Below are 57671 nucleotides of genomic sequence, written 5' to 3' on the forward strand. Positions count from 1 at the left end.
TGCCTCCAGGTATTCGATCCGCCACGGCGCTACGGTGTCGGCTGGCACTGTGGCTTCGACCACTGGCGGCGCTGCGTTCAACGGCATCAACTCGACTTCAACGCGCTGGATCAGCGTGGCCGGGCGGGTTTGGTACAACATCCCGGCCAACAGCCCGCAGACCAGGCTCAGGATGACCAACCCGGTGTGCAGCAGGGGCGTGTCGAGCCACGGCAGGGCGGCGCAGCTGAGCAGGGCCAGGCCCAACAGCGCACTGGCCAGGGGGTTGTGCAAGCGCTTGCGCACAAGCGCCGGAGAATCAGGCTTCATGGTGTCTTCCAAATACAGCGACGCCTGGCCAGATCAAGAGCCTGGCCAGGCGTGCATGGGCTGAGGTTAGAGCAGGGTCCAGGTGTAGCTGAGGATCAGACGGTTCTCGTCGATGTCGGTGCGGTAGTTGGAGCGCGCCATCACGTTGCGCACGCGGATGCCCAGACCACTGAAGGTGCCGGACTGGACCACGTAGCCGATATCCAGGTCGCGCTCGCGATCCTTGCCCTCGTAGCCCTTGCCGGTATCGACGTTGTCGCCGCTGATGTAGCGCAGCGTAGTGGTCAGGCCAGGCACGCCCAGGGCGGCGAAGTCATAGTCGTAACGGGCCTGCCAGGAGCGCTCGTCGGTGTAGGCGAACTCATAGGTCGGCACTTCGTTGCCCAGCGGCGTGATATTGGCGAACACCCGTGGAAACGCGCTGTCGCCATACATGCCCTGGTAGCCGACATAGAAGGTATGCCCGCCACGCTTGGCCGATAGCAGGGAGAAGAAGGCCTGGTTATCGACTCGGCCCAGCAGCTTGCGCCCATCTTCGCGCGCATCGAAGTAGCCCAGGTTGGCGCCCAGCACCCAGTTGCCCACTGGCTGTGTGTGTTTGAGGCCGTAGAAGCGCTGCTGGTAGATGTCTTCGAGCTGCGCATACCAGACACTGGCGGTGGTGCGCTTGCTGTTGAAGGCGTAGTCGGCCCCGGCGTAGTTGAAGGCGTCGCTGCTGACCGCACGCTTGGGCACGTGACCGAGCATGGCTTGCAGTTTGTCGTCGCCGGATTCATTGCGCAGACTGGTGGAGCGCAGCCGGCCGCCTTGCAGGGTCAGGCCGTCGATGTCGTTGGATACCAGGCTGGCCCCCTGATACGACGGCGGCAGCAGGCGGATATCGCTGAAGGTCAGCACCGGAAGGTTGGGTTGCAACTCGCCGACCCGCAACTCGGTCTTCGCCGCACGCAACTTCAAGGCCACGCCCAGGCGGCTGTAATCGTCGGCGGCGTCACCGTCTTCCTGCACCGGCAACAGGCCGGTATTGACCCGCCCCTTGCCGCTGTCGAGCTTGAGCCCAAGGGTGCCAATGGCGTCCACGCCGACGCCGATGGTTCCAGGGGTGTAGCCCGACTTGAGGTTGAGGATAAAGCCCTGGGCCCACTCCTGGGCGCGCGAGGGTTCGGTGCCGCGGATATCGGAATAGTCTCGGCTGAAGTAGTAGTTGCGCGCTTGTAGGGTGGCGGTCGCGTCCTTGAAAAAGCCGCTTTCTTCAGCGAGAAGCGGTGTGCAGACACCCAGGCACAGCACGCCGGGCAACAGGAGAACGGTCGAGGAAGTCGAGTTCATGGTTGGGCTCTTATTGTTATTTTTGGACGTTTGTCGGCGGCGAGACTAGGGGCTGGATACGCGCGGCAATATCCGCTCAGTGCAGAGTGCTATCCGCTTTGTGCAGGGAGGAGGGGGCTGGGGTTGATGCAGGTCAAGCCCGCGACAGATACCCGCCGCGGGTTTTGTTCAGGGCCGGCGTGCGCCGATCAGCTACGGTGGGAGTCGAGCAGTTCGCCGACGACCTTGAGGCAGTGGGCCAACCCCGGCGAGCTGTCGCCGGTACGCCGGCTAAGGATGATCGGCGAGGTGGCATTGGGTTCCAGCAACGGCGTATAGCCAATATCGACCCGGTTCAAAACCTGCACCGAGGCCGGTACCAGGGTGATGCCGATGCCCGCGGCGACCAGGCCAATGGCGGTCTGCAGTTCGTTGGTCCACTGCGCCACCTTGATGTTCAGGCCATGGGCATCGAACAGTGCCATCACGTGGTCGGCGTAGCTGGGGCGCGGGTTGCCCGGGTACAGCACAAAGGGTTCATTGGCGATATCGGCCAGGCTGATGGGGCCGGCCAGTAGCGGGTGTCCGGCGGGGAGGGCCGCGACCAGGCGGTCCTCGGTCAGCACCTGCTGGGTGATCACCGGGTCGTCGATGCGAATCCGGCCGAAACCGACATCGATCCGCCCGGCTTTCAGCGCCAGAACCTGCTGCAGCGTGGTCATTTCCGAAAGGCCCAGCTCCAACTCCAGCTGGTCGTCGTTGCGCAACCGGCGAATCAGATCGGGCAGCACGCCATACAGGGTAGATGGGGCAAAGCCGATGCCCAGCCAGGTCTTTTCGCCATGGCCGATCCGGCGGGTGTTGTCGCAGACCTTGGTCAGTTGTTCGAGCAGGGCGCTGGAGTGCTCATAAAAAAACCGCCCGGCCTCGGTCAGGCGCAGCGGGCGGGAACGTTCCAGCAGATTGACCCCCAGTTCATCTTCCAGTTGCTGAATCTGTCGGCTCAAGGGCGGCTGGGCGATATGCAGGCGTTCGGCGGCACGGGTGAAGTTGAGGGTCTCCCCCACAACCTGGAAATAACGCAGATGACGAAGCTCCATGGGACTCCCGGCAACAAGGCACGTGGTGGAGGGCAGGGCGGACAATACCTTGGAGGTATGGTGCCAGACCAAATCAATATTGGCACCCTGAAAAAAGCCGTTGGAGAATCGGCCCAGAATTTTAAGAACCTAGTGGGTATCGACATGCTTTCTTCTGTCATCCAATCCGTCGAGACGATCATTGTCGATCTGCCGACCATTCGTCCGCACAAGCTGGCGATGCACACCATGCAGAACCAGACGCTGGTGATCATCCGCATCCGCTGTGCCGATGGCATTGAAGGGATCGGCGAATCCACCACCATCGGTGGCCTGAGCTACGGCAATGAAAGCCCGGACAGCATCAAGACCAATATCGACAAGCACTTTGCGCCGCTGTTGATTGGCCAGGATGGCGCCAACATCAACGCGGCCATGCTGCGCCTCGAGCGCACGATCCGCGGTAATACCTTCGCCAAGTCGGGGATCGAAACGGCACTGCTCGACGCCCAGGGCAAGCGCCTGGGTCTGGCGGTCAGCGAACTGCTCGGCGGTCGTGTCCGTGATGCGCTGCCGGTGGCCTGGACCCTGGCCAGCGGTGACACCGCCAAGGACATCGCCGAAGCGGAAAAAATGCTCGAACTGCGTCGCCACCGCATCTTCAAACTGAAGATCGGCGCCGGTGAAGTCGACCGCGACCTGGCCCACGTTATCGCGATCAAGAAAGCCCTGGGTGACCGTGCCAGCGTGCGCGTCGACGTCAACCAGGCCTGGGACGAGGCCGTGGCCATCCGCGCCTGCCGCATCCTGGGTGATAACGCTATCGACCTGATCGAACAGCCGATCTCGCGCAACAACCGCTCGGGCATGGTCCGCCTCAATGCCAGCAGCCCGGCGCCGATCATGGCCGACGAATCGATTGAATGCGTGGAAGATGCGTTCAACCTGGCTCGCGAGGGTGCAGCGTCGATCTTCGCCCTGAAAATTGCCAAGAATGGTGGCCCGCGTGCCGTGCTGCGCACCGCCGCGATTGCCGAGGCCGCAGGTATTGGCCTCTATGGCGGCACCATGCTCGAAGGCGGCATCGGCACCCTGGCGTCGGCCCATGCCTTCCTGACCCTGAACAAGCTGGCCTGGGATACCGAACTGTTCGGCCCACTGCTGCTGACCGAGGACATCCTGGTCGAAGCGCCGCTGTACCAGGATTTCCACCTCCATGTGTCCCGCGAGCCGGGCCTGGGCGTAAGCCTGGACGAGGAGCGCCTGGCGTTCTTCCGCCGTGACCGGACATCGACTGCCGTTTATCAAGCCTGAGGAGAGCCCCCATGCTGTTCCACGTAAAAATGACCGTGAACCTGCCGGTGGATATGGATCCCGCGCGCGCCGCCAGCCTCAAGGCCGACGAAAAAGCCCTTGCCCAACGTCTGCAAGAACAGGGTAAATGGCGCCACCTGTGGCGCATCGCCGGGCTCTACGCGAACTACAGCGTATTCGATGTCGACAGCGTGCAAGAGCTTCACGACCTGCTGATGCAACTGCCGCTCTACCCCTATATGGCCATTGAAGTGAATGCCATGTGCCGTCATCCCTCCTCGATCCGCGAGGACGACAGCTGATCGATTTGCCTAGCCGTGCCCAACGCCTAATAAATACAATTAGATGAGGAAGTCATCATGAATGTCAGAATCTCCCAAACTGCTGAAGTCCAGAAATTTCTCGAAGAAGCCAGCGGCCTACTCAACGACAACGGTAATCCGCGTGCCAAGGCGCTGATCTATCGCATCCTGCGTGACTCGGTGAACATCATCGAAGACCTGAATGTGACGCCGGTCGAGTTCTGGAAAGCCGTCAACTACCTGAACGTGCTGGGTTCGCGCCAGGAAGCCGGTCTGGTCGTCGCAGGCCTGGGCCTGGAGCACTACCTCGACCTGCTGATGGATGCCCAGGACGAAGAAGCCGGCAAGACCGGCGGCACCCCACGCACCATCGAAGGCCCGCTGTACGTGGCGGGCGCCCCGATGTCCAACTTCGAAGCGCGCCTGGACGACGGCACCGACCCAGGTGTGCCCTTGTTCATGAAAGGCCAGGTCACCAACACCGCTGGCGAACCGATCCCGGGCGCTGTAGTCGATGTCTGGCAGGCCAACACCGGTGGCACCTACTCGTACTTTGACGGCACCCAGTCGGAGTTCAACCTGCGTCGCCGTATCGTCGCCGATGGCGAAGGTCGCTATCGCTTCCGCAGCATCGTGCCGTCGGGCTATGGCTGCCCACCGGATGGTCCGACCCAGCAGTTGCTCGATCAACTGGGCCGTCACGGCCAGCGTCCGGCGCATATCCACTTCTTTATCTCGGCCCCGGATCATCGCCACCTGACTACCCAGATCAACCTGTCCGGCGAGAAGTACCTGCATGACGACTTCGCCTACGCCACTCGCGATGAGCTGATCGCCCAGATCAACTTCAGCGAAGACCAGGAACGTGCCAAGCAATACGGCGTAACCGGCCGCTTTGCTGAAATCGAGTTCGATTTCACCCTGCAATCTTCGCCTGAGCCGACCGAGCAGCAGCGCCACGAACGCGTGCGCGCCCTCGAAGCGTAAATCGAGCGCCAGCGACCGGCAGGCGGCAAGACAACCCAGGTTGATCTTGCCGCCTGCTTCTTTGCATCTACTGACATAGAATGACCAAGCGTGTATTGCCTGAGGACGTCGACCTGCGTGTACGACGACCCATTCACAATAAGAAAGAGAGTGCCTGGTTATGGAAGCGCATCTGCTGAGCGAGCGCAGCATGGTGTTTGCACAGGCCGACCCCCATGCGGTGTCGGGCTATGTCAATCAGCATGTGGGATCCCACTGCATACGGTTGCCCAAGGTCGGCAGCCCCGAGGCAAGCCTCAACCATCGCAAGTTTTCCAGCCTGGACCTGTGCCGCATCAGCTATGGCGGCGAAGTACGGGTGACCTCACCGGCGCTGGAAACCATCTATCACCTGCAGGTGCTGTTGCGCGGCCATTGCCTATGGCGCGGGCACAAGCAGGAACACTATTTCGCCCCCGGCGAATTGCTGCTGATCAACCCGGATGATCCGGTCGATCTGACCTATTCCGACGACTGCGAAAAATTCATTCTCAAGGTGCCCACCAGCCTGGTCGAATCCGTGTGCCAGGAACAACGCTGGCAGCATCCGGAGCAGGGCGTGCGCTTTCTGGAAAACCGCTACCGGCTCGATCAACTGGACGGCTTCGTCAACCTGCTGGGCATGGTCTGCCAGGAGGCCGAAACCCTGGACTCCATGCCGCGCGTGCAGGACCACTACGCCCAGATCGTGGCCAACAAGATGCTCGGCCTGATGAAAACCAACGTCAGCCGCGCCAGCCTGGGCTCGCAAACCGCCACTTTCGAACGAATTGCCGACTACATCGAGCGCCACCTCAAGCAGGACATATGCAGCGAGGATCTCGCCCGCCAGGCCCAGATGAGCCTGCGCTCGCTGTACGGATTGTTTGAGCGCAACGCCCATACCACGCCGAAAAACTACATTCGCCAGAAGAAGCTCGAGCGGGTCAATGCCTGCCTGCGCGATCCCGGCAGCCAGGTGCGCAATGTCACCGAGCTGGCCATGGATTATGGCTTCCTGCACCTGGGGCGTTTCTCCGAGAACTACCGCAACCAGTTCGGCGAGCTGCCTTCCGACACGCTCAAGCGTCGCCACTGATTATCCGCCCGAAGCGCACGCGCTTCGGGCCTTTGCACAAAACGGATAGATCTCTGCAGCCAGTGGATATTGCGCAATTGCCCTGCGACCTAGCATGGGCCTTGCCTGATAAAAACAATGGAGGCGGCGGCCATGTCCCTGCGACCCGAATACCTTCACTCCCTGCTTGAAGAAGACAAAGACCAAGGTGTCTATCGTTGCAAGCGGGAGATGTTCACCGACCCTCGGCTGTTCGACCTGGAAATGAAGCACATTTTCGAGGGCAACTGGCTGTACCTGGCCCACGAGAGCCAGATCCCCAACAAAAACGACTTCTACACCACGACCATGGGGCGCCAGTCGATCTTTATCGCGCGCAACAAGGACGGTGTTCTGAATGCGTTCATCAATGCCTGCTCCCACCGTGGGGCGATGCTCTGCCGCCACAAGACCGGCAACAAGGCCTCGTATACCTGCCCGTTCCACGGCTGGACCTTCAACAACTCCGGCAAGCTGCTCAAGGTCAAGGACCCGGCCGAAGCGGGTTATCCGTCGAGCTTCAACTGCGAAGGCTCCCACGACCTGACCAAGGTCGCGCGCTTCGAGTCCTATCGCGGTTTCCTGTTCGGCAGCCTGAATGCCGACGTCGTGCCGTTGGTGGAACACCTGGGCGAGTCGGCAAAGATTATCGACATGATCGTCGACCAGTCCGCCGATGGCCTGGAAGTGCTGCGCGGTTCCTCCAGCTACATCTATGAGGGCAACTGGAAGCTGACCGCCGAGAACGGTGCCGATGGCTACCATGTCAGTTCCGTGCACTGGAACTACGCCGCCACCCAGAACCAGCGCAAGCAACGCGCTGCGGGCGACACCAACCCGACCATGAGCGCCGGCAGTTGGGCCAAGCAGGGCGGCGGGTTCTACTCGTTCGACAAGGGCCACATGCTGCTGTGGACGCGCTGGGCCAACCCCGAGGACCGTCCGCTCTACGAGCGTCGCGACGAACTGGCCCAGGACTTCGGCCAGGCACGCGCCGACTGGATGATCGAGAACTCGCGCAACCTGTGCCTGTACCCCAACGTCTACCTGATGGACCAGTTCAGCTCGCAGATCCGCATTGCCCGGCCGATCTCGGTCAACCGTACGGAAATCACCATCTACTGCATCGCCCCCCGTGGTGAGAGCGATGAAGCCCGTTCGCGACGCATCCGCCAGTACGAAGACTTCTTCAACGTCAGTGGCATGGCCACGCCGGATGACCTGGAAGAGTTCCGCTCCTGCCAGATGGGCTACGAAGGCAGCACCAGCGCCTGGAACGACATGTCGCGTGGCGCCGCCCACTGGGTCGAGGGCGCCGATGCGGCGGCCCAGGAAATCGATCTGCATCCGCTGCTCAGTGGCGTGCGCACCGAAGACGAAGGCCTGTTCGTGCTGCAACACAAGTACTGGCAGGAAACCATGCTCCAGGCCCTGGCCGCCGAGCAGTCGCGCCAGATTGACGTGGAGGCCGTGCAATGAGCCGCACCTATGAAGTGGTCCGCGATTTTCTCTACCGCGAAGCCCGCTACCTCGATGACAAGCAGTGGGACCAATGGCTGGAGCTGTATGCCGCCGACGCCAGCTTCTGGATGCCGTCCTGGGATGACAACGACGAGCTGACCGAAGACCCGCAGAAAGAAATTTCGCTGATCTGGTACGGCAACCGCACAGGCCTGGAAGACCGTGTCTTCCGGATCAAGACCGAGCGCTCCAGCGCCAGCGTGCCGGACACCCGCACCTCCCACAACATCAGCAACATCGAAGTGCTGGAAGAGGCCGACGGCCTGTGCAAGGTGCGCTTTAACTGGCACACCCTGAGCTTTCGCTACAAAACCGTCGACAGCTATTTCGGCAGCAGCTTCTACACCCTTGATATGCGCGGCGAGAACCCGCTGATCAAGGCCAAGAAAGTGGTCCTGAAGAACGATTATGTTCGTCAGGTCATCGATGTCTACCACCTCTGAGGCGGCGCTCATGACCCATCAGATTGCACTTAATTTCGAAGACGGCGTGACCCGATTCGTCAGCGCCAATGTCGGCGAAACCGTGGCCGATGCCGCCTATCGCCAGGGCATCAATATCCCCCTGGACTGCCGTGACGGCGCGTGCGGCACCTGCAAATGCTTTGCCGAGGCCGGCCGCTACGAACTGGGCGAGGAATACATCGAGGACGCGCTGACCAGCGAAGAGGCCGAAGCGGGTTTTGTCCTGACCTGCCAGATGCGCGCCTTGAGTGATTGCGTGGTCCGTGTACCGGCGTCCTCGGATGTCTGCCGCACCCGCCAGGCCAGCTACAGCGCCGCCATCAGCGCTGTACGGCAGTTGTCCGACAGCACCATTGCGTTGTCGATCAAGGGCGAGGCCCTGAGCAGCCTGGCGTTTTTGCCGGGCCAGTATGTCAACCTGAGCGTGCCGGGCAGCGAGCAGACCCGGGCCTATTCGTTCAGCTCCCTGCAACACGATGGCGAGGTCAGTTTCCTGATCCGTAATGTGCCGGGCGGCTTGATGAGCAGCTTCCTCACCGGTCTGGCCAAGGCGGGCGACAGCATGAGCCTGGCCGGTCCGCTGGGCAGTTTCTACCTGCGCGAAATCCGCCGTCCCTTGCTGTTACTGGCCGGTGGCACGGGCTTGGCGCCGTTTACCGCCATGCTCGAGAAAATCGCCGAGCAGGGCAGCGAGCATCCACTGCACCTGATCTACGGTGTGACCCAGGATCTGGACCTGGTCGAGATGGACCGCCTGGAAGCCTTTGCCGCGCGGATTCCCAACTTCACCTTCAGCGCCTGTGTCGCCAGCCCGGACAGCCAGTACCCGCGCAAGGGGTACGTGACCCAGCATATCGAGCCGGCCCACCTGAACGAGGGCGATGTCGACGTCTACCTCTGCGGCCCGCCGCCGATGGTTGAAGCGGTCAGCACCTACATCCGTGAACAGGGGATTACTCCGGCGAACTTCTACTTCGAGAAATTCGCTGCCAGCGCCGCCTGATTGCCCAACCGGCCCTGAACAACGCTCGCGCTCCCTTGATCGGGGTCGCGAGCACGCTCGCTCCTACGGGAAAGGGCGGGGCAGGTGGATACGCAAACTACCGATTACAGCACGAGGATGCCTATGAACAGATTCGAGCAAAAAGTCGCCCTGGTGACCGGTGCGGCCCAGGGGATTGGTCGCCGCGTGGCCGAGCGCCTGGCTGAAGAGGGCGCGCGGGTGGTGCTGGTGGATCGCTCCGAACTGGTGTTCGAACTGGCCGCCGAGCTGTCGCCCACTCACGAAGTACTGGCTTTGACGGCCGACCTGGAACAGTACGAAGAGTGTAACCGGGTCATGGCTGCGGCCGTTGAGCGTTTCGGTCGCCTGGACATTCTGGTCAACAACGTCGGTGGGACGATCTGGGCCAAGCCGTTCGAACACTACGAGCCGGCACAGATCGAGGCTGAAGTCCGCCGTTCGTTGTTTCCCACGCTGTGGTGCTGCCACGCGGCACTGCCCTACATGCTGGAACAGGCCAGCGGCGCCATCGTCAACGTATCGTCGATTGCCACGCGCAGTGTCAATCGCGTGCCCTATGGCGCGGCCAAGGGCGGCGTGAATGCCCTGACGGCCTGCCTGGCGTTTGAAACCGCCGGGCGCGGGGTGCGTGTCAATGCCACCGCGCCGGGCGGCACCGAAGCGCCGCCACGGCGGATCCCGCGCAACAGCGCCGAGCAGTCGGCCGACGAGAAGGTCTGGTACCAGCAGATCGTCGACCAGACCCTGGACAGCAGCCTGATGAAACGCTACGGCAGCATCGATGAACAGGCCGGGGCGATCTTGTTCCTGGCCAGCGATGAAGCTTCCTATATCACCGGCATGGTCATGCCGGTCGGCGGTGGCGATCAGGGCTAGGCCCGTTCCTGTTTCAAAGCCGGCCCGGCGGGGCCGGTGCTCTACCTAATCTATAAAAACAACAACATAGAGTCAGATGCCATGCGAAAAATAGATATCAATCAGTTGATCGATGATGCGCGTTTCAACGTGTTTCATTGGCGAGTGCTGTTCTGGTGCGCGCTTATCATTATCTTCGACGGTTACGACCTGGTGATCTACGGCGTGGTCCTGCCGGTACTGATGAAGGAGTGGGGCCTGACCCCTCTGCAGGCGGGGGCATTGGGCAGTTATGCCCTGTTTGGCATGATGTTCGGTGCGCTGATCTTCGGCTCACTCTCCGACCGGCTCGGACGCAAGCCGGTGATCGCCCTCTGCGTGGTGCTGTTCAGCGGCTTTACCGTGCTCAACGGCTTTGCCCGTGATCCGCTGGAATTCGGCATTTGCCGGTTTATCGCGGGCCTGGGGATCGGCGGGGTAATGCCCAACGTCGTGGCGCTGATGAGCGAATACGCCCCGAAGAAGATCCGCAGCACCCTGGTTGCGATCATGTTCAGCGGCTACTCGGTGGGCGGCATGTTGTCGGCCGGCCTGGGGATCGTGCTGTTGCCAGCGTTCGGCTGGCAGTCGGTGTTCTACGTGGCCATTGTGCCCTTGCTGCTGTTGCCGTTGATTCTGCGTTTCCTGCCCGAGTCGGTGGGTTTCATGGTGCGCAAAGGCCGTGAAGACGAGGCACGCAACGTGCTGCAACGCATCGAGCCGACCTATGTCCCGCAAAGTGGCGACAGCTTTGTCGCCGGCGCGCTCAAGGCCGCCGGTGCACCGGTGGTGCAATTGTTCCGCGATGGCCGTGCGCTGAGTACCCTGATGCTCTGGGTCGCGTTCTTCTGCTGCCTGCTGATGGTCTACGCGCTCAACTCCTGGCTACCCAAGCTCATGGTCAGCGCCGGTTATGGCCTGGGTTCGAGCCTGACCTTCCTGCTGGTCCTGAACTTCGGGGCGATCTTTGGCGCCGTCGGCGGTGGCTGGATCGGTGACCGCTTCAAATTGCAAAAGGTGTTGGTGGCGTTCTTTATCATTGCCGCCATTTCCATCAGCCTGCTGGGCTTCAACAGCCCGACCGTGGTGCTGTATGGCTTGATCGCGATTGCCGGGGCGACCACGATCGGCACCCAGATCCTGGCCTATGCCTGCGTGGCGCAGTTCTACCCGATGGCGATTCGTTCCACGGGCCTGGGCTGGGCATCGGGAGTCGGTCGCACGGGCGCGATTGTCGGGCCGCTACTGGGTGGCGCGCTGGTCGGCATTCAATTGCCGCTGCACCTTAACTTCATGGCCTTTGCCGTACCGGGCGTGGTTGCCGCCCTGGCCATGTGCTTTGTGTACCAACGCCAGTCGAAGGCGGCCAGCGCGGCCGCGACGGTGGCAGTCTCGCAGGTCTGAGGGGGTTGGCGCGCACCCGGGTTGCCCCGGGTGTGCGCAACACACTGAGCGGAAAAAGTGATGAAAGCGTTCTTCAAAGATTTCTCCCTGTCAGCCGTGGTCGCGGGCTTTATCGCGACGGTGATTTCCTATGCCGGGCCACTGGTGATTATCTTCCAGGCGGCCAAGGCTGGCGGGCTACCGGCCGACGTCGTGTCGTCCTGGATCTGGGCCATCTCCATTGGCAGCGCCGTACTGGGTATTGTGCTCAGCCTGCGCTTCAAGGTTCCTATCGTGATTGCCTGGTCGGCACCGGGCTCGGCCCTGCTGGTCGCCATGCTGCCGGACATCAGCCTCAATGAAGCGGTGGGCGCCTATATCCTGGCCAATCTGCTGATTCTCCTGGTCGGGGTGTGCGGAGTCTTCGACCGGATTATCGGCAAGCTGCCCGCGGCGATTTCGGCGGCGATGCTTGCCGGGATCCTGTTCAACTTTGGCACCCAGCTGTTTGTCTCGGTCAAGGACCAACCCACGTTGGTCCTGGCGATGTTCGTCACCTACCTGGTGTTCAAACGCTGCCTGGCGCGCTATGCGGTGATGGCGGTGCTGTTTGTGGGCGTCGGGATCTCCCTGGCCAACGGCGAGTTGAATACCGGCGCGCTGGTGATTGGCATGGCCACGCCGGTGTGGATCAGCCCGGAGTTCAGCTGGCATGGCGCCCTGAACATTGCCTTGCCGCTGGTGATGGTCGCGTTGACCGGGCAATTTGTGCCGGGCATCGCCGTATTGCGCAACGCCGGCTACAACACGCCAGCCAGTCCGATTATTTCCGCCAGTGCCCTGGGCAGCGTGTTGCTGGCGCCCTTTGCCTGTCATGGCTTGAACCTGGCCGCGATCACGGCGGCGATCTGTACCGGGCGCGAAGCCCATGAGGACGGGCGCAAGCGCTATGTGGCGGGGGTCATGGGCGGGGTGTTTTATCTGGTATTCGGGATCTTCGGGGCGACGCTGGTTTCGTTGTTCAGCGCATTCCCCCAGGAACTGATCGCCGCACTGGCCGGTTTGGCGCTGTTCTCGGCCATTGCCGGGGCGCTGGCCGGTTCCATGGCGGTGCCCGATGATCGCGAAGCAGCCTTGATCACCTTTCTGGTGACCGTCTCGGGGATGTCGCTGCTGGGGCTGTCGGCCGCGTTCTGGGGCTTGATCTTCGGTCTGGGGGCCCATTGCCTGCTGACCTGGAGGCGCACTGCCAAGCAGGTCGGTGCAACGCAACAGCGCGCCTGAAACCCCGGCTTCAAGCGCGGCGTTCTACCGCGATCGGGCAGATATCCGGCAGATCGCCCAGCAGCCAATCCTTCAAGTGTCTGATAGCGCCCAGCTGGGCGCTGTCCCTGGGCCAAGCGAGGTAATAGCTGTCCCCGGTGCCAATGGCGATGGGGACGGGCAGGCCGAGCAGGCCCCGGGCCAGATCGGCGGCAATCAGATGCAGATCGCCCATGGACACACCATGCCCAGCCATCGCGGCGGCAATGCCCTGGTCGAGGGTGTCGAAGACCTTGCCACGCGCGAGTGGCACTTGCCCTTCGGGATAGACCCGTTGCAACCAGCGCCGCCAATCCCGACGATCCGCCGAGGGGTGGATCAGTTCGGCGGTGTCCAAGCGCTCCAGCGGCCACGGTGAGGGCGCCTGGTCAGCGGCACAGATCGGCAGCAGCCATTCATCGAACAGCTTGCAGGTGTCGATACCGGCGCCGAACTGGCCATTGCCAAGCAGGATGGCGCAGTCATAGGGCTCGGCCTGGAAATCCACGGTGTCGATATCCATCCAGACGCTGGAGAGTTGCACGGCCGCGCTTGCGTCAGCGCTGTTGAAGCGTTCAAGGGCCTGTAACAGCCAGCGCATGGTCAAAGTCGACGGCGCCTTGAGGCGCAATTGATTGCCCTGGGTACGCAGCGGGTGGCAGGCGGCTTCAATAATCCGAAAACCGCGGCCCAACTCATCCGCCAGACGCTGGCCGGCCTCGGTCAGCAACAGTTTCGGTCCATGGCGCTCGAACAGCCGACACCCCAGTACCGTTTCCAGATTGCGGATATGCCGGCTGATTGCGCTTTGGGTCAGGGACAACTCTTCGGCCGCCCGGGTAAAGGATGACGAACGCGCGGCCACTTCAAAGGCACGCAAGGCATAGAGGGGAGGCAGGCGGTCGCTCATGGCGGGGCTCGATCATGATTAATAGTCATAGTAGGTCACAGCTTTATCGGTTTTTCAAACCGCCGGGGCGCTTGCAAGCTGGCGGCTTGTTTTCGAGCTGCGAGTCTTTTTGCAATGCAACTGTCCTTACTGCTGCTATATGCCCTCAGTGTGCTTCTATTGATCGCGACTCCAGGGCCGGTCATGGCCCTGGTGGTCGAGGCGCGCCTGCGCGGCGGAACCCGTCAGGCACTGCTCACGGCACTGGGCAGCAATGGTGCGTCCCTGGTGCTGATTGGCGTGGCGGTGCTGGTCCTGGGCGCGAGCCTGTCGCTGGATCCACGCTTGCTGGAGTGGATCAGCCTAGGGGGCTGCTTGTTTATCGGCTATTTGGGGCTGACGGGGCTGCGCCGCGGTGCCTATAACGAAGGGCAGGAAAGCCCCAGTGGGCATGGCTGGGGCAGGGGGTTCCTGGTCGGGATCGCCAACCCCAAGGACATCGTGTTCTTTATCGCGTTCTTTCCACAATTCATCCCGATCACCACGTCCTTTAGCCAAAGCGTGACGTGGCTGGGCCTGATCTGGCTGGTGATCGACCTGGTGATTCTCGGGGGGTATATCTATCTGGCCGGGCGGCCGTTTAGCCTGCGCCATGCGGGCAGGATTGCCACGGCGGCCAGCGTGGCCCTGCTGCTGATTGGGGGGCTGGGTGCGCTTTATGCCGGAGCGCGTTTGCTGGGTGGGGAATAAGGGCTCGCGAACCGACCCGCTCCTACACGTTCGTGGATTCCAGTAGGAGCGGGCCGGCCCGCGAGCGGTACCCCCTAATCGCGCGAGAGTGCCAAGGCCACGCCCTGGCCACCGCCGATGCACAGGGTCGCCAGGCCTTTGCGGGCATCGCGCTTGAGCATTTCATGGAGCAGCGAGACCAGCACCCGGCAACCCGAGGCACCAATCGGATGGCCTAGGGCAATGGCGCCGCCATTGACATTGACCTTCTGCGCGTCCCACTGCAGTTCCCGGCCCACGGCCAGCGATTGCGCAGCAAAGGCTTCGTTGGCTTCGATCAGGTCCAGTTGCTCCAGGCGCCAACCCGCTTTGTCCAGGCAGCGGCGCGTGGCCGAGACCGGCGCGATGCCCATGATCGCCGGGTCGACCCCGGCATTGGCGTAGGCGGCAATGTTGGCAAGGACCGGCAGGCCCAGTTCGCGGGCTTTGTCGCCGCTCATCAGCAACACGGCCGCCGCGCCGTCATTGAGGCTCGAGGCATTGCCGGCGGTGACACTGCCGTCCTTCTTGAAGGCCGGCTTGAGCGTGGCCAGAGACGCTTCGCTGGTCTCGGCGCGGGGTTGCTCGTCGACGGCAAACGCCACGGGATCGCCCTTGCGCTGGGGAATCAGGATCGGGGTGATTTCATCGGCAAAGCGCCCGGCCTCGATGGCGGCCACGGCCTTGCGCTGGGAGGCCGCGGCAAAGGCATCTTGCTCTTCGCGGGTCAGGCCGTACTGCTCCACCAGGTTCTCGGCGGTGATGCCCATGTGATAGTCGTTGAAGGCGTCCCACAAGCCGTCGCTGATCATACTGTCGATCATCTTCGCATGGCCCATGCGCAGACCGGTGCGCGCGGCGGGCAGTACATAGGGCGCCAGGCTCATGTTCTCCATGCCGCCGGCAATGATGACCTGGGCATCGCCGCAGCGAATCGCCTGGGCGCCCAGGTGCAGGGCCTTGAGCCCGGAGCCGCAGACCTTGTTCAGGGTCATGGCGGGTACGGCGTGGGGCAGGCCGGCCAGGATCGCCGCCTGACGCGCCGGGTTCTGGCCACTGCCGGCAGTCAGGACCTGGCCGAGGATCACTTCATCGACCTGCTCACCGGCCAGGCCGGTTTGTTCGAGCAGGCGGCGGATCACCGCGGCACCCAGTTGCGGCGCGGGAATACTGGCCAGCGAACCCTGGAAACTGCCAATGGCGGTGCGGGTCGCGGCAACGATAACGACGTCTTGCATGGAGTGATTCCTTCTCAGGCGAACTGCATTTCAGGCACATGCGCGGGCACGATCAACTGGCCGGCGGTCTTGCTGACGATTTCCTCGACACTGACCCCCGGCGCACGCTCCTTGAGCACGAAGGCGCCGTTTTCAATTTCCAGGTAGGCCAGGTCGGTCAGCACGCGCTTGATGCAGCCGGCGCCGGTCAGCGGCAGGTTGCAGCGCGGCAGCAGTTTCGATTCGCCGTCCTTGGACGCATGGGTCATGGTGACGATGATGTTTTCCGCACCGGCGACCAGGTCCATGGCGCCCCCCATGCCCTTGACCAGTTTGCCGGGGATCATCCAGGAGGCGATATTGCCCTGCACGTCGACCTCGAAGGCGCCGAGCACGGTCAGGTCGATATGGCCGCCGCGGATCATCGCGAAGGACTCGGCGGAGGAAAAGATCGAGGCGCCGACGCGGGCGGTCACGGTCTGTTTGCCGGCGTTGATCATGTCGGCGTCGACTTCATCCTCACGGGGGAAGGCGCCCATGCCAAGCAGGCCGTTTTCCGACTGCAGCATGACTTCCATGCCGGCCGGGATGTAGTTGGCGACCAGGGTCGGAATGCCGATGCCCAGGTTGACGTAGTAGCCGTCCTGCAGCTCGCGGGCAACGCGTTGGGCCATTTGTTCGCGGGTAAGAGCCATGGGGTGTTCTCCGTTGTTCGGGCGTGGGGCGGGGGGTCAGGTACGGACGGTGCGCTGTTCGATACGCTTCTCGAAGGTGCCGCAGATGATCCGGTCGACATAGATGCCCGGAGTGTGGATATGGGCGGGGTCGAGCTCGCCCGGCTCGACGATCTCTTCGACCTCGACCACGGTGATACGCCCGGCCGTGGCGGCCAGCGGGTTGAAATTTTGGGCGGTGTGGCGGTAGATCACGTTACCGAAATGGTCGGCCTTCCAGCCTTTGACAATGGCGAAGTCACCAGTGATGGATTCTTCCATCAGGTACGGACGGCCGTTGAATTCGCGGGTTTCCTTGCCTTCGGCTACCGGCGTGCCGTAGCCAGTGGCGGTGAAGAATGCCGGGATCCCGGCGCCGCCAGCGCGCAGCTTTTCGGCCAGGGTGCCCTGGGGGGTGAGGATGACTTCGATCTCACCGCTGAGCAGTTGCTTTTCGAACAGCGCGTTTTCGCCGACATAGGAGGCGATGACCTTGCGAATCTGCCGGTCTTCGAGCAACACGCCAAGGCCGAACCCGTCGACTCCGCAGTTGTTCGAGACCACCGTCAGCTCGCGGGTGCCTTTGCGCTTGATCTCGGCGATCAGGTTTTCGGGGATGCCGCACAGGCCGAATCCGCCGGCCAGTACTGTCATGCCATCGGTCAGTCCTGCCAGGGCTTCCTCGTAGGACGCCACACGCTTGTCGAAACCTGCCATATGCCCTTCCTCTTTCTTGTTCGTGGACGGCGTTCAGCCGTGTTGCGCCGAGTGTTGCTCCAGCAGATTGATTTGTTAAGTTGATTTTTAAGGTGGATTAATAGATAAAACCAAATAATCCAGTTCGCGTACCGAGGCCCAGCGCCATGACCGTCAAACAGATTCGCGCCTTCCTGGCGGTGGCCCAGAGCCTGAGCTTTGCCGTGGCCTGCGAGCGGCTGCACCTGTCGCAGTCGGCCCTGAGCCTGACTATCAAGGCCTTGGAAGAAGGCCTGGGCGGACGTTTGTTCAGCCGCAACACCCGTAATGTGGCGTTGACCCCGGAAGGCGAAGCCCTGGTGCCTTTGGCGCGGCGGTTGATTGCCGACTGGGAGAATGCCGAGGACGAACTGCGCCAGCGCTTCAGCCTGCAACGCGGGCGGGTGACATTGGCGGCCATGCCGTCGTTTGCCGGCAACCGCCTGCCGGAGGTGCTCAAGACCTTTCGATTGCGCTATCCCAAGGTCAATGTACGGGTCGACGATGTGATCAACGAACAGGTGCTGGAGAGGGTTCGCGAGCGGCAAGTGGAGCTGGGTGTCGCCTTCGAACCGCCGCAAAGCGCGTCGTTGCAATTCACCCCGCTGTACCTGGACCGTTTTGTCGCGGTGGTACCTCGGGACAGCCCCCTCGCCAGCCAGGGCAGTACCGACTGGCAGGCGTTGCTGGAACAGCCGTTTATCACCCTGCAACGCCCTTCGACGGTACGGGTCATGCTCGAAGAGCATCTGCAGGCCCATGGCATCCAGTTGCCGGTGGAGCTGGAGAGCCATCAGTTGGCGACAGTTGGGCGCATGGTCGCGTGCGGGCTGGGCGTGAGCGCGGTGCCGGCCCTGTGCGCCGGGCAGATGGAGGAACTGGGCGCGCAGTGCATTACCTTGCGCGAGCCGCGGATCGAACGGGCGATAGGAGTACTGACCAAGCCGGGGCATGAACTGTCGGCGGCGGCGCAAGCGCTGTTCGATATCTTGCGCGAGAGCGCCACGCTGAACACCTGAACCTGGAGCGGGCTCTGCGCCGCGCCAAGGCGCCCACCGACTTAACCGAACAGCCCCGCCGCGATATTGATCGAGAAGCCAAGGATGGCGGTATTGAACAGAAAACCGATCAACGACTGCCCCAGCACGACCTTGCGCAAGGCCCGTGTGCCGACGCCGACATCCGAGGTCTGCACCGCGACGCCGATGGTGAAGGAGAAATACAGGAAGTCCCAGTAGTCCGGGTTTCGCTCGCCATCGGCAAAGCGCAGTGCGGGCTCCTGGCCGGTGTCGGTGTAGAACAGCCGCGCATAATGGACACTGAAGATCACCCCGATGAGCAACCACGACCCCAGCACCGTCAGCCCGGTAAAACCGTAGTGCAGCAGTTGCTCGGTGCTTTCCAGGTGCTTGCTGCCGGCCAGTTCCAGGGTAATGGTCGCCAAGCTGGCAATGGCTGCGATACACACCATGAACAGCACCATGCCGGCGTTTTCATCTTCGCGCTCGGCAATCCGCTGCACGTCGCGGGCCTCGGAGCGAATCACCAGCCACAGCATGATCGCCAGGTAGGCCCAGACGCCGGCGTTCCAGCCAATCAGGATTTTTGTCAGCAGGTCGCTGGCGGGCGCCAGGACCCCAGCCGCCGCGCCCAGCAGGGCGGCGGCGGTCAGGCGTGGGTGGGTGCGAAGTAGGTGCGGCATGGACGCTCACTTTGAGTCGGGCGATTGCCGCACCATAGCACGGTGCAATGGCGTCAAGGGCTAGGGCTTGGCCGCCCGATGACGGCGGTCGACCCACTTCATCACCACCACGAAAAACACCGGGACAAAGACCACCGCCAGGGTGGCGCTGATCATCCCGCCGATCACCCCGGTACCGATGGCCTGCTGGCTCGCGGAACTGGCCCCGGTGGCGATGGCCAGGGGCACCACGCCGAGGATAAACGCCAGGGAGGTCATGACAATCGGGCGCAGGCGCAGGCGCGCGGCCTGGACGGTCGCGTCAATCAGGTCATGGCCTTCATCGACCAGGCTCTTGGCGAACTCGATGATCAGGATCGCGTTCTTGGCCGAGAGCCCAATGATCGTGATCAGCCCCACTTTGAAGAACACGTCGTTGGGCATTCCGCGCAGGCTGACGGCCACCACGGCGCCGAGTACCCCCAGCGGCACCACCAACAGCACCGAGGTCGGGATCGACCAGCTCTCATACAATGCTGCCAGGCACAGGAACACGATCAGCAACGACAGCCCGAGCAGAATCGGGGCCTGGGCGCCGGACAGGCGCTCCTGCAGCGACAGGCCGGTCCATTCCAGGCCGAGCCCGGCCGGCAGCGCTGCCACCAGCCGCTCGATCTCGGCCATGGCCTCGCCGGTGCTGTGCCCGGGCTGCGGCTCGCCGGAAATACTGATTGCCGGATAGCCGTTGTAGCGCGTTAGCTGCGCTGGCCCCTGTACCCAACGCGCCTGGACAAACGCCGCCAGTGGCACCATTTTGCCGAGGTCGTTGCGCACATGGATCTTCAACAGATCGGCGATCTGGCTACGTTGGTCACCCTCGGCCTGGACCACCACGCGCTGCATGCGGCCCTGGTTCGGGAAGTCATTGATATAGGCCGAGCCGACGGCGGTGGACAGCACATTGCCGATATCGTTGAAGGACACGCCCAGGGCGTTGGCCTGCTGGCGATCCACTTCCAGATGCACCTGAGGGCTTTCGGCCAGGGCGCTTTCGCGCACGTTGACCAGCACCGGGCTCTTCTCGGCGGCGGCGAGCAACTCGCTGCGCGCCTTCATCAAGGCGGCGTGACCGACTCCGGCCCGGTCCTGCAGGCGGAACTCGAAACCGCTGGACGTACCGAGGCCGTCGACCGGCGGTGGCAAAATGGCGTAGGCCACCGCGTCCTTCAACCCGCTTAGAGCGATATTGGCCCGCTCGGCAATCGCCTCGGCGCTGTCCTGCGCGCTGCGCTGCGACCAGTCCTTGAGCGTGGTGAAGGCCAAGGCGGCGTTTTGCCCGCTGCCGGAGAAGCTGAAGCCGAGGATCATGGTGGTATCGGCCACACCCGGTTCACCGGTGTTGTGCGCCTCGATCTGCTTGACCACCTCCACGGTGCGCGCCTTGCTCGCGCCTGGCGGCAACTGGATATCGGTGATGGTGTAACCCTGGTCTTCCACGGGCAGGAAGGAGGAGGGCAGGCGCGTGAATGCCCAGCCCAGGGCCAGCAACAGGACCGCGTAGATCAGCAGGTAGCGACCGCTGCGCTTGAGCGCATGCAGGACCCAGCGCTGGTAGCCGTCGCTCATCTGCTCGAAACGGCGATTGAAGGCGCCGAAGAAACCGCCCTTGGCATGGTGTTCGCCCTTGGCGATGGGCTTGAGCAAGGTCGCGCAGAGGGCCGGCGTGAGGGTCAGGGCAAGAAAAGCCGAGAACAGGATCGAGGTCGCCATGGACAGCGAGAACTGTCGATAGATCACGCCCACCGAGCCCTGCATAAAGGCCATGGGAATAAATACCGCCACCAGCACCAGGGTGATGCCGACAATCGCTCCGGAGATCTGGCCCATGGCCTTGCGTGTCGCGTCCCGGGGCGACAGCCCTTCGTTGACCATGATGCGCTCAACGTTCTCCACCACCACAATGGCGTCGTCCACCAGAATACCGATGGCCAGCACCATGCCGAACATGGTCAGCACATTGACCGAGAAACCCAGGGCCAGCATGGTGGCGAACGTACCCATCAGTGCCACGGGCACTACCAGGGTCGGGATCAGCGTGTAGCGCAGGTTCTGCAGGAACAGGAACATGACGGCGAACACCAGCACCATGGCTTCGAGCAGGGTATAGACCACCTTGGTGATCGAGACCTTGACGAAGGGCGACGTGTCGTAGGGGATCTTGAACTCCACGCCGGCCGGGAAATAGCGCTCCAGTTCGGTCATTTTCTCGCGGATCAGGGTGGCGGTACGCAGGGCATTGGCGCCAGGCGCCAACTGGACGCTGAACGCGGTGGTCGGCTTGCCGTTGAGACGGGTGGCGTACTGGTACTGTTGGCTGCCGATTTCCACCCGGGCCACATCGCTGATCCGCACCGTGGAGCCGTCCGGGTTGGCGCGCAACACAATCGCGGCAAACTCTTCGGGCGTCGACAACTGGCCCTTGACCAGTACCGCTGCGGTGATTTCCTGGGTGGCGGGGCTGGGCAGGTCGCCGATGCTGCCGGCCGAGACCTGGGCGTTCTGCGCGGCCAGGGCATTGCTCACGTCGCTGGGCGTCAGGTTGAAGCCGATCAGCTTGCGCGGGTCGAGCCAGATCCGCATGGCGCGCTCGGAGCCATAAAGCTGGGCCTTGCCGACCCCGTCGATCCGCTTGATCTCGTTCATCACATTGCGCGCAAGGTAGTCGCTCAACGCCACTTCATTGAGCTGGCCATCGCTGGAGGTCAGCGTGCCCAGCAGCAGGAAGCCGGAGGACACTTTCTCGACCTGCAGGCCTTGCTGTGTCACGGCCTGGGGCAGGCGCGACTCGACGATCTTCAGGCGGTTCTGCACGTCAACCTGGGCCATTTCCGGGTTGGTCCCGGGCTGGAAGGTCGCGGTGATGGTCGCCGTGCCCAGGCTGCTTTGCGAGGCGAAGTACAGCAGGTGGTCTGCGCCATTGAGCTCTTGCTCGATCAGGCTGACCACGCTCTCGTCCAGGGTCTCGGCCGAGGCGCCGGGGTAGGTGGCGGAGATTTCCACCTGGGGCGGAGCGACGTCGGGGTACTGGGCCACCGGCAGTTGGGGAATCGCCAGGATACCGGCCAGCAGGATAAACAGGGCAATCACCCAGGCAAAGACCGGGCGATCGATAAAGAACTGCGGCATCTTCAGCGAGCCTCTGTCTGGGCGAGGGGAGCGTCGTTATCGACCTGCACCTGCTCGCCAGGACGGGCATGTTGCAGGCCTTCGATCACGATCCGGTCACCGGCCTGCAGGCCACTGTTGACGATCCAGCGATCGTCCTGGACAGCGCCCAGTTCGACGGGTTGCTGATGCACCCGCTCCTCGGCATCGACCACCAGCACCTGGGCGACCCCGGCGCTGTCGCGCAGGACCGCGCGCTGGGGAATGCTCAGGCCCTGGCGATTGACGGCCTGCTCCAGGCGCACACGCACAAAGCTGCCGGGCAGCAGGTCGAGGTCGGGGTTGGGGAATTCACTGCGCAGGATGATCTGCCCGGTGCTGGGGTCGACACTGATATCGGTAAACAGCAGCTTGCCCGGTCGCGGGTAGGCGCTGCCATCGTCCTGGATCAGTGTGGCCCGGGCCTGGTCCTGGCCTACCTGCTGCAACTGGCCGGCACGCAGGGCCCGCCGTAGTTCGTTGAGCTCGCGGGTGGATTGGGTCAGGTCGGCATGGATCGGGTCCAGTTGCTGGATCACCGCCAGCGCCGTGGTCTCGCCCTGGCCGACCAGTGCGCCTTCGGTGACCAGTGCCCGGCCGATACGCCCGGAAATCGGCGCGGTAACGGTGGCATAGCCCAGGTTGAGCTTGGCGCGCTTGACTGCCGCCTGGTTGGCCGCGACATCCGCCGCCGTTTGCAGGGCATTGGCCCGAGCGTTGTCGTACTCCTGGTGGCTGATCGCATTGATCTCAATCAGCGCCTGGTAGCGTTCGTTCTGCAACTTGGCCTGGAAGGCGTTGGCCTGGGCCTTGCTCAACGCCGCCTGGGCACTGTCCAGATCAGCCTGGAACGGTGCCGGGTCGATGCGAAACAGCACATCGCCGCGCTTGACGTCGCTGCCTTCGCGAAAAGCCCGCTGCAGCACGACGCCGGCAACGCGGGCGCGGACTTCGGCGATCCGTGGCGCGGCAATGCGCCCACTCAACTCGCTATTGATCGTCAGCGCCCGGGGTTGCAGGGTTTCGACCCGAACCTTGGGCAGCGGTGCCGATTCCTCGGCACTGGAAGATCGGTCGCAACCGGCGAGGGTCAGTGCCAGCAGGCCAAGGCTAAGCGCAGCAAACAACTTATTCATAGGACAGTCCCAATTATGACCCGGGCATCCTAAGGCGCGCGACTACATAGCGCTGTGAAGCTCTGTAGGGGCTCTGTGAAAAAGTGTGAAGCTTGCGGGCGTGCTGTACCGGGGGCGTATATCCTTTGTGGTTTTTCCGGTCCGTAACTTTCCTATGCCCACCATTCTCCTGGTCGAAGACGACTGCGCCCTGGCCGAACTGATTGCCAGCTATCTGGAACGTAATGGCTATCAAGTCAGCGTGATCGCCCGGGGCGACCAGGTACGCGAACGGGCCCGGCTCGACCCGCCGGACCTGGTGATTCTCGACTTGATGCTGCCCGGACTCGATGGCCTGCAGGTCTGCCGCCTGTTGCGGGCCGATTCGGCCACGCTGCCGATCCTGATGCTCACCGCCCGCGATGACAGTCACGACCAGGTGCTGGGCCTGGAAATGGGCGCCGACGACTACGTGACCAAACCCTGCGAGCCGCGGGTCCTGTTGGCCCGGGTGCGGACCCTGTTGCGGCGCAGCAGCCTGAGTGAACCGCAGATGGCCAGCGATCAGATCCTGGTCGGCAACCTGCGCATCGATCTTTCGGAGCGTACGGTGACCTGGCGCGACCAGCCGGTCGAGCTGTCCAGTGGCGAGTACAATCTGCTGGTCGTCCTCGCCCGGCATGCCGGCGAGGTCTTGAGCCGCGACCAGATCCTGCAGCGCCTGCGCGGTATCGAGTTCAATGGCACCGACCGCTCGGTGGATGTGGCGATCTCCAAACTGCGGCGCAAGTTCGACGACAGTGCCGGCGAGGCGCGCAAAATCAAGACCGTCTGGGGCAAGGGCTACCTGTTCAGCCGTAGCGAGTGGGAATACTGAGTCGATGTTCAAGATCCTGATTCGCCTGTACCTGGTGACCATTGTCAGTTTCAGCGCGGCGATCTATCTGGTTCCGGAACTGGTGATCGGCCTGTTTCACGAGCGGGTCACGGACTTTAACGTCAACCAGTCCCGTGGCCTGCAAAACCTGCTGGTCCGCCAATTCAAGAGTGTCCCGGCCGAGAGCTGGCCGAGCCTGGCCATGGAACTGGACAGGCTGTTCAGCCCGCAACGGGTGGCGCTGGTCAAGCTCGATGATGCGGATCTAAGCCCCGCCGAGCAGGAACGCCTGCGGTGCGGGCAGCCGGTGGTGCGGATCGGCGACTGGGGGCTCTGGACCCTCGTGGCGGCGCCCCTGAACGATGAATACGCGGTAGAGATCGTGGTGCCGCCCGATCCGCTGGATATCAACCTGCTGTACTGGAGCATCAACGTGCTGATCGGCGCTGTGATGCTCGGTTGCCTGCTGTTCTGGCTGCGCCCGCACTGGCGGGACCTGGAGCGGCTCAAGCACACCGCCGGGTTGATCGGCCAGGGGCATCTGGGCGAACGGACCCGGATCTCGCCACGCTCGAATATCGGCGAACTGGCCCATGTCTTCGACACCATGGCCCGGGATATCGAGCACTTGCTCAACCAGCAGCGGGACCTGCTCAATGCGGTTTCCCATGAGCTGCGCACCCCCCTGACCCGCCTGGACTTCGGCCTGGCCCTGGCCTTGTCTGACGATTTGCCGCCGGCCAACCGGGAGCGCCTGCAGGGGCTGGTGCAGCATATTCGCGAGCTCGACGAGCTGGTGCTCGAACTGCTGTCCTACAGTCGCCTGCAAGACCCGGCCCGTCAGCCGGAGCGGGTGGTGGTCGCGCTGGACGAATTTGTCGACAGCATCCTGGGCAGTTTCGATGAGGCCCTGGAAGCGCCGGATATCGTACTCGATGTGCTGTTGCAGGGGCCGCTGGAGCGCTTTGCCCTGGACCCGCGCCTGACCGCGCGGGCGGTGCAAAACCTGCTGCGCAATGCCGTGCGCTATTGCGAGCGGCATGTGCAGGTGGGGGTCAAGGTCACCGCCCAGGGTTGCGAGCTGTGGGTCGACGATGACGGTATCGGCATTCCCGAACCTCAGCGTGAACTGGTGTTCGAGCCGTTCTACCGGCTTGATCGCAGCCGTGATCGTGCCACGGGCGGCTTTGGCCTGGGCCTGGCGATCAGTCGCCGGGCAGTCCATGCCCAGGGTGGGCGGTTGACGGTAGAGGCCTCACCGCTGGGCGGGGCGCGCTTGCGTATCTGGTTGCCCACCGAGGGCTCTCTGTAACCTTGGCGACAGGCGTGCGCTGATTGCTTCTGCACCCAGCGCTGGCTAACGCTCTACACCCACCGGCGCTTGCGCTGGCCGAGCAAATGCCTGGCGCCTTCCAGCACCAACACCGCCACGGCCAGCCAGATCGGCAGATAGGTCAGCCATTCGCCGGGCCCGATGCTTTCCCCAAGCAGCAAGGCTACACCGACCAGCAACACCGGCTCGACATAACTGAGCAAGCCGAACAGGCTGAAGGCCAGTAATCGGCTGGCGAGGATGTAGCAGATCAGCGCCGAGGCGCTGATCACCCCCAGCAACGGGATCAGCCCATACAGCGCCGGGGTGTGCTGCACGACCGCCAGGCCGCCCTGGGGCCCGTGCAGGGCGAACCACCAGGCTGCCGGCAACAGCAACACCATGTCCAGCCAGAGCCCGCCGAGATGGTCGGTGCCGCAGCGCCGGCGCAGGACGAAGTAGATCGGATAACCGATGGCCACCACCAGGGTCGCCCAGGAAAAGCTGCCGACCCGGTACAGCTCGTTCAATACACCGCAACAGGCGAGCAGGGCGGCGACGGTCTGCAGGCGTGACAGGCGCTCGCCATAGACCAGGCGCCCGGTCAGCACCATGGTCAACGGCAGCAGGAAATACCCCAGGGACACATCCAGGCTACGGCCGTTGAGCGGCGCCCACATAAACAGCCAGAGCTGCACGCCGACCAGCAGCGAGGACAACAGCAAACCAGCGACCAGCCAGGGCTGTGAGCGCAGCCGCTGGAAGATCCCGACGATCAGCTTCCAGTCGCCACTGAACGCCATGAACAGCGTCATGCAGGGCAGCGTCAGCAACATGCGCCAGCCAAAAATCTCTTCGCCATCAAGGGGCTTGAGCAGGGAAGTGAAGTAATACATGACGCCGAATAGCACCGACGCCATTACCGAGAGAACAATACCTTTGGACACAACAGCCTCGTGCAAGCACATGGAATCAGCAGGGGGGCCATCAGCTTGAGGCCCCGGGCCGTTTCAGGCAAACCCATTCATGCGCCATAACGCGGCAGTGTCGGTAAAACGCACCTCAAGTGCGCAAAGTGCGGGTCATGCGCAACGCCAACAGGCTACCGCCGACGATCACTGCTGCCAGCACATACAGGGCGGCGTCGGTGGAGCCGGTGCTGTCCTTGATCCAGCCGACCAGGTAGGGGCTGAGGAAGCCGGCCATCTGGCCCATGGAGTTGATCAACGCCAGGCCGCCTGCCGCCGCGCCGGCACTGAGCATGGCGGTGGGGACTGGCCAGAACATCGGCAGGCCGGTGAGGGCGCCCATGGTGGCGAGGGTCAGGCCGAGAATGGCGATGGCCGGGTTAGCGGCAAAGTTGACCGCGATCAACAGGCCGACGGCGCCCATCAGCATGGGCACGACCAAGTGCCAGCGGCGCTCCTTGCGCAAGTCGGCCGAGCGGCCGACCAGCAGCATAAAGACCGCGGCCAGCAGATAGGGAATGGCGCTGATCCAGCCAATCACCAGGTTATCGTTGAAGCCCAGGCTCTTGATGATCGAAGGCAACCAGAAATTGATCGCGTAGACACCGCTCTGGATACAAAAATAGATCAGGCCGAAGGCCCAGATGGCCGGGTTCTTGAACACGGCCAGTAGGGAGTCGCTGACGGTTTTCGGCTTGTTCGCGGCATCTTCGGCCTGATCGGCCTCCAGTACGGCACGGTCCCGCGCGCTCAGCCACTGGGCGCTGGCAAACGTGTCGCTGAGCAGAAAGAACGCGAGGGCGCCGAGCAGTACGGTCGGGACGCCCTGCAACAGGAACATCCACTGCCAGCCGGCCAGGCCACCCTGGCCCGCGGCGAAGTGATTGAGGATCCAGCCGGAGAACGGTCCGCCCAACAGGCCGGAAACCGGGATGGCCGACATGAACAGCGCCATGATCCGCCCACGCCGGAAGGTCGGGAACCACTGCGAGAGATACAGCACCACGCCCGGGAAGAAGCCGGCTTCCGCCGCACCGGTAAACAGGCGCAGGGTATAGAACTGGGTTGGCGTGGTGACGAACAGCAGGCAGGCCGACAGCGTGCCCCAGGTCACCATCATCAGCGCGATCCAGCGCCGAGGCCCGAAGCGAGTCAGGGCCAGGTTGCTGGGCACGCCGCACAGCACATAGCCGATAAAGAAGATCCCGGCGCCGAGGCCGTAGACCGTTTCGCTGAACTTCAGCGCGTCGAGCATCTGCAGCTTGGCGAAGCCGACGTTGACGCGATCGAGGTAATTGAACAGATAGCAGATAAAGATAAAGGGGATCAGGCGCAGAGTGATGCGCTTGTAAACGGCGTTTTTATCGTCATCGGTGGCCTGGGGCAAAGCGGCGCTCTGTGACATATCGGTCTCTCTTTATTATGTTTTTTCGCGATGCGCAGGTAACGTTGACCTGCCCGCAAAGTCTCGACCACGCAAGGGGCCCACGTCTTTGTGCTACTGCACAGAGGTTATCCAGACAGCCTGTGCGACTGAACAATTGATCGGCGAATCGTTCGTTGGACGTCGCCCGCAAGGATTGATCCCTATGTTCGAACTCGATCATGACCTGGCCCAGCATATCGTCGACCGGGCGATGGCGATCCTGCCCTACAACGTCAATGTCATGGACAGCCAGGGCTTGATTCTAGGCAGTGGCGAGAAAGAGCGTATCAATACGCGCCATGAAGGCGCCCAACTGGTCCTGGCCAACGCCCGCGTCGTGGAAATCGACGCCCAGGCGGCCAAATGCCTGAAAGGCGTGCAGCCAGGGATCAATCTGCCGCTATTGCTGGATCAGCGCCTGATCGGCGTGCTGGGCCTCACCGGTGAGCCGGACCAATTGCGCACCTATGCCGAACTGGTCCGCATGACCGCCGAGATGCTGGTCGGCCAGCGCCATCAACAGGCTGAGCAGCAATGGCGCCGGCAACGCAGTGAAGACCTGCTGGCACTGCTGCTCAGCGAGGCCGGCGACGCCCCACGGCTGCTGGACGAGGCCCAGCAGATGGGGCTCAAGCCGCAGTTGGCGCGCGTGCCTTATCTGTTCGAGCTGGGCGAGGGCCAGAGTGCCGAGGCCTTGAGTGCCTGGCTGTTGTCGCGCTACCCGGACAGTTGGTGTGTCAGCCCAGCCAAGCTGTCGCTGCTCTGGTGTCGCCCGGCGGCGCTGGCTATGGATGACCTGCGCCTGCTGGGCAAGCTCGATGGCCTGGGCTGGACGATCCTGCGGGTCGCCGTCGGTGGCCAGGCCGAAGGACTGGCCGGGCTGCGCCGCTGTTATCGGCGGGTGGGGGATTTGCTCGCCTATGGCCGCGATGTATTGCCGCGCAGCCGCTTGCTGACACTGAACCGCTACCGGCTGCCGGTCATGCTGTGGCGTCACCGCAACGAGGATGCCCTGCAGGAGTTGCTCAACCCGCTGCGCAAAGTCATGGCCAAGGACACTAATGGTCTGTTGATCAGCACCTTGCGCAGTTGGTGCGAGCACGATGGGCAGAGCCAGGCTTGTGCGGAGGCCCTGGGCATCCATCGCAACAGCCTGCGCTATCGAATGGAGCGGATTGCCGAGTTGAGCGGCGTCGATCCTGTGCGCCTGGACGGCATGCTGGCCCTCTATCTCGGCGTGCAATTGCTGCCGGACGCCGCCACGGCTTTGTCGACATGAACAAAAAAGCCGGCGCCCGCTTGTGCAGTGGACAGGCGTCAAGCGCCCGGGCAACTGGCAGCATAGCGGCATAAGAACTGGAGATTGGCCCATGAAAATCGTTATCGCCCCTGACTCGTTCAAGGACAGCCTGGCCGCGAGCGCCGTGGCCCGCAGCATTGCCACCGGGCTGGCCAGTGTCTGGCCGCACGCGCAGCTGATCGAGTGCCCGATGGCCGATGGCGGCGAAGGCACTGTCGAAGCAATTCTGCTGGCGGCCGAGGGTGAGCAACGCAGTAGCCCGGTGCAGGGGCCACTGGGGGAAACGGTGGAGGCGCAATGGGGCTGGTTGCCGGCCAGCCGCACAGCGATTATCGAAATGGCCGAGGCCAGTGGCCTGCAACGGGTAGCGCTGGCGCAGCGCGATGCCTGCATCAGCAGCACCTTCGGTACCGGCGAGCTGATTCGGGCCGCGCTGGACCTGGGCGCCGAACGGATCATCCTGGCCATTGGCGGCAGTGCCACCAACGATGCCGGGGCCGGCGCCTTGCAGGCCCTTGGCCTGGGCCTGTTCGATGCTCAGGAGAGGATTCTGGCGCCGGGAGGCGCAGCTCTGGCGGGCCTGGCCCGCCTGGACCTGAGCGGGCTCGATCCACGCCTGGCCGGGGTGCAGTTCGAGATTGCCGCCGATGTCGATAATCCGCTGTGCGGGCCCCAGGGCGCTTCGGCGATTTTCGGTCCGCAAAAGGGCGCCTCGCCGGCCCAGGTCGAGCAGTTGGATCAAGCCCTGGCCCATTTTGCCTGGCACTGCGCGCAAACCCTGGGCAAGGATCTGCAGGATGAGCCGGGCAGCGGCGCGGCGGGCGGCCTGGGATTTGCCGCCAAGGCCTTTTTCGGTGCGCAGTTTCGTCCTGGAGTGGAAGTGGTTGGGGAACTGGTCGACCTGGCTGGCAAAGTGCGCGGCGCCGACCTGGTGATCACCGGCGAAGGGCGGTTCGATGCCCAGACCCTGCGCGGCAAGACGCCCCTGGGCGTGGCTCGGATCGCCCGTCAACAGGGCGTCCCGGTGATTGTGCTGGCCGGGACCCTGGGCGAGGGTTATGAGCAGTTGTACCCGCACGGCATCGATGCGGCCTTTGCCTTGGTGTCCGGGCCGATGAGCCTGGCCCAGGCCTGTAGCGAGGCGCCGGCGCTACTGGCCGCGCGGGCGCGGGATATTGCGCGGGTCTGGCAACTGGGTGCCAGGCGCTGATCGCCGACAAAATCGTGTAAGCTGCGCGGCCCTGTGTATTCGACCCAAGCGAGCCCCATGCCGTCGTTCTTCAAACGCGCTCTGTTGCCCGAACTTCGTGGCTTTGCTCTGCAACCTGCGGACCTGACCGTACTGGACGGCGCCGCGCAGTATCGCCAGCGCCTGCTGGAGATGATCGCCCAGGCCCGCCGGCGTATCACCCTGGTTGCGCTGTACCTGCAACAGGATGAAGCCGGCCAGGAAGTCCTCGATGCGCTGCATGCGGCCAAGGCCGCCAGGCCCGAGCTGCAGATCGTCGTACTGGTCGATTGGCTGCGGGCCCAGCGCGGGTTGATCGGCGCGGGCAAACAGCCGGGTAACGCGGCCTGGTATCAGGCCCAGAGCCAGGCCTACGGCCCGGACTGCGAAGTGCCGATCTACGGCGTGCCAGTGCAGACCCGCGAATTGTTCGGCGTGCTGCACCTCAAGGGCTTTGTGATCGATGACTGCGTGGTCTATAGCGGCGCTAGCCTGAACAACGTCTACCTGCACAAATTCGACAAGTACCGTTTCGATCGTTATCACCTGTTGCAGTGCCCGGCGCTGGCCGATTCGATGCAGCGCCTGGTCGAAGAACAGTTGATCCACACCCCCGCAGTACACCGGCTCGACGTGCCTGTGCTGCCGAGCACCCGCAGCCTGCGCGCAGCCATTGGCGACCTGCGCAACCGGCTCAAGCGCGCCGCCTATGACACCAGCATGGCGCCAGGCCAGGCGCCGGGGTTGAGCGTCTGCCCGATCCTGGGGGTGGGCAAGAGCAATCCGCTGAGCCGGGTGATCTGCGAGCTGATCGAGGGCAGCCGCGAGCAACTGACGATCTGTACGCCGTACTTCAACCTGCCGCAGCCGGTCAGTCGGGCGCTCAACAGGGCCCTGGCCCGTGGCGTGAAGATCGACATCATCGTCGGCGACAAGACCGCCAATGACTTCTTTATCCCGCCCAGCGAACCCTTCCGGATTATCGCGGCCTTGCCGTACCTGTATGAAATCAGCCTGCGGCGGTTTGCCAAGCGGCACCAGAAGGTGATCGACAGCGGCCAGTTGAACCTGCACCTGTGGCACCACGGCGACAACAGCTACCACCTCAAGGGCATGTGGGTCGATCAGCGCTACACCTTGCTGACCGGCAACAACCTCAACCCGCGGGCTTTCCGGCTCGACCTGGAAAACGCCTTGCTGCTCGACGACCCGCGTGGCGAATGGCTGGCACCGCGCGAAGCCGAGTTGCGCAGGATCATGGAACACACCCGGCGCATTGATGACTTCCGCAATCTGCAAACCCTAGCGGATTACCCTCCAGCGGTGGCCAAGTTTCTGCGTCGGGTCAGCCGGGTGCGCATCGAACGCCTGCTCTACCGGATTCTCTGAGCCGGCCAGAGCGCCACCAGCAAGAGCAGGAAGGCCGCGACCAGGTAGGGCAAACGCGGTTCGACAGCGTAGATCAGCGTCCCGGCCAGCGGGCCGATGACCACCCCCAGGCCCTGTACCGCGCCCACGGTGCCTGCCGTGGCACCCTGTTCGGCGGCGTCCACCGAGTTGGCCGCCAGGGCGGCAAAGGCCGGGAAGATCCAGCCCATGCCAGCAGCGGAAACAAAAAAACACAGCCACAGCAGTTCCCGGGTATCGGCGAACATCGCACCGGCGAACCCAGTCGCCGCCACCAGGGCGCCGATCAGCGCAAAACCCACCATGGTCAGGGAAATCCCGGCGGCCTGGGCTGCTTGCGCGGGCGCCAGGCCCAGTCGGTCAAGGGCATAGAAACCCACGGTGATCTGTGCAATGGACACGCAGATCATGGCCACAAAGGCCACTGCCAGCGGCCGGCGCAGGTGATGCTTGCGCTACAGCACCACAAACGCCAGCAGCCACAATAAGGCCACGACATATTCTACGTACAGGAACAAGGTCGTAAGCGTTTGTACGGCTTCTGTTGCTGGCTGTGATCTTCGCGAAATATCCAAGCCAAGACTTGATACAGAAGTGCGACTCCTTTCACTAAGATATACCGCTGAATGTGCGGTTTGGCGGCGGTAGTAAGAAGCTGCTGTTAATTCTTTCGCGCATTTTTTATCAATGCGAACGCATCATAATTATAAAAAAAACCTCTCTATTGTTACAGCTTAAGCTCTATGTCTGGGCTAGAGTTTTCGCATCGAAAGCCTAGGCTTACAAATTCTGAAAGGGAGGTCTAGTTTATGCTTGTGGAATTCAGTACACATCAAAGTCCCGCTCTGTTGTCTCTGGCGAACAGCAAGTTGGGATCTAAATTAAACGGGCATAGCGTGAAATTCGTGAATGGCGACAGACATGCCACACAGCAAATTCTCCATCAAGCGCCGTCGAATTCGTTGAAGGCGCTTATGCTAAGCGGCCGTGAGATTACGTTCGCGAACTCTACTGCAGCACTGGCGCCATTGGGTAAGAAGCCGGACCCACTGAATAGGATGTTGACCTCGGACAACAAGGAAAATCCCGGTGATCTGGCCGCTCACTTAATACCTACCATTAGTGGAGAGGCGCTTGAAGAGACGCGCGTTGCGATTAATGCTGTTCGAAGGTCAATAGATGAATATGGTGGCGAGGTTGTCTTTAAATTCTCCCAAGCAAAAGGGGCGTTCTATAAGCAGATTGCTATGCACTCAGCCACTCAGCCTGGGGCCTGCAAAGCGTTATGTGACCACTGGATGGCATGCCATGCAAACGCTCTGAGTTTATTTGACGGGCTCTATGTGGGTGGGCAGAAAGGCCAATTTAATATCGATATACTGGTGTCAATTAAGCAGTTGCAAATTGATCAGACGATAATTAATTCGTTGAATTCACAAATCACTATTGCGAACGAGTGGCTGGCAAGCTATGGCCTTAAGTCGAACTCTAACTATCCCGATTTTAAGGAAGTAGGGGGCGACGCAGTAGATGTGCTCCTGGGTTGTACGGCTGACAAAGGGTGCTACAAATTAATGTTTCTACAGTGGGACCATGGCAAGCAAGGGCATGTCGTGAGTACATATACTGCAGAGGGTGGTGAAGTTCGTTTCTTTGACCCCAATTACGGCGACTTTAAATTTCCAACACTCCTCACATTCAGGGAGTGGTTGACGCTCGAACTTTGGCCGCGCGCATATGATGATGAATCAATGAGTATAGGGACTCTTAGTTATACAGTCACCTCTACTAAACACTAACAGCTCTTTAGCTTTCAGTGAGTAGCAAAAATAATGCGGAAATGGAAGTTATAGTTCATGTATGTGGAGCCCAGTACAAATCAATATCCCGCGTCGCCGCCTTCAACACTCGTAGAGGCCGCAGAAGCTAAATTAAACGGGCATAGCGTTAAATTCGTGAATAGCGACAGCCATACTACACAGCAAATTCTCCATCAAGCGCCGTCGAATCCGTTGAAGACGCTTAGGCTAAGCGGCCGTGAGATTACGTTCGCGAATTGTACAGCAGCACTGAACCTATGGGAGGAGATACCGGAACCAGTGAAGAGGAAACCGGACCCAGTGAATGGGAAACCGGCCCCACTGAATAGGATGTTGACCTCGGACAACAAGGAAAATCCCTGTGATCTGCCCGCTCACTCAATACCTACCATTAGTGAAGATAAGCTCAAAAGGATGCTCGTTGATATTAATCGTATTCGAAGCTCGGCAGCGGAATATGGTGGCGGGGTTGTTTTTAAATTCGCCCAATCAAAAGGGGCGTTCTATAAGCAGATTGCTATGCACTCAGCCACTCAGTATGGAGTCTGCAAAGCATTATGTGACCACTGGATGGCCTGCCATGCAAACGGTCTGAGTTTGTTTGACGGACTCTATATGGATGGGCAGAAAGGCCAATTCAATATCGATATGCTGGTGTCAATTAAACAGCTGCACATTGACGCGTTGACGGCGGCGGTGGTGGCTATGGATTTTTCTCAGCTACTTTGTGTTTCGAACGAGTGGTTGACAAGGCACGGCCTTAAACTTCGCCGTGTTCCGCCCGAGACTAAGGATGCAAGGGACGATGTAGGGCGTGTGTTTATGGATTGCATAACTGGCAGAGGGCGGTACCAATCAATCGTGATGGCTGGTGGGGGGGGGCTTAAGCATGTCGTGGCTACGTATACAGCGAAGAATGGTGAAATTCGTTTCTTTGATCCCAATTACGGCGATTTTATCTTTTTAACACACGGCACTTTCAAGAGGTGGTTCGAAGAGCAATTTTGGCCGCGCTCTCATTATCAATATAATGAGATAACAGCTATTACTTGTAAGCGCAGACACTGACTTTCGTGGCGCCTGCGAGTGTGGAGACGGCTCAGTCGCATTGGTGGGGAGCAGTGGGCAGAATCCAGTTCAAGACCAGCGCACAGATCCCGCCAGTTGCCACGCCGGTCTCCAGCACATTGAGCGTCGTGAACCTTTGTACGGTTTCTATTGCTGGTAGCGCCCTTTGCGAGATGTCCACGCCACGCCTTGATACAGGCGTGCGACTCCTTTCATTAAAACATGCGGGTGAATGAGCGTTTTGACCGCGATAGTCGGGCGCTATTGTTGATTTCTTACGCGTTTTCTAGACCAGCATCATAAACATAAAAAATATTCTGTTTTTTTACAACTCAAGCCCTGCCTCTGAATTAGAGTTATTCAACATAAATATCAGCTTTGCAAACGTTAGCTTTCCTTTTAACGGATCCGGCCAAAACAAATAGGATAGAGAGGTCATAGTTTATGAAGGTGGGATGCAGCACAAATCAATCCTCTGCTTTGACGCCACTAGCACCCGGGGATAATGCGGGGCCAGAATTAAATGGGCGTGACGTTAAGCTCGTGAGCTCCTGCGAAAATGACATGCAACAATTTCTCCGTCGAGTGAGTTCCCATACAACCTGGTTTCCCTCGATACTAAGCAATCGTGAGGTTGAGTTCGCGAGTCCCATAAATCCAATCCAGCGATTGTTCCAACAAATAATATGGAGACTGACCTCGGACAACAAGGAACCCCCCTGCAACCTTGCAACCCCCTCAATAGCTATTAGTGAGGTTGTCTCGCCTCGGCTTAGTGCTACTCAAATGTCAGAGCTTAAAGCTATTAGAGTGACAACAAAGAAATATGGTGGAGAGGTCGTCTTTAAGTTTTCGCAACAAAAAGGCGCATTTAAAGAACAGCTGATTATGCACGCAGGCACTCGGGAGGGTGCCTGCAAAGCATTATGTGACCATTGGATGGCCTGCCATGCAAATGGCCTGAATTTGTTTGATGGGCTCTATGTAAACGGGAAAAAAGGCCAATTTAATAATGCCATGCTAGCATCCATTAAACAGTCGACTATTGATACGTTTGGCAGAGGCGTTGAAAACCAACTCAATGCTTCGGACAACTGGCTAGCAAAAAATGGCCTTGGGCTGGTTGAAACGAGTGTTAATACTGCAAAGAGAACGCTTCCGCTGTGCATAATTGACAGGGAGCATTATACAGCTATTTTCTTTTGTCAGCGTCGCGGTGGGCATGTCGCGGTTACGTATACAGCTGGGAATGGTGAGGTTCGTTTCTTTGACCCCAACTTCGGTGATTTCAAATTTCCAACTTACAGCGCTTTCAAGAGTTGGTTCGAAGTCGATTTTTTGCCGCTCTCTACTTATAAGTATGAGCAGATGATAACAATGAGTTATACGACCAGCCATGCTTTTTTGTTGCAAATAAAAGCAGGCGCTCACTTTCGCGGCGCCCGCTAGTTGGAGGACGGTTCAGTCGCGTTGGGGAGCAGTGGGCAGAAACCAGTTCAAGACCAGCGCACAAATCCCGCCGGTGCCACGCCGGTCTCCAGCACATTGCGCGTCGTGAACCTTTGTACGGTTTCTATTGCTCGTAGCGACCTTTACGAGATGTCCACGCCACGCCTTGATACGGGCGTGCGATTCCTTTCATTAAAGCATGCGTGAGTGAGCGTTTTGACCGCGATAATCGGGCACTATTGTTGATTTCTTGCGCGTTTTTTAGATCAGTTTCATAAACATAAAAAAATAGTCTGTTTTTTTACAATTCAAGCCCCGTCTCTGGATTTAGAGTTATTCCAAATACAATTTCAGTTTTGCAAATTTTAGCTTTCCTTTTTAAAGGCTGGCCAAAAACAGGATAGAGAGGTCTTAGTTTATGATTGTGCAAGGCAGCATAAATCAATATTCCACTTTGCCGCCATCAATGCCCGGGGATACCGCGGGACTAAATAGGCATGGCGTTGAATTTATAAAATCTGATAAACATCTAATACGGCAATTTCTCCATCGAGCGAGCAACCATATATCCAGGCACGCCCAACCGAAGACGTTGAGACTAAGCGGTCGTGAGATTGAGTTCGCGAATTCTACAAACTCTATCCAGCGATTGCTTTACCGAATAAGATGCCATATCTCCCCTCCGGCCCCACTGAATAGACAGCTGACCTCGGATAATAAGGAAAATCCCTGTGACCTGGCGGCTCGCTCAGTCCCTGAGCTTAATGCTGCTAAATTCTCGACGATTTTAGCTAGTCGAATGAATGCTATTCGAATGTCAGCAAAGAGATATTGTGGAGAAGTTGTCTTCAAATTTTCTCAATCAAAAGGTGAGTTTAATAAACAGATTGCTTTGCACTCAGCCACTCAGGGGGGGGCTGTATGGCATTATGTGATCACTGGATGGCCTGCCATGCAAACGGTCTGAGTTTATTTGATGGGCTCTATACAGGTGGGCAGAAGGGCCAGTTCAATATTGACATGCTGACGTCAATTAAGCAGTTGAATATTGATGCGAATGTTGGTAACGGAGATGATCAAGTTCGTATTGTGAGCGACTGGCTGGCAAGACATGGGCTTGAACGAGGTGCTGATGATATCCCTTATGGTAATATAAAAGATAATAAATATGGCCTTAAGGAATTTTTTCTTCTGAACTGCTTAATTAATAGAGGGCACTACAAAGTTGTTTGCTTGCTTAATAATAACGTGTGGCATGCCATAGTTGCACATACTACAGAGGAAGGTGAAGTTCGTTTCTTTGATCCCAATTACGGCGATTTCAAATTTCCATTCGCCTCCGTTTTTAAGGTCTGGTTCGAAAATGAATTTTGGCCGCGCTCTGCTTATACATGTGAGGCGATAAAAGCATATAGCTATACGGCCACCCAGGCTTCTTAGTTGTAAACTCTAGCAGGCGCTCACTCTTGCAGCGCCTGCTAGTGTGCAGACGGTTCAGTCACGTTGGGGAACAGTGGGCAGGAACCAGTTCAAGACCAGCGCACAAATCCCGCCGGTCGCCACGCCGGACTCCAGCACATTGCGCAAGGCCGCCGGCATGTGCGCCAGGAACTCCGGTACCTGGGATACGCCCAGGCCCAGTGCCAGGGACACGGCGATAATCAACAGCGCCCGCCGATCCAGTTCGATACTGGCGAGGATATTGATCCCCGAGGCTGCAACGGCGCCGAACATCACCATGGCCGCACCTCCCAGCACTGGCTCCGGTACCGCTTGGATCACTCCCGCGACGCTGGGGAACAGCCCCAGCACCACCAGCATCAGGGCGATCCACACCCCGATATGGCGGCTGGCAATGCCGGTCAACTGAATCACGCCATTGTTCTGGGCGAAGATCGAGCTGGGGAAGGTATTGAACAGGCCGGCCAGCAGTGAGTTGGCGCCATTGACCAGGACACCGCCCTTGATCCGTTGCATCCACAACGGGCCTTCCACCGGTTGCTGCGACACCTTGCTGGTCGCGGTGACGTCACCGATGGCCTCCAGGGACGTCACCAGATAGATCACCAACATCGGAATAAACAACGACCAGGAGAAGCCCAGGCCGAAATGCAGGGGGACCGGGACCTGGAACAGTTCGGCCTGGTGCATGCCGGTGAAGTCCAGGCGCCCCAGGTAGCCCGCGAGGGCGTAGCCAACGGCCAGGGCAATGACAATGGCGCAACTGCGCATCCAGACCACCGGGATCCGGTTGAGCACCACGATAATCGCCAGGACCACACCGGACAGCAGTAAGTTTTCGCCATTGGCGAAAGTGCCGTTGGCCATTGCGCCAAAACCGCCGCCCATGCTGATCAGGCCAACCTTGATCAAGGTCAGGCCGATCATCAGCACCACGATCCCGGTGACCAGGGGCGTGATCATGCGCTTGACGAAGGGCAGGATCCGCGAAATGCCCATTTCGACGAACGAGCCAGCGATCACCACGCCGAAGATTGCGGCCATCACCGCCTCAACGGGCGTGCCTTGCTTGACCATCAGTGCACCGCCGGCAATCAGCGGCCCGACAAAGTTGAAGCTAGTGCCCTGGACAATCAGCAAGCCGGCACCGAACGGGCCGAAACGCCGACATTGCACAAAGGTGGCAATTCCGGAAATCACCAGGGACATGGAGACGATCAGGTTGGTATCGCGGGCCGAAACGCCCAGGGCCTGGCAGATCAGCAGGCCGGGCGTGACGATAGGGACGATGATCGCAAGCAGGTGCTGCAGAGCGGCGAGCATACCGATCCACGGACGCGGGCGGTCTTCCAGGCCGAAGATCAGTTCATTGGCCGGGGGCTTTTGTTGTGAGGTCATGGCGGCAGCTTCGGAAAAAAGAGCGCGATTCTACAGGTTTTCTCAACATTTGCCGCCGTGCGCCGTACAACCCGCTAATGCGTTATACGGCGCGGCCCTCAATGGCAGAGGCTTACAAGTGCAGGGCATGGCCCAGGGCGCGCAGGGCGGTTTCCAGCACGGCTTCGCCCAGGGTCGGGTGCGCATGGATGGTACCGGCCACATCCTCAAGCCGCGCCCCCATCTCGAGGGACTGGGCAAATGCGGTCGACAGCTCCGAGACACCCACCCCCACGGCCTGCCAGCCGAGGATCAGGTGATTGTCACGGCGCGCCACCACCCGCACGAATCCGGCCTTGGATTCCAGGGTCATGGCCCGCCCGTTGGCGGCGAAAGGAAACTGCGCCACCAGGCAATCGATACCGGCCGCCTCGGCTTCCTGGGGCGACTGTCCGACCACCACCAGTTCCGGGTCGGTAAAACACACGGCGGCAATGGCACTCGGATTGAATTCGCGGTGCTGGCCGGCAATCACTTCGGCAACCAATTCACCCTGGGCCATGGCCCGGTGGGCCAGCATCGGCTCGCCGGTCAGGTCGCCGATGGCCCAGACATTGCGCATGCTGGTCTGGCAGTGACGATCGACCTTGATCGCCGCGCCCTGGCGATCAAGCGCCAGGGCTTCCAGGTTCCAGCCCTGGGTATGTGGGCGCCGGCCCACGGCGACCAGCACTTGGTCGGTTTCCAGGGCCAGGATCTCACCACTGGGCGTGCGCACCTGCAGGCACTGGCGCTGGGCGTCGAAGCCTTCGACGCTATGCTGCAGGTACAGGTGCACGCCGAGTTTCTTCAGGGCGTCGGCCACGGGCTGGGTCAGTTCCTGATCGTAGGCCGGCAGCACGCGGTCGCGGGCCTCGACCACGCTGACCTCGACGCCCAGCTTGCGGTAGGCGCTGCCGAGTTCCAGGCCAATATAGCCGCCGCCTACGACCACCAGTCGTTTGGGCAGGCTTTTCGGTGACAGGGCCTCGGTGGAGGAAATGATCGGGCCGCCCAGGGGCAACATGGGCAATTCCACGCTTTTCGAACCGGTGGCCAGCAACAGATGCTCGCACTGGATACGCAGGCCGGCACTGGCGATGTCCACGGTCTTGCCGTCGACAATGCTTGCCCAGCCGTGAATGACCTTGACCTTGTGTTTCTTCAACAGCGTCGCGACGCCGCTGGTCAGGCAATCGACGATGCCGTCTTTCCAGGCAATGCTCTGCTCGATATTCAGCCGCGGCGGCGCCACTTCGATGCCCAGGGCCGAGCCTTGGCTGTGATGCAGGGTCTGCTGGAATTGCTCGGCGACGTGGATCAGCGCCTTGGACGGGATGCAGCCAATATTCAGGCAGGTGCCGCCCAACGCCTGGCCCTCCACGAGGATGGTCGGGATGCCCAACTGGCCGGCGCGGATGGCGGCGACATAACCGCCCGGGCCGCCACCGATAATCAGTAGCGTGGTCTGTTCAGTCTGGTGCATGGTCACTCCACAAACAGGGTGGCGGGTTGTTCGAGCAGGGCACGAACCGCCTGGATAAACTGCGCGGCGTCCATGCCATCGACCACCCGGTGATCGAAGGAGCTGGAGAGGTTCATCATCTTGCGGATCACGATCTGGCCCTTGATCACCACCGGCCGCTCGACAATCCGGTTGACGCCGACAATCGCCACTTCCGGCAGGTTGAGCACCGGTGTACTGACAATGCCGCCCAGGGCGCCCAGGCTGGTCAAGGTAATGGTCGAACCGGACATTTCCTCACGGCTGGCCTTGCCACTGCGAGCCGCATTGGCCAGCCGGCTGATTTCCTCGGCGCTGGCCCATAACCCGCGTGCTTCGGCATGGCGTACCACCGGCACCATCAGGCCGGCATCGCCCTGGGTGGCGATCCCGACATGCACCGCGCCATGGCGGGTGATGACCTGCGCCTGGTCGTCATACCGGGCATTGATCTGCGGGAAGTCGCGCACGGCCACGACCAGCGCCCGGACCAGAAACGGCAGCAGGGTCAGCTTGCCGCGACTGGCGCCCCATTTCTCATTGAGCTGTACGCGTAGTTCTTCCAGCGCCGTGACGTCGACTTCTTCGACGTAACTGAAATGCGCTGCCTGACGGGTCGCCTCCTGCATCCTCTGGGCAATCTTGCGACGCAGGCCGATCACCGGGATAGCCTGTTCATCGTGGCGTTCGCCATAGCCAGAAGTGTGCGCACTGCGGGACTGGCCTTGCTGCAGATACGCATCGAGGTCGTCATGCAGGATCCGCCCGGCCGGGCCACTGCCCTGGACCAGGCGTAATTGAATACCGGCATCCAGAGCGCGCTTGCGCACGGCAGGCGAGGCGAGAGGGCGTTCATCCGCGGTACGCGCGACCGGCGCAACGGCCGGCCGTGGCGCCGGCGTCGCCGTCGTGTCGGGCTTGGCCTTCTCTACCTGGGCGGCAGGATTGATGGGCGGCGCCGTCGCTTTCTCCGCGGCGGCTGGCTTGAGCGTCGGTGCGCTAGCGCTTTCTTTCAGATTGCCGGCGCCTTCGACTTCGATACGGATCAGCTCGCTGCCGACCGCCATGACTTCTCCGGGCTGGCCGCCCAGCGCAATCACTTTGCCGTGCACAGGGGAGGGAATATCGACCATGGCCTTGTCGGTCATGACATCGGCCAGCACCTGATCCTCGACAACCAGGTCACCGACCTTGACGTGCCAGACCGACAGTTCAACTTCGGCAATGCCTTCGCCAATGTCCGGCATCTTGATAACGTGCGTGCCCATTCAGACCTCCATAACCCGTTGCAAAGCCGCACCCACGCGGGTCGGACCAGGGAAATATGCCCACTCCTGGGCATGGGGATACGGAGTGTCCCAACCCGTGACACGTTCGATGGGCGCTTCCAGGTAGTGGAAACAGTGCTCCTGCACCAGGGCCACTAACTCGGCGCCGAAGCCGCAGGTGCGGGTGGCTTCGTGCACGACCACGCAGCGCCGGGTTTTCTTCACCGAATTGACGATGGCCTCCAGGTCCAGTGGCCACAGGCTGCGCAAGTCGATGACTTCGGCATCGATGCCGGTCTCTTCGGCGGCGACCTGGGAGACATAGACTGTGGTGCCGTAGGTCAGCACCGTGACCGCGCTGCCCGGACGGGCGATGGCCGCCACATCCAACGGCACCTTGTAGTAACCCTCGGGGACGGCGCTGGCCGGGTGTTTCGACCAGGGCGTGACCGGGCGATCGTGATGGCCATCGAACGGGCCGTTGTACAGGCGCTTGGGTTCGAGAAAGATCACCGGATCATCGTTTTCGATGGAGGCAATCAGCAGCCCCTTGGCGTCATAGGGATTGGATGGCATGACCGTGCGCAGCCCGCAGACCTGGGTAAACATCGCCTCGGGGCTCTGGCTATGGGTCTGGCCGCCATAGATGCCACCGCCGCAGGGCATGCGCAGGGTCATCGGCGCGGTGAAATCACCGGCCGAGCGATAGCGCAGGCGCGCGGCTTCGGAGACGATCTGGTCGGACGCCGGATAGAAATAGTCGGCGAACTGGATCTCGGCCACCGGCCGCAACCCGTAGGCCCCCATGCCCACGGCAACGCCGACGATACCGCTTTCGGAAATCGGCGCATCGAAGACCCGCGACGTGCCGTACTTGGCCTGCAGGCCTTCGGTGCAACGAAACACGCCGCCGAAGTAGCCGACGTCCTGACCGAAGACCACCACGTTGTCGTCGCGCTCGAGCATGACATCCATGGCGGAGCGCAGGGCCTGGATCATGGTCATGGTGGTCGTGGTCATGGCGGTGTCCAACTGGATGGAAGTGTTGTGATCGTTCATGTCAGATCCCCAGTTGCTGGCGTTGGCGAATCAGGTGCTGTGGCATGTCCTTGTAGACATCCTCGAAGATCGTCGCGGCGCTGGGTATTTGTCCGCCCGCCAGGGTGCCGAAGGTTTCGGCTTCCTTCTGGGCGGTAATGATCTGTGCCTCCAGTTCGGCACTGACGCTGGCGTGCTCCTCTTCAGACCATTGGCCAATGTGGATCAGGTGCTGCTTGAGGCGGGCAATCGGATCGCCCAGGGGGAAATGGCTCCAGTCATCGGCCGGGCGGTACTTGGACGGGTCGTCGGAGGTGGAGTGCGGGCCCGCGCGGTAGGTGACCCATTCAATCAGGGTCGGCCCCAGATTGCGCCGGGCCCGTTCGGCGGCCCAGGCAGATGCGGCATAGACCGCGACAAAGTCATTGCCGTCGACGCGCAGCGAAGCGATCCCGCAACCGACGCCGCGTCCGGCAAAGGTCGTGGCTTCGCCGCCGGCGATGGCCTGGAACGTCGAGATCGCCCACTGGTTGTTGACGACATTGAGGATCACCGGTGCGCGATAGACGTGAGCGAAGGTGAGGGCGGTGTGAAAGTCCGATTCGGCGGTGGCGCCATCGCCGATCCAGGCCGAGGCAATCTTGGTATCGCCCTTGATCGCCGAGGCCATGCCCCAGCCCACGCCCTGGACAAACTGGGTGGCCAGGTTGCCGGAGATACTGAAGAAACCCGATTCGCGCACCGAATACATGATGGGCAACTGCCGCCCTTTGAGCGGGTCGCGTTCGTTGGACAGCAGTTGGCAGATCAGGTCCACCAGCGGCACTTCCCGGGCCATGAGAATGCTCTGCTGGCGGTAGGTCGGGAAGCACATGTCGGTGATGTTCAGGGCCAGGGCCTGGGCACTGCCAATGGCTTCTTCGCCCAGGCTCTGCATATAGAAGGACATCTTTTTCTGACGCTGGGCGACCACCATGCGGTTATCGAAAATCCGTGTCTTGAGCATGGCGCGCATGCCTTTGCGCAGAATCTCGACGCTCACCCCCTCAGCCCAGGGGCCGAGCGCCTGGCCTTGGTCGTCAAGCACGCGAATCAGGCCTTTGGCCAGGTCGGCGGTGTCGGCGGGTTCGACATCGATGGGTGGCTTGCGCACCAGACCGGCGTCGGTCAGGCGCAGGTAGCTGAAATCGGTCTTGCAACCAGGGCGTCCCGAGGGTTCAGGAACGTGCAGGCGCAGCGGTTCATAGTCGTTCATGGCTTTCTCTACGCTCGATCTTGTCGATATTTTTGTTGGGCGCGATAGCGTCTTGAAGCGTGGGACAGCGTTGATCATCCATGGATCAACTGTAGTCCCTGGCTAAATCATATTCCTGAGCCCAAAGAATATTTCTCTCAACTTCGTTGCCAGGACGCCTGTTTGAGGACAATCTCTCTGCATAAGGACAAAAAACAGGTGGTTTTATCTCATGGCCAAACTTGATCGAACGGACATCGGCATCCTCAATAGCCTGCAGGAGAACGCCCGTATCACCAACGCCGACCTGGCACGCTCGGTAAACCTGTCGCCCACCCCGTGTTTCAACCGGGTCAAGGCCATGGAAGAACAAGGTCTGATACGCCAGCAAGTCACGTTGCTGGCGCCGGAGTTGCTGGGGTTACACGTCAATGTGTTTATCCATGTCAGCCTGGAGAAGCAGGTCGAGGAAGCCTTGCAGCATTTTGAACAGGCCATTGCCGATCGCCCGGAGGTGATGGAGTGCTACCTGATGGCTGGCGATCCGGACTACCTGATCCGGGTACTGGTGCCGACTATCCAGGCGCTGGAGCGCTTTATGATGGACTTCCTGACCAAAGTCCCGGGCGTGGCCAATATCCGCTCCAGCTTTGCGCTCAAGCAGGTGCGTTATAAAACCGCATTGCCCTTGCCGCCTAATGGTTTGACGCTGCCCGTGTAAACATTTGCCTGGACTTGTATCAAAAAAAGCACAGCCGACTACTTTTGGTAAAAGACCAAAGCGTGCCAGATAGGCTTGGAGGGGGGAGAAGTGTGATCGTGCGTCTGGGTAAAAACTCAGGAAAAAGCTATGCCTAGTTGTATTCAAAACACACCGTCCACTTCTTTCAGCACGAGCGAGGCAGATGCCTTTAAGCATGCCGCGCACTTTAAAGGATCCGTTGGCCCTGCCCGACTAGGCGGTATTTTATGTTCTTCCGTTAAGGTGGGCCACTTAGTAAGAAAGGGTTTTTCCTTCAAAAAAACGAGTAACTCATCAGTCAACGTCCAGCTAGGGCAAAAAGTCCTGGCCAAGCGCTGTGATCGCACCAGCGAAATAATATCGGATTCACTCAATGGTACTTGGGGGGGGCGAGTACTGGAACTTTCGGGTTCTTCTCAGCAATTACTACACGGGTACGCGCAGAAAAATGGTGATTGGACTCTTATCCCCAGCTGTTTTTGGGTCGCGCAGCATGCCAACAGCTTCCGTATAATAAAAGGGGAAGCAGCCCGAAAAACAGCAGCAGAGTTGACCGAAACTCTCAAAGCACATCAACCCAATGTTCTGGCTAACCCCTGCGGCGTCAGGGTCGGATTGGTCGAGTGGTTGGGGAGCCGTGACCTGGAAATAGACTGTTCAGCCAGTGAAGCAGCACAACTGATTCAAATGCCTCAAGAAAGTCTGGTGCCTCCAAGTGAGCATAATGCGCACACGCCAGCGTCTGCTCCTTGGCCTGGGGGCGTAGTGCCTGCGCAGGTTGGCCTTCTTGACAGAATGATGAGAGAAGTGTTCCAAAGCGATAGCGAGGGTTACAGGGTCATCACCTTTTATGGCAAAGCCCCCCAGGCGCCCAAAGGTGCGCAACCGCAACATACCATTGCCATCTGGCCGGGAAATCTGAAAAAAAACTCGCCAATCAGCCTGTTCGATCCAGCGTTTGGTGAATTCCAGTTCATCGACCAGCGAAAGTTCATCGAATGGTTTGAGTGGCTGTTCTCCCAACTGGCCGGTTATGAGAAACGTTACAATGCGTTTGATATTAGCGTTGTTCGTCAAGCGAGCAACCCCTCTAAAGCCCGCAGCCTCAGTGAGCGGTTATTTGGCACACTGAGGAGCGTCGGCGGGGAAGTATCACTTGATTTGTCCGACGTGTCGCATCACTTGCTCAAATATTCATCTGGTGGCGATTGGGGGTTTGGGCCTTGTGGATTTTGGGTCGCACATCATTTTGAATCCGGCCGGATTGATTCCTCATCCCGAGAAACTGGAGCCGCCTGGGTTAATGCGTTCAAGGCAAATCTATGGGGAGTTGGGGGAGGTAAAGTATCGCTCGGAGCATTACTGGAAAAGCATGGCCTTGAAAAAAAGCGCGCTCCCCAGAAGCCTATCCTTAGCGGTTACTCGCTGCTGGAGGAGGTGTTTAATAGCGACATCGACGAATATAAACTTTTCACACTCCATGGCAGAGCCAGCCCTGGTCCCGGTGGTGCAATAAGAACTCATACCATTGCAACATGGTGGGAGATCAAGGGAGAGGGATCGCTTATCTGTCTGTTCGATCCCGCGCATGGCGAAATACAGTTCACTGATAGAAAGCAATTCTCCAACTGGTTTAAACAGCAGTTTTGGCCCATCTCCGGCTATCAAGACAGCTATAAGCGCGGGAGGATGACAGTCCGTCGTATTCACACGTCAGACGCTTATAACTATGAACTACCTAGGCGGGACTAAGCTCTTTGCTATTCGCCTCAGTTCAGCGCTTTGGGTATAAGCGCTAGCCCAGCAAAGGACGCCGACGCCTCGACATAGCGTAGGGCTGACTTGGCGTCCTTCCAGCCAACATAACTCATCAATGCTTTGATATCCCAACCGTTTGCCGTGGCCCAGGTGGCGAATCCGCGTCGCAGGGAGTGACTGGTGTACCGCGTCGCATCCACGCCGGCCTGCTCGAAGGTGCGCCGTAACAGCGGGATCAGGCTATTGGCATTAAGCCCTTCTTCGGCCAGATGCCCCCAGCGGTCCACGCGGCGAAACACCGGGCCATGGGCTATACCGGCGCTGGTGATCCAGGCGCTGTAGGCCTCGACCGGGCAGAGCTTTTTCAGTGCCGGGGTATGGAAGGTCGTGCCCAGGTTCTGACGATCGCCCTTGCTGCGGGCCAGGTAGAACGTAATCCCCGTACCGGGCTGTGCCTGGATGTCCTCGACACGCAGACGCGACAGCTCATCGCTGCGAAAGCCCCGCCAGAAACCAATCAGAATCAGTGCGCAGTCACGGCGGCAGCGCAGCACGCTGGCGTGGTCATGGCGCCCGTAAGCCAGGCGAGCCTGGTCTTCCAGCCAGCGAATGGTTTGTTCCAGATCACGAATCAACAGGGGTGGGGCCTGCTTCTCCCGAGCGGGATGCACGGCGCGAATGCCTTTGATCATCTGCCGGACGACGGGCGTCTTGGTGGGATCGGGAAATCCCTGGGTGATATGCCATTGAGCCAGCGCTGCCAGGCGCTGCTTGAGCGTACTGATGCTGTGCTGGTCGGCGTACTCGGCCAGGTAGCGCACGATGCCATCGCCGGTGGCGGGCAGGAAGCCGCCCCAGGTCACCTCGTAGTGCTCCACGGCCGCGCGATAGCTACGTCGCGTGTTCTCCCGAGTCGCCGCCTGCAAATAGCGGTCGGCCTTATTCATCTGCGCTGCTTCATGCCAAACGTACTCCAGGAGGGGGCTTGCGGCGGCCATTGGGGCATTCACATGCGATAACGCTCAATTATTCCATCTTAAAATTAGCGAGTAAATGCTTTACTTATCGTCAATTTAATATGTAATTACATGGTACGTAATACAGTATGAAATCGACGGAGAATCCTATGGCACGCGGCGGTGTAAACAAGGTCAATGTGCAGAAAGCCCGGCAGGCCATACTGGCGCGTGGCGAGCATCCCAGTATCGATGCGGTACGGGTGGAGCTGGGTAATACCGGCTCGAAGACCACGATCCATCGCTATCTCAAGGAGCTGGAGGACAGCGCGCAGCCATTGCGTAGCGCCCAGGAAGGGCTTAGCCAGGAACTTGGCGAACTGGTGTCACGCCTGGCCGAGCGCTTGAAAGAGGAGGGGCAGGAGCAGATCGATCAGGCCCAGATCCGCTTCGATACCCAGCAGCAACACCTGCAAGGGCAGCTATTGGAATGCCAGGCCGCGCTGCAAACGTTGGAGCAGCAATTCGCGATACAACAGAGCGCCTTGCACAACGAGTCCGCTCAATTGCAGACCAGCCAGGCCACGCTGCAGACCGAACTCACGCGCAATGCACGGCTGAGCCAATCCTGCGCGGACCTTGAAGTTCGCCTGAAAGACAAGGACGAGCACATTCAGTCATTGGAAGAAAAGCACCGCCATGCCCGTGAAGCGCTGGAACATTACCGAGGCGCAGTGCAGATGCAGCGCGAACAGGAACAACGCCGGCACGAAGGCCAGGTTCAGCAGTTGCAGTTGGAACTGCGCCAGTTACAGCAGACACAGATCGTCAAGCAGGATGAATTGACGCAACTCAACCGCGACAATGAACGGCTGCTGACCGAGGCGCGTCAGCAATCCAGGTTGTACGCGCAGCAGGACGCGAGCATCGAGCGTCTGGCAGCAGAGGCGGGCGGGTTGAAGGCGCAGATTGCCCAGGCGCAGGGTGCCCGGCACGTGATGGAGCAAAGAGTGGAAGGGTTGTTGCAGGAGGTTGGTCAATTGACCGGCATGGTCGAGGAGGGGGCTCGCGAAGCGCAGCGATTAAGCCGTGAGTTGCTGCTGCGCGATCAGGCCCTGGCCGATCAGGTCGAGAAAGCAGAGGCGCTCGCGCGTAGCGCCTCTGCCGCTGAGAGGGAGGATCAGCAGTAGCTGTCAATCACCCGGATGCCAGACTGGTCTCGTGCTGCCGGCCATTCACGTTGCAGGGTCTGCAGCACCCGGCCGATGAAGTCCTTGTCGGCGGCGGCCTTCTTGCCGACATAGCCGTGGCCCCGGCGGTACATTTTCAACCGAGCCCGCATCTGCGGATGCTTCTGGCTGAAGTCCTCTTCCGCGGCACAGGGCGACAGGCAATCGATGTGGACCTTGCCCGAATCACAGACCCAAAGGATATGGCTGTCGTGGCTATCTTTGTGCGATGCGAACAGTTCAGCCATTTCGTTGATAGTAGGTTGATTATTCAAATTCATTTCCAAGCTCCTTGACCACTCGTTGAACTGTCTTTTCGATTCGCTCAAGCACGTCGCCAAATCGGCCAGTGATGCATGGCCCTACAAATGGGACGGCAGGTGCTGTCGACGGGATGCATAGACGTCCCTGAACCTGGACCATGTAGCCTGCTGGAAAGCCAGCTACATATTCACGTTGAAAAGCAGAGGAGGGGTGGCGAAGACCGGAATAACGCAGGTAAACCCAAAAAATCAGTCCCGTGCATCATAAGGTCGTTTCGCCAGCGCCTCGTCCGGTCTCGACGATTTTGCCAGGTCAGTTTCATCAATCTGCCTTATGAGCAGTACATATCCGGGAAACGCTCGCGGCTGTTCGAACATTCCCACAACACCGTTGCCAATGCTCCCGATGGGGGAGACGGCCTCATAATGCAATTACGAAATGGCGCCGTCAACGGCTTTGTAGTGTTTTTTTATAGGCACTACATTTGCGCTTTTACTTCGCTGGATTCTATCGAGGGAGCAGTGGGGGAGGCTCGGGGAAAGCCCTTGAACAACGGACTAATGGTCGGCCGTTCAAGGTGAACCGCGCTCGGGATGCCCTGCACCGGGCATCCCGAGGGTGGGGGGTTAGAAGGTTTTGCTGGCGCTGGCCACCAGCGTAGCCCCGCACAGATCGTCAAATCCGGTGAAGCTGGCGCATTCCGCTTTCGACAGATCGGAATCGATGTAACTCAGTGCCCAGTCGACGCCGACAAATTCACGACTGAGTTTAACTTCCCAGTTGTAGTAGTCGCCGCGGCCCTTGCCACTATCGGTAAAGAACACATCGTCCTTGTAGTCGACGTATTCATAGCGCGCTTCCAGACCGAACTCAGCGGGCAGTACGGTGCGATAACCGATCAGAAAAGAAGCGACATCCTCGTCCTTTTTGCCCTTGTAGACATTGCCGTCCTCATCTTCGTAGTCCGGGCCTTTCATGTTGTTGACGTACTTCGCCCCAAGCAGAACGCCGTACACATCCAGCAGGGTCTGGACGTCGCTCTGGTTGTAGTCGCTTTCACGAGGGAACTCATAGCGGGTGTAGAAGGTGTCCAGGCTGATGTTTTCGTTGATCTGCCAGAAGTAGCCACCGTAGTACTCGAGCTCCTGGCGCGTCTTGGAGCCATAGCCGAAGTTGACATTCGAGGTCCAGACCCCGGCGTACAGGCCGCTCGCATGGTTGAGGGTGACGGCCAACTGTGCGGCTGGATCGCCCAACGTCTGGGAAATACCACTGGCCCGATAGTCGCTGGTCAGGAGGGGCGTGATAACCAGCTCGAAGCTGTCGTTGAGCGGCACGGCTTGGGCGTTTATCAGGGGCGTCAGAGCAAGACCGGCAAACATAAAAACAGATAGTGCTTTCATAGGGACTCTCTTACTCACTGCGTTTTTTTTTATTGGGATTTCAGGCACGGCCGTGCCCAGCGCCGCGCATGGCACGGCGTCAGGCATGGATTGGCGTGAGCGGTGTGGATCAGGCTTCGGGGGCGTAGACCTGCTTGCCGGCGAAGTAGGTTTTCAGCACCTTGGTGTCGAACAGCTCGTCGTCACTGACCTTGAACACATCGCGATCAAGGATGATCAGGTCAGCTTGCTTGCCCGCTTCCAGGGAGCCGATCTGCGTGTCCAGCCCCAGGGCTTTGGCCGCATTGAGGGTGTAGCCGTAGAACAGGGTCTGGCGATCCAGGCTTTCCTTGGCATTGAGCACGCCCAAGGGGCCTTTGCGGGTACTGGCCTGGGCAATGGCGTTCCACGGATTGGGGCTCGATACCGGCCAGTCGCTAGCACCGGCAATGGTTGCGCCGGCGTCGTGTAACGATTTGGCTGGGTACAGGTAACTGAAGTCGGCGGCACTGATATAGGGTTTGACCAACTCCTCGGTGTAGCTCTCGGCGGTGGCCCACAGCAGTTGCATGGAGGCGATCACGCCCAACGCCTTGAAGCGTGGAAAGTCCTGGGGGTTGACCATCTGCAAGTGAGAAATGCTGTGGGCCACGGGCGCCGGGGTTTGCTGGCGTGCATAGGCAAAGCCGTTCAGCGCTTCGCGTACGGCCCGATCGCCGACGGCGTGGACATGCACCCGCCAGTTACGTTTTTCCGCCGCGACCACCAGCTCACCAAAATGCTCCGGCTCGATCAACAACTGACCGTTCTTGTGGCTGTTCTTGTAGGGATTAAGCACGGCGGCGGTCTGTCCGGGAAACTCGAGAATACCGTCGGCAAACACCTTGATCCCGGGGAACGTCAGGTTAGGTACGCCTTCGAACTTCTGCATGACCTTGGCGATGACTTCCAGGTCAGCTGGCTTGCTCTTGGAGTTCACCAGCATCAAGGCCGCAACATGCGCACTGAGTTCGCCTTTTTCGGCCAATGCCCGGTAGAGCGGTAGCACCCCGTAGGTCTGTTCGGTGGCGGTAAAGTCGAACAGCGAATCTTCGCTGGTGGCGTTCGACGCGGCGTCCATCCAGGCGGTGACGCCATATCCATTGTTGATTTTGACCGCTTCGCGGGTGGCCTTCAGCATGACTGCCTGGCTGGGCGCAGGGATGGCCGCGCGGACCTGGTCCCAACGCGATTCGGCAAAGTACCCGGTGGGGGTGAAGTCGGCTTCATGGCCAATATAAGCCTGCTCATTGGCCGGTAGGCTTTTGACCAGCGCCGCATCGATCTGCACACGCTTGAGCATGGCGTTGTTGGCCCAGCCGGTGTGGCCGTCGATGCCGATCAAGACGACCGGTTGCGCCAACCAACGGCCCTGATTGAAGGTTTTTCCCAGGTCACGGGCCTTCTCCCAATAGGCCGAACTGGCGCCAGCAATGCTGATCACATCGCCCGCCCTGGCGTTGCCGGCCTTGTCCTGCTCGATGATCCATTGCTCAAGTTCGGGCACCGGCTTGACTTCGTCGTACAGGTTGGCCCCGAGGCTGGCGAAACCACCGAAGACGCCGTGGCTATGGGTGTCAATCATGCCTGGCATTAGAACCTTGCCGGCCAGGTCGATGCGCTGGGTCTTGGCGTCGGCAAGGGCATTGACCTGGGCATCGCTGCCGACCGTGACAATCCTGCCGTTTTCCACGGCTACGGCCTGGGCCAGGCCCTGACCGGGGACGCCGGTGAAAACCTGGCCATTGGTGAACACCAGGTCAGCGGCGGCCAGGGCTTGCAGCGAGGTCAGCGAGAACAGGGCGGCCAGCACACACGGGGTAAATTGCCTCATGGGAGAATCCTTTATTGGTGTTTTTTTAAGGGGAGGGTGCTCACATCAATGACCTGCTACTTCCTTGAGCCGATACCAGAGCATGCCCAGCGCCAACAACGGCGAGCGCAACAACTTCCCGCCGGGGAAGGTCATATGGGGCACGCTGGCGAACAGTTCGAAGCCTTTGCTGTGATCCAGGCAGATGGCTTCGGCGACCAGTCGTGCCGCCATATGCGTGGTGTTGAGCCCGTGGCCGGCGTAGGCCTGGGCGTAGAACACATTCGGGTGCGCCGGCAGGCGACCAATCTGGGGCAAGCGATTGGCACCAATGCCAATCATGCCGCTCCACTGGAAGTCGATTTTCTTCTCGGCCAGTTGCGGGAAAACCTCCAGCATCTTGGGGCGCATATAGCTCGCGACATCCTTGAGCGTGCGTCCCGAGTAGTGGCAGGCGCCCCCAAACAGCAAGCGTTGATCAGCCGTTAGCCGGTAATAGTCGAGCCCCACACGCTGGTCGCAGAGGGCACGGTTTTGCGGAATCAGCGCAGCGGCAAGATCAGCGCTCAGCGGTTCGGTGGTCACCACATAACTGCCGGCCGCCAGGACCTTGCCGCTCAGCGCCGGTTCCAGATCCCCCAGATGGGCATTGCCGGCCAACACCAGTGTCGCGGCGCTGACGACACCCTTAGCGGTGTGCACGCGTACGCGGTTGCCGTACTCGATTCGCACCGCGGCACTGTTCTCGCACAACCGCACGCCGAGGTGCTGTGCTAGCGCGGCTTCGCCCAGGGCCAGGTTGAGTGGATGCAGATGCCCGGAGCCGGCATCGATCAGCCCGCCGACATAACGATCGGAACCCACCACCCGATGCATATCCCGCTGTTCGACCAGCTCGAATGGGTGCGGATAACCCTGGTCCGTCAGGGCCTGGTATTGCGCCTGCAGGTTCTCGAAGTGGCGAGGGGTGTTGGCCAGCTCGCAATGGCCCCAGCGCAGGTCGCACTCGATGCCGTGATCCTGGATGCGCTGGCGAACAATATCGACCGCATCCAGCCCCAGTTGCTCAAGCACCTCGATGCCTTCACGACCGATGTATTTTTCATGGACATCGAGACCCTCGCCAATCCCGCGAATCAACTGGCCGCCGTTGCGGCCCGTGGCGCCCCAGGCAATCTGATGCGCTTCGAGCACGATGACAGAAAGGCCGCGTTCAGCCAGCTCGATGGCGGTGTTCAATCCGGTAAAGCCCGCGCCGACGATGCACACATCAAACTGGACCGCACCCTCCAGGGGAGGGCAGTCAAGTCGACGGTTTCGCGTGGCGTGGTAGTACGTCTGCGGTGCAGATAACGGGGAGGTCATAAGGGACTGCCTATCAGTTGCCTGACGTGCGAGCACGCCAGGCGCAAGGGTTAACGACCGGACTTCAACTTGCTCCAGGAGCGGTTCATCCAGCGCATAACGTCGGGGGGCAGTTCGGTGGAGACGTAGAGTTTTGCCTGCACGGATTCGGGCGGGTAGATCGAAGGGTTGCGGGTGACCTCCTCATCCATCAACGCAGTGGCCTGGTCGTTGGCGTTGGCATAGCCGACGTACTCGCTGATCTGGGTGATCACGTCGGGTTTGAGCAAGTAGTTGATAAAGGCGTGCGCCTGCTCGGGGTTTTTCGCATCGGCCGGAATGGTCAACATGTCGAACCAGAGGTTGCCGCCTTCCTTAGGCACCACGTAGGCGACTTTCACACCGTTCCCGGCCTCGTTCGCCCGGTTGATGGCCTGGTAGACATCGCCCGAGTAACCGAAGGCAATGCAGACATTGCCGTTGGCCAGGTCCGAGACATATTTGGAGGAGTGGAAGTAGCTGATGTAGGGCCGCAGGGTCAGCAGCTTGGCTTCGGCCTTCTTGTAGTCGGCGATGGTCGTGCTGTTGGGGTTGAGGCCCTGGTAGTTGAGCATGGCCGGCAGGACTTCATCCGCCGAATCCATAAAGGCCACGCCACAGGCCTGGAGTTTCTTCAGGTTCTCGGGCTCGAACAGCATGGCCCAGGAGTCGATGCTGTCGACGCCCAGCACCTGCTTGATCTTGTCGACGTTGTAGCCGATGCCGTTGGTGCCCCACAGGTACGGTACGGCGTACTGGTTGCCTGGGTCATTGGCCTGCAGCCGTTTCATCAGGTCGGGGTTCAGGTTCTTCCAGTTGGGCAGTTGGGACCGGTCCAGCTCACGAAAGGCCCCAGCCTTGATCTGCCGGCCGAGAAAGTGGTTGCTCGGCACCACGACGTCATAACCGGTGCGCCCGGCCAGCAACTTGCCTTCCAGGGTTTCATTGGAGTCGAACACGTCGTAGGTGGGCTTGATCCCCGTATCCCGCTGGAAATCCGCGAGGGTGGTTTCAGCGATGTAGTCCGTCCAGTTGTAGATATTCACCACCTCCTGGGCCGACGCCTGGCCGCCCAGGGTACACAGCGTGGTGAACATCAGTTTCAAGGCGATACGTTTCATTCATATGTCCTTATTGTGGGTACATGTGAGGATGCGCTCAACCAAACCAGCGCCAGGCTAGACGCTGAGCAGCAGGAACTCGCGTTCCCAGGAGCTGATGACCTGCTTGTAGTTCTCGTGTTCGACGCGCTTGACCGCCACATAGCCTTTGGTAAAGCGCTCACCCAGGTACCGGTTGGCCATCTGTGACTGCTCCATGCATTCCAGTGCCGCTTCCAGCGTCAGTGGCAGGCGCAGGTTGCGGCGCTCATAACCACGGCCTACCACGGCCGGGCTTGGCTCTACGCCTTCGACCATGCCTACGTACCCGCACAGCAGGCTGCCGGCCAGCGCCAGGTAGGGGTTGGCATCGGCGCCGGCGAGGCGGTTCTCGACTCGCCGATTCTGCGGGTCGGAATCTGGTACGCGCAGGCCGACCGTACGGTTTTCCTCACCCCATTCCACGTTGACCGGCGCCGACGTGTCGGGCAGGAAGCGGCGGAATGAGTTCACGTTGGGCGCGAACAGCGGCAGGGTATCGGGGATGTACTTTTGCAGGCCGCCGATATGGTGCATAAACAGTTCGCTCATGCTGCCATCAGGGTTGGAGAACACCGAGACGCCCGTTTCCAGGTCCACCACGCTCTGGTGGACGTGCATCGCGCTGCCGGGTTCGCCTGTCATCGGCTTGGCCATAAAGGTGGCCGTGACGTCATGTTTGAGCGCAGCTTCGCGCAGGGTGCGCTTGAAGATAGTGATCTGATCCGCGAGGGACAGCGCGTCACCGTGACGGAAGTTGATCTCCATCTGCGCCGTGCCTTCTTCGTGAATCAAGGTATCGAGATCCAGGCCCTGGGCTTCGCTCCAGTCGTACATGTCTTCGAACAGCGGATCAAACTCGTTGGTCGCTTCGATGGAGTAGGACTGGCGGCCGATTTCCTGGCGGCCGGAGCGACCGATCGGCGGTTTGAGCGGGTAGTCCGGGTCCGCGCTGCGCTGGGTCAGGTAGAACTCCATTTCCGGCGCGACAATCGGCTTCCAGCCCCGGGCGGTATAGAGGCTCAGGACCTTTTTCAGCAGGTTGCGCGGCGACAGCTCGATCGCGTTGCCTTGCTTGTCGTAGGTGTCGTGGATCACCTGGGCCGTCGGTTCCAGCGCCCAGGGCACGATAAACACGGCGCCCTCATCCGGGCGGCAGTGCATATCGATGTCTGCGGCGTCGAGAAGCTCGTAGTAGATATCGTCCTCGACGTAATCTCCGGTGACGGTCTGCAGCAACACGCTCTCGGGCAGGCGCATGCCTTGCTCGTTGAGAAACTTGTTGGTGGGCGAAATCTTGCCCCGTGCAATGCCGCTCAGATCAGAAATTAGGCACTCAACTTCGGTGATTTTGTGTTCTTTTAGCCAATGGCTGAGTCGATCCAGATTGCCTTTCATAACGCCTCTTACAAGGAAATGCCCGAGCGTCAGATAACGGCCCGGATCCATGCTGCGAGGTGATAGTGCAATCGGAGATAGTTAGGCTTCTATCCTATTCATGCCTGAATCAATGCCCCATTTTGGGGCGTTGATTCAGGCGATCAAAAAGCGATTGGAATCTAGCGGGTGCGCAGCAACGTGCTGCTGGGCAGTTCGCCAAAGAAGTTGCGATAGTCTTGGGAGAAGCGCCCCAGGTGCCAGAACGACCAGCGCATGGCCACTTCGGCGACGCTGGCATCACCAGGCTTGGCGCGTTGCAGGTCGCGGCGGGCAAAGTTCAGCCGGCGCATGCGCTGCCATTGGCTGGGCGAGGCGCCCGCGAACGAAGTGAAACTGCGCTGCAATTGGCGCACCGAGACACCAATGCCATTGGCCAGTTGCAGCACATTGAAGTGCTCCTGGGGGCTGGCCATGACCATGTCGAATGCGCGCTGAATCAGGCGCCGATCATGGGCCGCATGTTTTTGCAGGACAGGGTCAGGGGCCTGGCTGGGGCAGTCGAGAATATACAGGCAGTCGTCGACCAACTGTTGCGCCAGGTCTTCGCCCGTCATCGAGCGGGCTTGCGAGAGCAGTTGCTCAAGGGTACTGCTTAACCAGCGTCCGAAGATCTGGCTTTGCTGGGAAACCAACGGTGTCAGGAGCAGGCCATCCAGGCGCCCGGTGTTCAGGCAGTCGAGTTGCCTGAGGTACTGCGGGCCGATCACCACCGCAACTTCCTTATAGTTTTCCGGGGTGATCCAGGTGTTCTGGCTTTCCTCATCGAGCAGATAAAGCGAGCCCCCCAGCAGATCGAAACTGAACACCAGCGAATTGGCGGGCGCATGGAAATGCTGCTCAATGCGCGTATTCATCTGCTCCTGATACACCTCGAGGCCGTCCAGCTGCATATGCACGACCTTGCCTTGGAAATAGCCGGCCGACATTTGCTGGTAGTGCTCCTGCCAACCGGCCATGACCAACTGCTGATCCACATCGGCGCTGTCGTGCGATGTAATTCGCATCTTGTCCTTCCTTATGCGCCTGCTCGGACAAAAACCGGGCAGGGCCAGTGCTTATTATTGTCAGAGCACCCTAGCAGTGCGAAAAAAACGGCGCAAGGCAGCGGGGGAGTCTGGCAGCGGCGAGGAGGAGGGCAGAGCACTGGGATAGAGAAGAACCACCGGCACGAGTGCACAAGCGAATAATGGCGATGATTTGCCTGACCAGCCTGCCCGCTGCCGGAAACTCCAAGCAGTCTGCATGCCAGTTAGTGCCGCTGGTTGCGATGCACTTGATTTGAAATACCTAGGCTTGTGTTCGCGAATGCTGAATTGAGCGGCACTTGGGTATCAGCCGGGCAGCTTTTCCGGCTGTTACTGCAGGACCCAATATCGAGAATGGCGCGTTCAATTCGGCCTAAACCC

General features: G+C 60.5%; 48 protein-coding genes and 4 pseudogenes (1 of these 52 cut by a window edge). 24 read left to right on the forward strand and 28 right to left on the reverse strand.

The window, feature by feature from the left end; translation table 11 throughout:
• The 3 genes from NPS46_RS22920 to NPS46_RS22930 all read right to left on the reverse strand — a co-directional run.
• A protein-coding gene (locus NPS46_RS22920; RefSeq protein ID WP_274111284.1) for a methyl-accepting chemotaxis protein crosses the window boundary here: on the reverse strand, positions 1–309 show its 5' end (the start). 624 nt of this gene lie to the left of the window's left edge; the window shows 309 of its 933 coding nt (coding positions 1–309); it begins with the start codon at positions 307–309; its stop codon lies off the left edge, out of view.
• A 66-nt stretch (positions 310–375) separates the two neighbouring features.
• A complete protein-coding gene (locus NPS46_RS22925) occupies positions 376–1638 on the reverse strand; it encodes an OprD family porin (protein ID WP_274111286.1) in 1263 nt (420 codons plus the stop codon).
• A 188-nt stretch (positions 1639–1826) separates the two neighbouring features.
• Entirely contained in the window at positions 1827–2717 is an 891-nt protein-coding gene (locus tag NPS46_RS22930; protein WP_274111288.1) for a LysR family transcriptional regulator, read from the reverse strand.
• Between the two features lie 144 nt (positions 2718–2861).
• Here NPS46_RS22930 and NPS46_RS22935 point away from each other — a divergent pair, with 144 nt between their 5' ends.
• The 10 genes from NPS46_RS22935 to NPS46_RS22980 all read left to right on the forward strand — a co-directional run bounded on the left by NPS46_RS22935 (position 2862) and on the right by NPS46_RS22980 (position 13004).
• Positions 2862–4010 (forward strand): muconate cycloisomerase family protein, encoded by a 1149-nt coding sequence (locus tag NPS46_RS22935; protein WP_274111290.1) that lies wholly within the window; start codon positions 2862–2864, stop codon positions 4008–4010.
• Between the two features lie 11 nt (positions 4011–4021).
• Positions 4022–4312, forward strand: a complete 291-nt coding sequence (gene catC, locus NPS46_RS22940) for a muconolactone Delta-isomerase (RefSeq protein WP_274111292.1) — start codon at positions 4022–4024, stop codon at positions 4310–4312.
• 57 nt (positions 4313–4369) lie between these two features.
• Positions 4370–5299, forward strand: a complete 930-nt coding sequence (gene catA, locus NPS46_RS22945; RefSeq protein WP_274111294.1) for a catechol 1,2-dioxygenase — start codon at positions 4370–4372, stop codon at positions 5297–5299.
• Between the two features lie 160 nt (positions 5300–5459).
• Positions 5460–6416 (forward strand): AraC family transcriptional regulator, encoded by a 957-nt coding sequence (locus NPS46_RS22950; protein WP_274111296.1) that lies wholly within the window; start codon positions 5460–5462, stop codon positions 6414–6416.
• Between the two features lie 132 nt (positions 6417–6548).
• On the forward strand, positions 6549–7913 hold the full coding sequence (gene benA / locus NPS46_RS22955) for a benzoate 1,2-dioxygenase large subunit (protein ID WP_274111298.1): 1365 nt from the start codon (positions 6549–6551) through the stop codon (positions 7911–7913).
• Positions 7910–8398, forward strand: a complete 489-nt coding sequence (gene benB, locus NPS46_RS22960; protein ID WP_274111300.1) for a benzoate 1,2-dioxygenase small subunit — start codon at positions 7910–7912, stop codon at positions 8396–8398. The genes benA and benB overlap by 4 nt, the downstream gene beginning before the upstream one ends.
• 10 nt (positions 8399–8408) lie before the next feature.
• Positions 8409–9422 carry a benzoate 1,2-dioxygenase electron transfer component BenC gene (gene benC, locus NPS46_RS22965; RefSeq protein ID WP_274111302.1) on the forward strand — a complete coding sequence of 338 codons (1014 nt, stop codon included), beginning with the start codon at positions 8409–8411 and terminating at the stop codon, positions 9420–9422.
• A 123-nt stretch (positions 9423–9545) separates the two neighbouring features.
• Entirely contained in the window at positions 9546–10319 is a 774-nt protein-coding gene (locus tag NPS46_RS22970; protein ID WP_274111304.1) for a 1,6-dihydroxycyclohexa-2,4-diene-1-carboxylate dehydrogenase, read from the forward strand.
• 81 nt (positions 10320–10400) lie between these two features.
• Positions 10401–11741 carry an MFS transporter gene (locus tag NPS46_RS22975; RefSeq protein WP_274111306.1) on the forward strand — a complete coding sequence of 447 codons (1341 nt, stop codon included), beginning with the start codon at positions 10401–10403 and terminating at the stop codon, positions 11739–11741.
• A 60-nt stretch (positions 11742–11801) separates the two neighbouring features.
• The gene (locus NPS46_RS22980) at positions 11802–13004 is read left to right on the forward strand and encodes a benzoate/H(+) symporter BenE family transporter (RefSeq protein WP_274111308.1); all 1203 of its coding nucleotides are present in this window, start codon (positions 11802–11804) and stop codon (positions 13002–13004) included.
• Between the two features lie 10 nt (positions 13005–13014).
• Here the strand turns inward: NPS46_RS22980 and NPS46_RS22985 are convergent, their stop codons facing one another.
• Positions 13015–13932 (reverse strand): LysR substrate-binding domain-containing protein, encoded by a 918-nt coding sequence (locus NPS46_RS22985; RefSeq protein WP_274111310.1) that lies wholly within the window; start codon positions 13930–13932, stop codon positions 13015–13017.
• A 114-nt stretch (positions 13933–14046) separates the two neighbouring features.
• Between NPS46_RS22985 and NPS46_RS22990 the strand changes: the two genes are divergently transcribed.
• Positions 14047–14661, forward strand: coding sequence for a LysE family translocator (locus tag NPS46_RS22990; protein WP_274111312.1), 615 nt, complete (start codon positions 14047–14049; stop codon positions 14659–14661).
• 74 nt (positions 14662–14735) lie between these two features.
• On the opposite strand, the gene NPS46_RS22995 is transcribed toward NPS46_RS22990, so the two are convergent.
• From NPS46_RS22995 to NPS46_RS23005, 3 genes are read right to left on the reverse strand one after another with little or no spacing between them, the layout of a single operon-like run.
• Complete coding sequence (locus NPS46_RS22995) at positions 14736–15917, reverse strand: acetyl-CoA C-acetyltransferase (protein ID WP_274111314.1); 1182 nt, start codon at positions 15915–15917, stop codon at positions 14736–14738.
• Between the two features lie 14 nt (positions 15918–15931).
• On the reverse strand, positions 15932–16591 hold the full coding sequence (locus NPS46_RS23000; RefSeq protein ID WP_274111316.1) for a CoA transferase subunit B: 660 nt from the start codon (positions 16589–16591) through the stop codon (positions 15932–15934).
• Positions 16592–16627: 36 nt separating this feature from the next.
• Positions 16628–17326 (reverse strand): CoA transferase subunit A, encoded by a 699-nt coding sequence (locus tag NPS46_RS23005; RefSeq protein ID WP_274111318.1) that lies wholly within the window; start codon positions 17324–17326, stop codon positions 16628–16630.
• A 146-nt stretch (positions 17327–17472) separates the two neighbouring features.
• Here NPS46_RS23005 and NPS46_RS23010 point away from each other — a divergent pair, with 146 nt between their 5' ends.
• Positions 17473–18363 carry a LysR family transcriptional regulator gene (locus tag NPS46_RS23010; protein ID WP_274111320.1) on the forward strand — a complete coding sequence of 297 codons (891 nt, stop codon included), beginning with the start codon at positions 17473–17475 and terminating at the stop codon, positions 18361–18363.
• Between the two features lie 41 nt (positions 18364–18404).
• Here the strand turns inward: NPS46_RS23010 and NPS46_RS23015 are convergent, their stop codons facing one another.
• The 3 genes from NPS46_RS23015 to NPS46_RS23025 are packed head-to-tail and all read right to left on the reverse strand — an operon-like array spanning position 18405 to position 23365.
• Positions 18405–19046, reverse strand: a complete 642-nt coding sequence (locus tag NPS46_RS23015; RefSeq protein ID WP_274111322.1) for a DUF1345 domain-containing protein — start codon at positions 19044–19046, stop codon at positions 18405–18407.
• Positions 19047–19106: 60 nt separating this feature from the next.
• On the reverse strand, positions 19107–22211 hold the full coding sequence (locus tag NPS46_RS23020; protein WP_274111324.1) for an efflux RND transporter permease subunit: 3105 nt from the start codon (positions 22209–22211) through the stop codon (positions 19107–19109).
• Between the two features lie 2 nt (positions 22212–22213).
• Positions 22214–23365 (reverse strand): efflux RND transporter periplasmic adaptor subunit, encoded by a 1152-nt coding sequence (locus NPS46_RS23025; protein WP_274111326.1) that lies wholly within the window; start codon positions 23363–23365, stop codon positions 22214–22216.
• Positions 23366–23519: 154 nt separating this feature from the next.
• Here NPS46_RS23025 and NPS46_RS23030 point away from each other — a divergent pair, with 154 nt between their 5' ends.
• Positions 23520–24221, forward strand: a complete 702-nt coding sequence (locus tag NPS46_RS23030) for a response regulator transcription factor (RefSeq protein ID WP_274111328.1) — start codon at positions 23520–23522, stop codon at positions 24219–24221.
• Between the two features lie 4 nt (positions 24222–24225).
• Entirely contained in the window at positions 24226–25533 is a 1308-nt protein-coding gene (locus NPS46_RS23035) for an ATP-binding protein (RefSeq protein ID WP_274111330.1), read from the forward strand.
• 53 nt (positions 25534–25586) lie between these two features.
• On the opposite strand, the gene rarD is transcribed toward NPS46_RS23035, so the two are convergent.
• Entirely contained in the window at positions 25587–26480 is an 894-nt protein-coding gene (gene rarD, locus NPS46_RS23040) for an EamA family transporter RarD (RefSeq protein WP_274111332.1), read from the reverse strand.
• A gap of 115 nt (positions 26481–26595) precedes the next feature.
• Complete coding sequence (locus NPS46_RS23045; RefSeq protein WP_274111334.1) at positions 26596–27906, reverse strand: MFS transporter; 1311 nt, start codon at positions 27904–27906, stop codon at positions 26596–26598.
• 184 nt (positions 27907–28090) lie between these two features.
• On the opposite strand from NPS46_RS23045, the gene NPS46_RS23050 reads away from it, so the two are divergent.
• The 3 genes from NPS46_RS23050 to pssA all read left to right on the forward strand — a co-directional run bounded on the left by NPS46_RS23050 (position 28091) and on the right by pssA (position 31844).
• Positions 28091–29206 (forward strand): sugar diacid recognition domain-containing protein, encoded by a 1116-nt coding sequence (locus NPS46_RS23050; RefSeq protein WP_274111336.1) that lies wholly within the window; start codon positions 28091–28093, stop codon positions 29204–29206.
• A 91-nt stretch (positions 29207–29297) separates the two neighbouring features.
• Positions 29298–30437, forward strand: a complete 1140-nt coding sequence (locus NPS46_RS23055) for a glycerate kinase (protein ID WP_274111338.1) — start codon at positions 29298–29300, stop codon at positions 30435–30437.
• Positions 30438–30494: 57 nt separating this feature from the next.
• Positions 30495–31844, forward strand: a complete 1350-nt coding sequence (gene pssA, locus NPS46_RS23060) for a CDP-diacylglycerol--serine O-phosphatidyltransferase (protein WP_274111340.1) — start codon at positions 30495–30497, stop codon at positions 31842–31844.
• Here the strand turns inward: pssA and NPS46_RS23065 are convergent.
• Positions 31829–32305 (reverse strand): annotated as a pseudogene (locus tag NPS46_RS23065) (MFS transporter); the annotation flags it as partial. The gene pssA and the pseudogene NPS46_RS23065 sit on opposite strands and share 16 nt — an antisense overlap.
• A 366-nt stretch (positions 32306–32671) precedes the next feature.
• Here NPS46_RS23065 and NPS46_RS23070 point away from each other — a divergent pair.
• Positions 32672–33661 (forward strand): YopT-type cysteine protease domain-containing protein, encoded by a 990-nt coding sequence (locus NPS46_RS23070; RefSeq protein WP_274111342.1) that lies wholly within the window; start codon positions 32672–32674, stop codon positions 33659–33661.
• A gap of 351 nt (positions 33662–34012) precedes the next feature.
• Positions 34013–34750 (forward strand): YopT-type cysteine protease domain-containing protein, encoded by a 738-nt coding sequence (locus tag NPS46_RS23075; RefSeq protein WP_274111344.1) that lies wholly within the window; start codon positions 34013–34015, stop codon positions 34748–34750.
• A gap of 31 nt (positions 34751–34781) precedes the next feature.
• Here the strand turns inward: NPS46_RS23075 and NPS46_RS25520 are convergent.
• Positions 34782–34871, reverse strand: a pseudogene (locus NPS46_RS25520) (hypothetical protein); the annotation flags it as partial.
• Positions 34872–35536: 665 nt separating this feature from the next.
• On the opposite strand from NPS46_RS25520, the gene NPS46_RS23080 reads away from it, so the two are divergent.
• On the forward strand, positions 35537–36199 hold the full coding sequence (locus NPS46_RS23080; protein WP_274111346.1) for a YopT-type cysteine protease domain-containing protein: 663 nt from the start codon (positions 35537–35539) through the stop codon (positions 36197–36199).
• A gap of 12 nt (positions 36200–36211) precedes the next feature.
• Here the strand turns inward: NPS46_RS23080 and NPS46_RS25525 are convergent.
• Positions 36212–36300, reverse strand: a pseudogene (locus NPS46_RS25525) (hypothetical protein); the annotation flags it as partial.
• A gap of 814 nt (positions 36301–37114) precedes the next feature.
• Here NPS46_RS25525 and NPS46_RS23085 point away from each other — a divergent pair.
• Positions 37115–37639, forward strand: a pseudogene (locus NPS46_RS23085) (YopT-type cysteine protease domain-containing protein); the annotation flags it as partial.
• 54 nt (positions 37640–37693) lie between these two features.
• Here NPS46_RS23085 and NPS46_RS23090 read toward each other — a convergent pair.
• The 5 genes from NPS46_RS23090 to NPS46_RS23110 all read right to left on the reverse strand — a co-directional run bounded on the left by NPS46_RS23090 (position 37694) and on the right by NPS46_RS23110 (position 44141).
• Complete coding sequence (locus tag NPS46_RS23090; protein ID WP_274111348.1) at positions 37694–39058, reverse strand: nucleobase:cation symporter-2 family protein; 1365 nt, start codon at positions 39056–39058, stop codon at positions 37694–37696.
• A 112-nt stretch (positions 39059–39170) separates the two neighbouring features.
• Positions 39171–40562, reverse strand: a complete 1392-nt coding sequence (gene lpdA, locus NPS46_RS23095) for a dihydrolipoyl dehydrogenase (RefSeq protein ID WP_274111350.1) — start codon at positions 40560–40562, stop codon at positions 39171–39173.
• A gap of 2 nt (positions 40563–40564) precedes the next feature.
• Positions 40565–41848, reverse strand: coding sequence for a dihydrolipoamide acetyltransferase family protein (locus tag NPS46_RS23100; RefSeq protein ID WP_274111352.1), 1284 nt, complete (start codon positions 41846–41848; stop codon positions 40565–40567).
• The gene (locus NPS46_RS23105; RefSeq protein WP_274111354.1) at positions 41849–42907 is read right to left on the reverse strand and encodes an alpha-ketoacid dehydrogenase subunit beta; all 1059 of its coding nucleotides are present in this window, start codon (positions 42905–42907) and stop codon (positions 41849–41851) included.
• A gap of 1 nt (position 42908) precedes the next feature.
• On the reverse strand, positions 42909–44141 hold the full coding sequence (locus NPS46_RS23110; protein WP_274111356.1) for a 3-methyl-2-oxobutanoate dehydrogenase (2-methylpropanoyl-transferring) subunit alpha: 1233 nt from the start codon (positions 44139–44141) through the stop codon (positions 42909–42911).
• Positions 44142–44352: 211 nt separating this feature from the next.
• Between NPS46_RS23110 and bkdR the strand changes: the two genes are divergently transcribed.
• On the forward strand, positions 44353–44841 hold the full coding sequence (gene bkdR, locus NPS46_RS23115) for a Bkd operon transcriptional regulator BkdR (RefSeq protein ID WP_274111358.1): 489 nt from the start codon (positions 44353–44355) through the stop codon (positions 44839–44841).
• A 129-nt stretch (positions 44842–44970) separates the two neighbouring features.
• Complete coding sequence (locus NPS46_RS23120) at positions 44971–46614, forward strand: YopT-type cysteine protease domain-containing protein (protein WP_274111360.1); 1644 nt, start codon at positions 44971–44973, stop codon at positions 46612–46614.
• Positions 46615–46631: 17 nt separating this feature from the next.
• On the opposite strand, the gene NPS46_RS23125 is transcribed toward NPS46_RS23120, so the two are convergent.
• Positions 46632–47567, reverse strand: coding sequence for a site-specific integrase (locus NPS46_RS23125; RefSeq protein ID WP_274111362.1), 936 nt, complete (start codon positions 47565–47567; stop codon positions 46632–46634).
• Positions 47568–47746: 179 nt separating this feature from the next.
• Between NPS46_RS23125 and NPS46_RS23130 the strand changes: the two genes are divergently transcribed.
• A complete protein-coding gene (locus NPS46_RS23130) occupies positions 47747–48766 on the forward strand; it encodes a DNA-binding protein (RefSeq protein ID WP_274111364.1) in 1020 nt (339 codons plus the stop codon).
• Here the strand turns inward: NPS46_RS23130 and NPS46_RS23135 are convergent.
• From NPS46_RS23135 to NPS46_RS23165, 7 genes are all read right to left on the reverse strand, one after another.
• Complete coding sequence (locus tag NPS46_RS23135; RefSeq protein ID WP_274111366.1) at positions 48757–49086, reverse strand: hypothetical protein; 330 nt, start codon at positions 49084–49086, stop codon at positions 48757–48759. The genes NPS46_RS23130 and NPS46_RS23135 overlap by 10 nt on opposite strands.
• A gap of 609 nt (positions 49087–49695) precedes the next feature.
• Positions 49696–50472 (reverse strand): TorF family putative porin, encoded by a 777-nt coding sequence (locus NPS46_RS23140; protein ID WP_274111368.1) that lies wholly within the window; start codon positions 50470–50472, stop codon positions 49696–49698.
• A gap of 109 nt (positions 50473–50581) precedes the next feature.
• Positions 50582–52324, reverse strand: coding sequence for an amidohydrolase (locus NPS46_RS23145; protein WP_274111370.1), 1743 nt, complete (start codon positions 52322–52324; stop codon positions 50582–50584).
• Between the two features lie 45 nt (positions 52325–52369).
• Complete coding sequence (locus NPS46_RS23150) at positions 52370–53668, reverse strand: NAD(P)/FAD-dependent oxidoreductase (RefSeq protein ID WP_274111372.1); 1299 nt, start codon at positions 53666–53668, stop codon at positions 52370–52372.
• Between the two features lie 50 nt (positions 53669–53718).
• Positions 53719–54783, reverse strand: a complete 1065-nt coding sequence (locus NPS46_RS23155; RefSeq protein WP_274111390.1) for a polyamine ABC transporter substrate-binding protein — start codon at positions 54781–54783, stop codon at positions 53719–53721.
• Positions 54784–54864: 81 nt separating this feature from the next.
• Positions 54865–56223, reverse strand: a complete 1359-nt coding sequence (locus tag NPS46_RS23160) for a glutamine synthetase family protein (protein WP_274111375.1) — start codon at positions 56221–56223, stop codon at positions 54865–54867.
• A gap of 161 nt (positions 56224–56384) precedes the next feature.
• Positions 56385–57269 (reverse strand): helix-turn-helix domain-containing protein, encoded by an 885-nt coding sequence (locus NPS46_RS23165; protein ID WP_274111377.1) that lies wholly within the window; start codon positions 57267–57269, stop codon positions 56385–56387.
• Positions 57270–57671 lie beyond the last annotated feature (402 nt).

The organism is Pseudomonas putida (assembly GCF_028682395.1).
In the GTDB taxonomy this organism is placed as follows: domain Bacteria; phylum Pseudomonadota; class Gammaproteobacteria; order Pseudomonadales; family Pseudomonadaceae; genus Aquipseudomonas; species Aquipseudomonas putida_AB.

Coding starts and splice junctions, on each gene's coding strand:
- NPS46_RS22925 (WP_274111286.1), bottom strand. CDS start 1,638: ATGAACTCGACTTCCTCGACCGTTCTCCTGTTGCCCGGCGTGCTGTGC.
- NPS46_RS22930 (WP_274111288.1), bottom strand. CDS start 2,717: ATGGAGCTTCGTCATCTGCGTTATTTCCAGGTTGTGGGGGAGACCCTC.
- NPS46_RS22935 (WP_274111290.1), top strand. CDS start 2,862: ATGCTTTCTTCTGTCATCCAATCCGTCGAGACGATCATTGTCGATCTG.
- catC (WP_274111292.1), top strand. CDS start 4,022: ATGCTGTTCCACGTAAAAATGACCGTGAACCTGCCGGTGGATATGGAT.
- catA (WP_274111294.1), top strand. CDS start 4,370: ATGAATGTCAGAATCTCCCAAACTGCTGAAGTCCAGAAATTTCTCGAA.
- NPS46_RS22950 (WP_274111296.1), top strand. CDS start 5,460: ATGGAAGCGCATCTGCTGAGCGAGCGCAGCATGGTGTTTGCACAGGCC.
- benA (WP_274111298.1), top strand. CDS start 6,549: ATGTCCCTGCGACCCGAATACCTTCACTCCCTGCTTGAAGAAGACAAA.
- benB (WP_274111300.1), top strand. CDS start 7,910: ATGAGCCGCACCTATGAAGTGGTCCGCGATTTTCTCTACCGCGAAGCC.
- benC (WP_274111302.1), top strand. CDS start 8,409: ATGACCCATCAGATTGCACTTAATTTCGAAGACGGCGTGACCCGATTC.
- NPS46_RS22970 (WP_274111304.1), top strand. CDS start 9,546: ATGAACAGATTCGAGCAAAAAGTCGCCCTGGTGACCGGTGCGGCCCAG.
- NPS46_RS22975 (WP_274111306.1), top strand. CDS start 10,401: ATGCGAAAAATAGATATCAATCAGTTGATCGATGATGCGCGTTTCAAC.
- NPS46_RS22980 (WP_274111308.1), top strand. CDS start 11,802: ATGAAAGCGTTCTTCAAAGATTTCTCCCTGTCAGCCGTGGTCGCGGGC.
- NPS46_RS22985 (WP_274111310.1), bottom strand. CDS start 13,932: ATGAGCGACCGCCTGCCTCCCCTCTATGCCTTGCGTGCCTTTGAAGTG.
- NPS46_RS22990 (WP_274111312.1), top strand. CDS start 14,047: ATGCAACTGTCCTTACTGCTGCTATATGCCCTCAGTGTGCTTCTATTG.
- NPS46_RS22995 (WP_274111314.1), bottom strand. CDS start 15,917: ATGCAAGACGTCGTTATCGTTGCCGCGACCCGCACCGCCATTGGCAGT.
- NPS46_RS23000 (WP_274111316.1), bottom strand. CDS start 16,591: ATGGCTCTTACCCGCGAACAAATGGCCCAACGCGTTGCCCGCGAGCTG.
- NPS46_RS23005 (WP_274111318.1), bottom strand. CDS start 17,326: ATGGCAGGTTTCGACAAGCGTGTGGCGTCCTACGAGGAAGCCCTGGCA.
- NPS46_RS23010 (WP_274111320.1), top strand. CDS start 17,473: ATGACCGTCAAACAGATTCGCGCCTTCCTGGCGGTGGCCCAGAGCCTG.
- NPS46_RS23015 (WP_274111322.1), bottom strand. CDS start 19,046: ATGCCGCACCTACTTCGCACCCACCCACGCCTGACCGCCGCCGCCCTG.
- NPS46_RS23020 (WP_274111324.1), bottom strand. CDS start 22,211: ATGCCGCAGTTCTTTATCGATCGCCCGGTCTTTGCCTGGGTGATTGCC.
- NPS46_RS23025 (WP_274111326.1), bottom strand. CDS start 23,365: ATGAATAAGTTGTTTGCTGCGCTTAGCCTTGGCCTGCTGGCACTGACC.
- NPS46_RS23030 (WP_274111328.1), top strand. CDS start 23,520: ATGCCCACCATTCTCCTGGTCGAAGACGACTGCGCCCTGGCCGAACTG.
- NPS46_RS23035 (WP_274111330.1), top strand. CDS start 24,226: ATGTTCAAGATCCTGATTCGCCTGTACCTGGTGACCATTGTCAGTTTC.
- NPS46_RS23045 (WP_274111334.1), bottom strand. CDS start 27,906: ATGTCACAGAGCGCCGCTTTGCCCCAGGCCACCGATGACGATAAAAAC.
- NPS46_RS23050 (WP_274111336.1), top strand. CDS start 28,091: ATGTTCGAACTCGATCATGACCTGGCCCAGCATATCGTCGACCGGGCG.
- NPS46_RS23055 (WP_274111338.1), top strand. CDS start 29,298: ATGAAAATCGTTATCGCCCCTGACTCGTTCAAGGACAGCCTGGCCGCG.
- pssA (WP_274111340.1), top strand. CDS start 30,495: ATGCCGTCGTTCTTCAAACGCGCTCTGTTGCCCGAACTTCGTGGCTTT.
- NPS46_RS23070 (WP_274111342.1), top strand. CDS start 32,672: ATGCTTGTGGAATTCAGTACACATCAAAGTCCCGCTCTGTTGTCTCTG.
- NPS46_RS23075 (WP_274111344.1), top strand. CDS start 34,013: ATGTTGACCTCGGACAACAAGGAAAATCCCTGTGATCTGCCCGCTCAC.
- NPS46_RS23080 (WP_274111346.1), top strand. CDS start 35,537: ATGTCAGAGCTTAAAGCTATTAGAGTGACAACAAAGAAATATGGTGGA.
- NPS46_RS23090 (WP_274111348.1), bottom strand. CDS start 39,058: ATGACCTCACAACAAAAGCCCCCGGCCAATGAACTGATCTTCGGCCTG.
- lpdA (WP_274111350.1), bottom strand. CDS start 40,562: ATGCACCAGACTGAACAGACCACGCTACTGATTATCGGTGGCGGCCCG.
- NPS46_RS23100 (WP_274111352.1), bottom strand. CDS start 41,848: ATGGGCACGCACGTTATCAAGATGCCGGACATTGGCGAAGGCATTGCC.
- NPS46_RS23105 (WP_274111354.1), bottom strand. CDS start 42,907: ATGAACGATCACAACACTTCCATCCAGTTGGACACCGCCATGACCACG.
- NPS46_RS23110 (WP_274111356.1), bottom strand. CDS start 44,141: ATGAACGACTATGAACCGCTGCGCCTGCACGTTCCTGAACCCTCGGGA.
- bkdR (WP_274111358.1), top strand. CDS start 44,353: ATGGCCAAACTTGATCGAACGGACATCGGCATCCTCAATAGCCTGCAG.
- NPS46_RS23120 (WP_274111360.1), top strand. CDS start 44,971: ATGCCTAGTTGTATTCAAAACACACCGTCCACTTCTTTCAGCACGAGC.
- NPS46_RS23125 (WP_274111362.1), bottom strand. CDS start 47,567: ATGAATAAGGCCGACCGCTATTTGCAGGCGGCGACTCGGGAGAACACG.
- NPS46_RS23130 (WP_274111364.1), top strand. CDS start 47,747: ATGGCACGCGGCGGTGTAAACAAGGTCAATGTGCAGAAAGCCCGGCAG.
- NPS46_RS23135 (WP_274111366.1), bottom strand. CDS start 49,086: ATGAATTTGAATAATCAACCTACTATCAACGAAATGGCTGAACTGTTC.
- NPS46_RS23140 (WP_274111368.1), bottom strand. CDS start 50,472: ATGAAAGCACTATCTGTTTTTATGTTTGCCGGTCTTGCTCTGACGCCC.
- NPS46_RS23145 (WP_274111370.1), bottom strand. CDS start 52,324: ATGAGGCAATTTACCCCGTGTGTGCTGGCCGCCCTGTTCTCGCTGACC.
- NPS46_RS23150 (WP_274111372.1), bottom strand. CDS start 53,668: ATGACCTCCCCGTTATCTGCACCGCAGACGTACTACCACGCCACGCGA.
- NPS46_RS23155 (WP_274111390.1), bottom strand. CDS start 54,783: ATGTTCACCACGCTGTGTACCCTGGGCGGCCAGGCGTCGGCCCAGGAG.
- NPS46_RS23160 (WP_274111375.1), bottom strand. CDS start 56,223: ATGAAAGGCAATCTGGATCGACTCAGCCATTGGCTAAAAGAACACAAA.
- NPS46_RS23165 (WP_274111377.1), bottom strand. CDS start 57,269: ATGCGAATTACATCGCACGACAGCGCCGATGTGGATCAGCAGTTGGTC.